Annotated in this window: 60 protein-coding genes and 2 tRNA genes (2 of these 62 only partly in view); 27 read left to right on the top strand and 35 right to left on the bottom strand. The window is 61.2% G+C overall.

What is annotated here, in order from left to right:
- A protein-coding gene (locus tag ABAC460_RS36210) for a hypothetical protein (RefSeq protein WP_023453601.1) crosses the window boundary here: on the top strand, positions 1-132 show its end. It extends 600 nt beyond the left edge of the window; only the last 132 of its 732 coding nucleotides appear in the window; the start codon falls outside the window, past its left edge; its stop codon occupies positions 130-132.
- Entirely contained in the window at positions 113-496 is a 384-nt protein-coding gene (locus ABAC460_RS36205) for a DUF2147 domain-containing protein (RefSeq protein ID WP_023453600.1), read from the top strand. The genes ABAC460_RS36210 and ABAC460_RS36205 overlap by 20 nt, the downstream gene beginning before the upstream one ends.
- Here the strand turns inward: ABAC460_RS36205 and ABAC460_RS36200 are convergent.
- Genes ABAC460_RS36200 through ABAC460_RS36190 form a run of 3 tightly spaced genes read right to left on the bottom strand, consistent with a single transcriptional unit; the run spans position 493 to position 2,436 of the window.
- Positions 493-843 (bottom strand): arsenate reductase, encoded by a 351-nt coding sequence (locus ABAC460_RS36200; protein ID WP_023453599.1) that lies wholly within the window; start codon positions 841-843, stop codon positions 493-495. The genes ABAC460_RS36205 and ABAC460_RS36200 overlap by 4 nt on opposite strands.
- A gap of 52 nt (positions 844-895) precedes the next feature.
- Positions 896-1,324, bottom strand: a complete 429-nt coding sequence (locus ABAC460_RS36195) for a response regulator (RefSeq protein ID WP_023453598.1) — start codon at positions 1,322-1,324, stop codon at positions 896-898.
- Positions 1,325-1,329: 5 nt separating this feature from the next.
- Positions 1,330-2,436: a sensor histidine kinase gene (locus ABAC460_RS36190; protein WP_023453597.1), complete on the bottom strand. Its 1,107-nt coding sequence runs from the start codon at positions 2,434-2,436 to the stop codon at positions 1,330-1,332.
- 285 nt (positions 2,437-2,721) lie between these two features.
- Between ABAC460_RS36190 and ABAC460_RS36185 the strand changes: the two genes are divergently transcribed.
- The 3 genes from ABAC460_RS36185 to ABAC460_RS36175 all read left to right on the top strand — a co-directional run bounded on the left by ABAC460_RS36185 (position 2,722) and on the right by ABAC460_RS36175 (position 6,079).
- Positions 2,722-4,257, top strand: a complete 1,536-nt coding sequence (locus ABAC460_RS36185; protein WP_023453596.1) for a DUF1963 domain-containing protein — start codon at positions 2,722-2,724, stop codon at positions 4,255-4,257.
- A gap of 90 nt (positions 4,258-4,347) precedes the next feature.
- On the top strand, positions 4,348-5,136 hold the full coding sequence (locus tag ABAC460_RS36180) for a MerR family transcriptional regulator (protein WP_023453595.1): 789 nt from the start codon (positions 4,348-4,350) through the stop codon (positions 5,134-5,136).
- A gap of 106 nt (positions 5,137-5,242) precedes the next feature.
- On the top strand, positions 5,243-6,079 hold the full coding sequence (locus ABAC460_RS36175) for a DUF3883 domain-containing protein (RefSeq protein WP_023453594.1): 837 nt from the start codon (positions 5,243-5,245) through the stop codon (positions 6,077-6,079).
- A 25-nt stretch (positions 6,080-6,104) separates the two neighbouring features.
- Here the strand turns inward: ABAC460_RS36175 and guaA are convergent, their stop codons facing one another.
- The 4 genes from guaA to guaB are packed head-to-tail and all read right to left on the bottom strand — an operon-like array spanning position 6,105 to position 10,849.
- Positions 6,105-7,649 carry a glutamine-hydrolyzing GMP synthase gene (guaA, locus tag ABAC460_RS36170; RefSeq protein WP_023453593.1) on the bottom strand — a complete coding sequence of 515 codons (1,545 nt, stop codon included), beginning with the start codon at positions 7,647-7,649 and terminating at the stop codon, positions 6,105-6,107.
- Positions 7,650-8,975, bottom strand: coding sequence for an RsmB/NOP family class I SAM-dependent RNA methyltransferase (locus tag ABAC460_RS36165; protein WP_023453592.1), 1,326 nt, complete (start codon positions 8,973-8,975; stop codon positions 7,650-7,652). It lies immediately after the preceding gene.
- Positions 8,972-9,376 (bottom strand): MAPEG family protein, encoded by a 405-nt coding sequence (locus tag ABAC460_RS36160; protein WP_023453591.1) that lies wholly within the window; start codon positions 9,374-9,376, stop codon positions 8,972-8,974. Before ABAC460_RS36160 ends, ABAC460_RS36165 begins: the two co-directional genes overlap by 4 nt.
- Before the next feature lie 15 nt (positions 9,377-9,391).
- Positions 9,392-10,849 (bottom strand): IMP dehydrogenase, encoded by a 1,458-nt coding sequence (guaB, locus tag ABAC460_RS36155; protein ID WP_023453590.1) that lies wholly within the window; start codon positions 10,847-10,849, stop codon positions 9,392-9,394.
- A 276-nt stretch (positions 10,850-11,125) separates the two neighbouring features.
- Between guaB and ABAC460_RS36150 the strand changes: the two genes are divergently transcribed.
- On the top strand, positions 11,126-11,533 hold the full coding sequence (locus ABAC460_RS36150) for a hypothetical protein (RefSeq protein ID WP_155914643.1): 408 nt from the start codon (positions 11,126-11,128) through the stop codon (positions 11,531-11,533).
- Here the strand turns inward: ABAC460_RS36150 and ABAC460_RS36145 are convergent.
- The 3 genes from ABAC460_RS36145 to ABAC460_RS36135 are packed head-to-tail and all read right to left on the bottom strand — an operon-like array spanning position 11,530 to position 13,194.
- Entirely contained in the window at positions 11,530-12,078 is a 549-nt protein-coding gene (locus ABAC460_RS36145) for a DUF4287 domain-containing protein (RefSeq protein WP_023453588.1), read from the bottom strand. The two genes, ABAC460_RS36150 and ABAC460_RS36145, sit on opposite strands and share 4 nt — an antisense overlap.
- Before the next feature lies 1 nt (position 12,079).
- Positions 12,080-12,418 (bottom strand): DUF1523 family protein, encoded by a 339-nt coding sequence (locus tag ABAC460_RS36140; protein WP_023453587.1) that lies wholly within the window; start codon positions 12,416-12,418, stop codon positions 12,080-12,082.
- Positions 12,419-12,477: 59 nt separating this feature from the next.
- Positions 12,478-13,194 carry an RlmE family RNA methyltransferase gene (locus ABAC460_RS36135; RefSeq protein WP_023453586.1) on the bottom strand — a complete coding sequence of 239 codons (717 nt, stop codon included), beginning with the start codon at positions 13,192-13,194 and terminating at the stop codon, positions 12,478-12,480.
- Between the two features lie 99 nt (positions 13,195-13,293).
- Here ABAC460_RS36135 and ABAC460_RS36130 point away from each other — a divergent pair, with 99 nt between their 5' ends.
- From ABAC460_RS36130 to ABAC460_RS36100, 7 genes are all read left to right on the top strand, one after another.
- Positions 13,294-13,626, top strand: a complete 333-nt coding sequence (locus tag ABAC460_RS36130) for a hypothetical protein (RefSeq protein ID WP_023453585.1) — start codon at positions 13,294-13,296, stop codon at positions 13,624-13,626.
- 74 nt (positions 13,627-13,700) lie between these two features.
- Positions 13,701-14,168: a peptidylprolyl isomerase gene (locus tag ABAC460_RS36125; protein ID WP_023453584.1), complete on the top strand. Its 468-nt coding sequence runs from the start codon at positions 13,701-13,703 to the stop codon at positions 14,166-14,168.
- A gap of 87 nt (positions 14,169-14,255) precedes the next feature.
- Positions 14,256-14,651, top strand: a complete 396-nt coding sequence (locus ABAC460_RS36120; protein WP_023453583.1) for a hypothetical protein — start codon at positions 14,256-14,258, stop codon at positions 14,649-14,651.
- Between the two features lie 83 nt (positions 14,652-14,734).
- Positions 14,735-15,145, top strand: a complete 411-nt coding sequence (locus ABAC460_RS36115) for a hypothetical protein (RefSeq protein ID WP_023453582.1) — start codon at positions 14,735-14,737, stop codon at positions 15,143-15,145.
- 39 nt (positions 15,146-15,184) lie between these two features.
- Complete coding sequence (queA, locus tag ABAC460_RS36110) at positions 15,185-16,255, top strand: tRNA preQ1(34) S-adenosylmethionine ribosyltransferase-isomerase QueA (protein WP_023453581.1); 1,071 nt, start codon at positions 15,185-15,187, stop codon at positions 16,253-16,255.
- 2 nt (positions 16,256-16,257) lie between these two features.
- The gene (gene tgt, locus ABAC460_RS36105) at positions 16,258-17,379 is read left to right on the top strand and encodes a tRNA guanosine(34) transglycosylase Tgt (RefSeq protein ID WP_023453580.1); all 1,122 of its coding nucleotides are present in this window, start codon (positions 16,258-16,260) and stop codon (positions 17,377-17,379) included.
- A gap of 175 nt (positions 17,380-17,554) precedes the next feature.
- Entirely contained in the window at positions 17,555-19,759 is a 2,205-nt protein-coding gene (locus tag ABAC460_RS36100) for a TonB-dependent receptor (RefSeq protein ID WP_023453579.1), read from the top strand.
- 326 nt (positions 19,760-20,085) lie between these two features.
- Here ABAC460_RS36100 and ABAC460_RS36095 read toward each other — a convergent pair whose 3' ends face one another.
- Positions 20,086-20,802: a hypothetical protein gene (locus tag ABAC460_RS36095; RefSeq protein ID WP_023453578.1), complete on the bottom strand. Its 717-nt coding sequence runs from the start codon at positions 20,800-20,802 to the stop codon at positions 20,086-20,088.
- A 205-nt stretch (positions 20,803-21,007) separates the two neighbouring features.
- Between ABAC460_RS36095 and ABAC460_RS36090 the strand changes: the two genes are divergently transcribed.
- Positions 21,008-21,084: transfer RNA gene (locus ABAC460_RS36090), tRNA-Lys, on the top strand.
- 310 nt (positions 21,085-21,394) lie between these two features.
- Here the strand turns inward: ABAC460_RS36090 and ABAC460_RS36085 are convergent.
- Genes ABAC460_RS36085 through ABAC460_RS36075 form a run of 3 tightly spaced genes read right to left on the bottom strand, consistent with a single transcriptional unit; the run spans position 21,395 to position 26,088 of the window.
- Entirely contained in the window at positions 21,395-21,694 is a 300-nt protein-coding gene (locus ABAC460_RS36085) for a hypothetical protein (protein ID WP_155914642.1), read from the bottom strand.
- Positions 21,695-21,739: 45 nt separating this feature from the next.
- Positions 21,740-24,121: an RHS repeat-associated core domain-containing protein gene (locus tag ABAC460_RS36080; protein WP_162150324.1), complete on the bottom strand. Its 2,382-nt coding sequence runs from the start codon at positions 24,119-24,121 to the stop codon at positions 21,740-21,742.
- Positions 24,122-24,135: 14 nt separating this feature from the next.
- Positions 24,136-26,088: a hypothetical protein gene (locus ABAC460_RS36075; RefSeq protein WP_023453575.1), complete on the bottom strand. Its 1,953-nt coding sequence runs from the start codon at positions 26,086-26,088 to the stop codon at positions 24,136-24,138.
- 304 nt (positions 26,089-26,392) lie between these two features.
- On the opposite strand from ABAC460_RS36075, the gene ABAC460_RS36070 reads away from it, so the two are divergent.
- Positions 26,393-26,587, top strand: coding sequence for an RHS repeat domain-containing protein (locus ABAC460_RS36070; protein ID WP_023453574.1), 195 nt, complete (start codon positions 26,393-26,395; stop codon positions 26,585-26,587).
- 3 nt (positions 26,588-26,590) lie between these two features.
- Entirely contained in the window at positions 26,591-26,905 is a 315-nt protein-coding gene (locus ABAC460_RS36065) for a hypothetical protein (RefSeq protein ID WP_023453573.1), read from the top strand.
- 2 nt (positions 26,906-26,907) lie between these two features.
- Here ABAC460_RS36065 and ABAC460_RS36060 read toward each other — a convergent pair whose 3' ends face one another.
- Together ABAC460_RS36060 and hspQ are read right to left on the bottom strand one after the other, a co-directional pair.
- Positions 26,908-27,690 carry a hypothetical protein gene (locus ABAC460_RS36060; protein WP_155914641.1) on the bottom strand — a complete coding sequence of 261 codons (783 nt, stop codon included), beginning with the start codon at positions 27,688-27,690 and terminating at the stop codon, positions 26,908-26,910.
- Positions 27,691-27,850: 160 nt separating this feature from the next.
- Positions 27,851-28,180 (bottom strand): heat shock protein HspQ, encoded by a 330-nt coding sequence (gene hspQ / locus ABAC460_RS36055; protein ID WP_023453571.1) that lies wholly within the window; start codon positions 28,178-28,180, stop codon positions 27,851-27,853.
- A 266-nt stretch (positions 28,181-28,446) separates the two neighbouring features.
- Between hspQ and ABAC460_RS36050 the strand changes: the two genes are divergently transcribed.
- The gene (locus ABAC460_RS36050) at positions 28,447-29,655 is read left to right on the top strand and encodes a Ppx/GppA phosphatase family protein (RefSeq protein ID WP_052012747.1); all 1,209 of its coding nucleotides are present in this window, start codon (positions 28,447-28,449) and stop codon (positions 29,653-29,655) included.
- Between the two features lie 97 nt (positions 29,656-29,752).
- Here the strand turns inward: ABAC460_RS36050 and hemA are convergent, their stop codons facing one another.
- A complete protein-coding gene (gene hemA / locus ABAC460_RS36045; RefSeq protein WP_023453569.1) occupies positions 29,753-30,976 on the bottom strand; it encodes a 5-aminolevulinate synthase in 1,224 nt (407 codons plus the stop codon).
- A gap of 214 nt (positions 30,977-31,190) precedes the next feature.
- On the opposite strand from hemA, the gene ABAC460_RS36040 reads away from it, so the two are divergent.
- Positions 31,191-31,745: a DUF1697 domain-containing protein gene (locus ABAC460_RS36040; RefSeq protein WP_023453568.1), complete on the top strand. Its 555-nt coding sequence runs from the start codon at positions 31,191-31,193 to the stop codon at positions 31,743-31,745.
- Between the two features lie 48 nt (positions 31,746-31,793).
- Here ABAC460_RS36040 and clpX read toward each other — a convergent pair whose 3' ends face one another.
- Positions 31,794-33,056 (bottom strand): ATP-dependent Clp protease ATP-binding subunit ClpX, encoded by a 1,263-nt coding sequence (gene clpX / locus ABAC460_RS36035; RefSeq protein ID WP_023453567.1) that lies wholly within the window; start codon positions 33,054-33,056, stop codon positions 31,794-31,796.
- A 319-nt stretch (positions 33,057-33,375) separates the two neighbouring features.
- Between clpX and ABAC460_RS36030 the strand changes: the two genes are divergently transcribed.
- Positions 33,376-33,966: an HAD-IB family hydrolase gene (locus tag ABAC460_RS36030; protein WP_023453566.1), complete on the top strand. Its 591-nt coding sequence runs from the start codon at positions 33,376-33,378 to the stop codon at positions 33,964-33,966.
- 292 nt (positions 33,967-34,258) lie between these two features.
- Here the strand turns inward: ABAC460_RS36030 and ABAC460_RS36025 are convergent, their stop codons facing one another.
- Together ABAC460_RS36025 and ABAC460_RS36020 are read right to left on the bottom strand one after the other, a co-directional pair.
- Positions 34,259-34,885 carry an ATP-dependent Clp protease proteolytic subunit gene (locus tag ABAC460_RS36025; protein WP_006274252.1) on the bottom strand — a complete coding sequence of 209 codons (627 nt, stop codon included), beginning with the start codon at positions 34,883-34,885 and terminating at the stop codon, positions 34,259-34,261.
- Positions 34,886-35,020: 135 nt separating this feature from the next.
- Entirely contained in the window at positions 35,021-35,353 is a 333-nt protein-coding gene (locus tag ABAC460_RS36020; protein ID WP_023453565.1) for a hypothetical protein, read from the bottom strand.
- Positions 35,354-35,475: 122 nt separating this feature from the next.
- Here ABAC460_RS36020 and ABAC460_RS36015 point away from each other — a divergent pair, with 122 nt between their 5' ends.
- From ABAC460_RS36015 to ABAC460_RS36005, 3 genes are read left to right on the top strand one after another with little or no spacing between them, the layout of a single operon-like run.
- On the top strand, positions 35,476-35,826 hold the full coding sequence (locus tag ABAC460_RS36015) for an ArsR/SmtB family transcription factor (RefSeq protein ID WP_023453564.1): 351 nt from the start codon (positions 35,476-35,478) through the stop codon (positions 35,824-35,826).
- Positions 35,827-35,838: 12 nt separating this feature from the next.
- Positions 35,839-36,300, top strand: a complete 462-nt coding sequence (locus tag ABAC460_RS36010) for a GyrI-like domain-containing protein (RefSeq protein WP_023453563.1) — start codon at positions 35,839-35,841, stop codon at positions 36,298-36,300.
- Between the two features lie 14 nt (positions 36,301-36,314).
- The gene (locus ABAC460_RS36005) at positions 36,315-36,806 is read left to right on the top strand and encodes an SRPBCC family protein (protein WP_023453562.1); all 492 of its coding nucleotides are present in this window, start codon (positions 36,315-36,317) and stop codon (positions 36,804-36,806) included.
- 58 nt (positions 36,807-36,864) lie between these two features.
- On the opposite strand, the gene tig is transcribed toward ABAC460_RS36005, so the two are convergent.
- Positions 36,865-38,217: a trigger factor gene (gene tig, locus ABAC460_RS36000; protein WP_023453561.1), complete on the bottom strand. Its 1,353-nt coding sequence runs from the start codon at positions 38,215-38,217 to the stop codon at positions 36,865-36,867.
- A gap of 209 nt (positions 38,218-38,426) precedes the next feature.
- Here tig and ABAC460_RS49710 point away from each other — a divergent pair, with 209 nt between their 5' ends.
- The gene (locus ABAC460_RS49710) at positions 38,427-38,573 is read left to right on the top strand and encodes a hypothetical protein (protein WP_023453560.1); all 147 of its coding nucleotides are present in this window, start codon (positions 38,427-38,429) and stop codon (positions 38,571-38,573) included.
- 3 nt (positions 38,574-38,576) lie between these two features.
- Here the strand turns inward: ABAC460_RS49710 and ABAC460_RS35995 are convergent, their stop codons facing one another.
- From ABAC460_RS35995 to ABAC460_RS35965, 8 genes are all read right to left on the bottom strand, one after another.
- A complete protein-coding gene (locus ABAC460_RS35995; protein WP_023453559.1) occupies positions 38,577-39,062 on the bottom strand; it encodes a hypothetical protein in 486 nt (161 codons plus the stop codon).
- A gap of 67 nt (positions 39,063-39,129) precedes the next feature.
- Complete coding sequence (locus ABAC460_RS35990) at positions 39,130-39,630, bottom strand: hypothetical protein (RefSeq protein WP_023453558.1); 501 nt, start codon at positions 39,628-39,630, stop codon at positions 39,130-39,132.
- Positions 39,631-39,646: 16 nt separating this feature from the next.
- The gene (locus tag ABAC460_RS35985) at positions 39,647-40,888 is read right to left on the bottom strand and encodes a dicarboxylate/amino acid:cation symporter (RefSeq protein ID WP_023453557.1); all 1,242 of its coding nucleotides are present in this window, start codon (positions 40,886-40,888) and stop codon (positions 39,647-39,649) included.
- 53 nt (positions 40,889-40,941) lie between these two features.
- Positions 40,942-42,171, bottom strand: coding sequence for an SMP-30/gluconolactonase/LRE family protein (locus ABAC460_RS48315; protein ID WP_023453556.1), 1,230 nt, complete (start codon positions 42,169-42,171; stop codon positions 40,942-40,944).
- Between the two features lie 64 nt (positions 42,172-42,235).
- On the bottom strand, positions 42,236-42,691 hold the full coding sequence (locus ABAC460_RS35980) for a GyrI-like domain-containing protein (protein ID WP_162150323.1): 456 nt from the start codon (positions 42,689-42,691) through the stop codon (positions 42,236-42,238).
- 44 nt (positions 42,692-42,735) lie between these two features.
- Complete coding sequence (locus ABAC460_RS35975; RefSeq protein ID WP_023453554.1) at positions 42,736-43,176, bottom strand: hypothetical protein; 441 nt, start codon at positions 43,174-43,176, stop codon at positions 42,736-42,738.
- 66 nt (positions 43,177-43,242) lie between these two features.
- Positions 43,243-43,327, bottom strand: a tRNA-Leu gene (locus ABAC460_RS35970).
- A gap of 72 nt (positions 43,328-43,399) precedes the next feature.
- Positions 43,400-44,845: a LytTR family DNA-binding domain-containing protein gene (locus ABAC460_RS35965; RefSeq protein ID WP_023453553.1), complete on the bottom strand. Its 1,446-nt coding sequence runs from the start codon at positions 44,843-44,845 to the stop codon at positions 43,400-43,402.
- Between the two features lie 132 nt (positions 44,846-44,977).
- On the opposite strand from ABAC460_RS35965, the gene ABAC460_RS35960 reads away from it, so the two are divergent.
- The 3 genes from ABAC460_RS35960 (at position 44,978) to ABAC460_RS35950 (ending at position 49,655) form a co-directional block, all read left to right on the top strand.
- Positions 44,978-46,402, top strand: a complete 1,425-nt coding sequence (locus tag ABAC460_RS35960) for an alpha/beta fold hydrolase (RefSeq protein ID WP_023453552.1) — start codon at positions 44,978-44,980, stop codon at positions 46,400-46,402.
- Positions 46,403-46,726: 324 nt separating this feature from the next.
- Positions 46,727-48,079 carry an L-histidine N(alpha)-methyltransferase gene (locus ABAC460_RS35955; RefSeq protein ID WP_023453551.1) on the top strand — a complete coding sequence of 451 codons (1,353 nt, stop codon included), beginning with the start codon at positions 46,727-46,729 and terminating at the stop codon, positions 48,077-48,079.
- Positions 48,080-48,191: 112 nt separating this feature from the next.
- The gene (locus tag ABAC460_RS35950) at positions 48,192-49,655 is read left to right on the top strand and encodes a sodium:solute symporter family transporter (protein ID WP_023453550.1); all 1,464 of its coding nucleotides are present in this window, start codon (positions 48,192-48,194) and stop codon (positions 49,653-49,655) included.
- On the opposite strand, the gene ABAC460_RS35945 is transcribed toward ABAC460_RS35950, so the two are convergent.
- The 4 genes from ABAC460_RS35945 to ABAC460_RS35930 all read right to left on the bottom strand — a co-directional run bounded on the left by ABAC460_RS35945 (position 49,652) and on the right by ABAC460_RS35930 (position 51,539).
- Complete coding sequence (locus ABAC460_RS35945) at positions 49,652-49,999, bottom strand: hypothetical protein (RefSeq protein WP_023453549.1); 348 nt, start codon at positions 49,997-49,999, stop codon at positions 49,652-49,654. The genes ABAC460_RS35950 and ABAC460_RS35945 overlap by 4 nt on opposite strands.
- Positions 50,000-50,065: 66 nt before the next feature.
- Positions 50,066-50,386: a quaternary ammonium compound efflux SMR transporter SugE gene (gene sugE / locus ABAC460_RS35940; protein ID WP_023453548.1), complete on the bottom strand. Its 321-nt coding sequence runs from the start codon at positions 50,384-50,386 to the stop codon at positions 50,066-50,068.
- 115 nt (positions 50,387-50,501) lie between these two features.
- A complete protein-coding gene (locus ABAC460_RS35935; RefSeq protein ID WP_023453547.1) occupies positions 50,502-50,870 on the bottom strand; it encodes a VOC family protein in 369 nt (122 codons plus the stop codon).
- A gap of 9 nt (positions 50,871-50,879) precedes the next feature.
- A complete protein-coding gene (locus ABAC460_RS35930) occupies positions 50,880-51,539 on the bottom strand; it encodes a hypothetical protein (protein ID WP_023453546.1) in 660 nt (219 codons plus the stop codon).
- Positions 51,540-51,639: 100 nt separating this feature from the next.
- Here ABAC460_RS35930 and ABAC460_RS35925 point away from each other — a divergent pair, with 100 nt between their 5' ends.
- On the top strand, positions 51,640-52,191 hold the full coding sequence (locus ABAC460_RS35925; RefSeq protein WP_023453545.1) for a TetR/AcrR family transcriptional regulator: 552 nt from the start codon (positions 51,640-51,642) through the stop codon (positions 52,189-52,191).
- Between the two features lie 334 nt (positions 52,192-52,525).
- On the opposite strand, the gene ABAC460_RS35920 is transcribed toward ABAC460_RS35925, so the two are convergent.
- Both ABAC460_RS35920 and ABAC460_RS35915 read right to left on the bottom strand, forming a co-directional pair.
- Positions 52,526-54,313 (bottom strand): amidohydrolase, encoded by a 1,788-nt coding sequence (locus ABAC460_RS35920; RefSeq protein ID WP_023453544.1) that lies wholly within the window; start codon positions 54,311-54,313, stop codon positions 52,526-52,528.
- Positions 54,314-54,515: 202 nt separating this feature from the next.
- Positions 54,516-54,775: the end of a VIT domain-containing protein gene (locus ABAC460_RS35915; RefSeq protein ID WP_162150322.1), read on the bottom strand. The gene runs 2,719 nt beyond the window's last position; the window shows 260 of its 2,979 coding nt (coding positions 2,720-2,979); the start codon falls outside the window, past its right edge; the stop codon is at positions 54,516-54,518.

The following is a 54,775-nucleotide window of genomic DNA, read 5'->3' as shown; positions in this document are numbered from 1 at the left end:
GGCGCCCAGGAAATCGCCATCCGTCCGCAAGAAGAAGGCAAACCGGAAAAGTTTGACATCGAAGGCTTTGCCGAGGCCATGGCGGCGTCCAAGCGCGTGGGCTGCGAGACCTATGTTCGCGAAGATTTCTAGGTTTATTCTGGCGGTGGCTACGGCCGCCGCGATCCTGCCCGGTACCGTGTTCGGCGGCGAGCTGACCGGAACCTGGGAACGCGGCAACGGCAAGGCGCGCATCCGTTTCGAGCCTTGCGGTGCCGAACTGTGCGCGGTGATCGCCTGGATCCGGCCGGACGTGAAAAAGGGCAAGGTCGGCCAGACTGTCTTCCGCAAACTGAAGCGGACCGGCGATAACAGCTGGACGGGCGAAGCCTTCAACCCCGAGGACGGGCGCACCTACAAGGGTTCGGTCGACCTCAGGGACGGCAAGCTGCACACCAAGGGCTGCGCCCTGGCAGGCCTGATCTGCAAGTCCGATACTTGGACGCAGGTGAATTAGACCGCCTTCTCCAAGGCCGCCACCGTGTCCGGCCGAAACCCCGTCAGCACCTGTTCGCCGATCTCGATAACCGGCCGCTTGATCATCGACGGCTGGGCGATCATAAGTTTGATGGCCTTGGCCTCGTCGAGATCCGCCTTGGCCTCCGGCGGAAGGTCCTTGAAGGTTGTGCTGGCCTTGTTCAGCACTTTTTCCCAACCGGCCTTGGCATTCCATGCCTTCAGCTTCGCGGCATCGATGCCGGACTGCTTGTAGTCATGGAAATGATAGGCGACACCGCGGCTCTTCAGCCAGTCGAAGGCCTTTTTCATCGTGTCGCAGTTGGGAATGCCGTAGATGGTCAGCATGGGTGCTCCTTAAACCGGCGGCACCGTTAGCACGACTCTTCAAGCCGTCAAATCAACTCGGCAGCTCGCTGGTGCTGCCCCAGAAGCTGACCACCTGGCGCAGCGTCTTGGCGTATTCCGTGCCGTCGAACGGCTTCACGACATAGCCATTGGCGTGACGCTCGAAACATTCGCGGATATCGGCGGGTGATTCGGAGCTTGTAAACATCACGACCGGGATCGACCTGAATTCGGTCGATTCCTTGACGACATTCAGGAAGGCCTTGCCATCCATACGCGGCATGTTGATGTCCAGCAGGATCAGGTCCGGCGTCTTACCGCCCTCGTACTGGCCTTCCTTATGCAGGCACTCCAGCGCCTGGTTGCCGTTATTGGCCACCGTCATCCGTACCGGAGGCACAGCCGTCGTCAGGGCCCGCCGGGTCATCTCGACATCACCCTCATTGTCTTCGACCAGAAGGATGTCGAGTTGCGGACGCATGGCGGTCAGTCTCCGTCGGGCAGGGTGAAGGTGAACACACTACCCTCACCCGGACGCGAGGTAAAGCTCATGTCGCCACCACACAGGCGAACAAATTTCCGGCAGGTCGAAAGGCCGATCCCTGTGCCGGGATAGTCGTCCTCGCGATGGAATCGCTGGAAAATGGTGAAAAGCCGGCTCGAAAAGGCGGGATCGATGCCGATACCGTTGTCGGCCACATCGAAGCGCCAGAGGTGGCCTTCGCGTTTGGCCGTCACGGACACCTCCGGCGGCTGGCTGCCGTCCTGAAATTTCAGCGCATTGCCGACCAGGTTCTGCAACAGGACCCGCATCAGGGTTGGGCTGGTTTTCAGAATCGGCAGACCGTCCGACATCACCACGGCATGTTTGCGTACAATGGTGTCGTGGAATTCGTGGACCACCTCGTCATAGATTTCGCGGCAGTTGACGACCTCCAGCTTGACCTCCTCGCGGCCGACGCGGGAAAAGTTGAGGATGTCGCGGATCATCTTCTGCATCCGCACGGCATTGTCGCGGATATAGTCGAGATAACGCTTGCTGTCGTCGCTCAGTTCGTCGCCGGCGAACTCGGTCAGGACCGTGGCGTAGGAGTTCATCATCCGCACCGGTTCCTGCATGTCATGCGAACAGACATAGGCGAACCGCTCCAGTTCCTCGTTCGACTGGCGTAACGACGCGTTCAGTTGCAGGATCTGCTCGCGCTGGCGGTACAGGTCGAGATAAACGCTGACCTTGGACTTGAGGATGTCGGGATTGATCGGCTTGAAGATATAATCGACAGCGCCGATCTGGGCCGCCTGGGTGGCGAAATGGTCTTCCTTGCTGATGGCGGTAATGAAGATGATCGGCACATTGGCCATGCTGGGCCGGGTCTTCATCAGCTGGGCGGTTTCGAATCCGTCCATAACCGGCATCTGAACATCCAGCAGCACGATGGCGAACTCGGTCTTCAGCACCAGGTTCAGTGCCTTTTCCCCGGAATCGGCGGTGATGATCTCGGCGCCCAGCGGCCGCAACAGCGCCTGGGTCGCCAGCAGGTTCTCGCGGCGATCGTCGACGATCAGGATCCTGGGCGGAGTCACACCAGCCATACCCGGCGCATACTCAGAACGATTCGGTGTCACGGCGCTCATCGCGGACACTCTGAGGTTGCAGTTGTATCAGGCATTTCCGTCTCCGGCTATCCACGCTCGCAGTTCCCCATCCATGCAAGTCCTACCCTAAAACGGCTGAATTTCCGCGAGAAATCACATTTTGGGTGAACGTCCCGTCTTTATGGTAAACGCAATCGGCGGTGGCGCTTAAGGAAGGATGCTTACGAAGCGTCAAGTCTGCCGGGTTAAGGTGGCGCGGGCAGAAAAGTTTCGGGGCAGGCCATGAAAGCCATATTGAACGCCATCGGCACCTTTATTGTGGTCCTCTATGCCATCGTCGCCGGCACAGCGGTCTTTACCGACGATCGGGTTAGTCCATCGCAGCCCGGCCTGATGGCCATTGCGCTCCTGATCGCGGCGGCGGCGGCCGGCACGCACTGGTGGATCTGGGGTCGCATCCCCAGTCCGGCACCCATTCCGATCCCCGTCCCGACGGCCCCCGAAACCTCTCCGGCTTTCACCGACCGCCTTACCCGCGTCGCCACACCGACCGGCGGAACACCGGTTCACAGGCCACCCCAGAGACTGACGGCGACCAAAGAGATCCGGGCGGGCGGCCGCAACGCCATCGTCTTCCGTCAGCATTTTCCACCGCACACCGGCGCAGGTGCCTTAAGCTTCTTCGGCGGGGTCCCCTTGGCTTCAAAGCATTTCTCATGGCCCCAAGCTTCGTCCAAGCCGCTGACCTTCCTGATGCAGATTGACTGTGCCGCGATCCCGGCCACGGGTCACCGCAACCTCCTGCCCCACAGCGGCGTGCTCTATGTTTTCCTGGACCTGGCCTGGGAGCACCACGACCATTTCCGAATCGTCTACGAACCCGGGCCGACGACGGGTTGGGCGCCCGTAATACCGCCGCCGGCCTTGGACCTCGCTTACGGCAAACACGCCCCCTATGTCTGGGAATGGACGCAATCGGCAGGGGAATGCCCGCAAACCCTGCCGCGCTGGCCGTTCGAGCCCGTGGTGATCGACTTGCCACCCCATGTCCCCGATCCGGAGGCGCCGGATGCGCCCATCCTGTGGCCGGACGACAAGGCCGTGGCCGACGAACTGCGCCGCGCTCAGGGCGATGACGTGCTGTCCGAACCCTTCTCGGTCAAGGACCTGGTGGTTACCAGCGGACTGAACCGCCCCTTCGCCAACTATCCCCAGGACTGGCGCGCTGTTCAGATCGCCTGCGGACTGATCCTGGAACGGTTGAAACCACACCGCCTGCCCTCGACGGCGGCGCTGCGCGACCTGTCGCAAGCCGAACGTGATACCAAGATCGAAAGCCTGCGCGAGGCCACCCAAGCCTGGCGGAACTATGCCGAGGGACAATCACCCTTTTGGGCCGTACCTGGCGACCCGGCGGCAGCTTTCTTCGCCTTCCTGTCCGAGCACAGTTGGCTGACCTATGCCATCATCACCCAGGCCCTTACCCTGTCGGTCGAAGCCTCACTTACGGCCGGCCCCGAAGCCGCGGCACGGATACCGCCGGAAACCGCTCGCCGCGTCCACGGCCGTCATGCCCTGGCCTCGACCTCCACCTACGGGTTCCATGCGGTGACGCCGGACCGCATACTGGCCCCGCCCTGCGATGTCCAGGGCAACCAATATGCACGCGCCCAGACGCATCTTCTCCTGCTGGAACTGTCGTCGAACGACGGCATTGCGCACTTCTTCGGTGAAGGCGTCTACCAGTTCTGGATCACGCCCGAAGACCTGAAGGCCCGCCGTTTCGACCGGGTCGAACTCACGGCCGACGCCTACTGAGAAAAAAGTCCGAATCCCGGCAAAAAGGGCTTGCTCCGGCCCCAGGGGCAGGCCCGACAGATGGCGGCGTCTGAAGAAGGACTTCTTATCTTGAACCAAGCTGTTCGTTACCTCAGCCCGGCGGAAACCGCGAGACGCCTGGGTGTCAGCGGCAAGGCCCTGCGCATCTACGAAACCCGCGGCCTGGTGCGTCCCGAGCGCACCCTGGCCGGCTGGCGTGTCTATGGCCCTGACCAACTGGCCCGGCTACAGCAGGTCCTTGCCCTGAAAGGCTTTGGCCTGTCACTGAGCCGCATCGCCGGGCTGCTGTCAGGCCGCACCGCCGACCTGGCCACCTTCCTGACCATGCACCAAGCCATGTTGCAGCGTCAGAAGGCGGAGGTGGAACGCGCGCTCTCCCTGGTGGCGTCCGCCCGCGAACAGCTTGCCCGGGATGGCAGTCTCTCTTCAGACGACCTGATCCACCTGACTCGAGAGACCCTCATGACCAACCCGAACGCCCAAAGCGCCACCTATGATGAAATCGCTGCCAAGCACCTGACGCCGGAAGAACAGAACCTCCTGACGACAAACGGCTTTGCCGGCATGGACAAGCCTAACAGCGACTGGGACGATCTGATCGCCGAAGCTGGCCGGTTGATGCCGAGCCATGCTCCGGAAACGGCCGAGGCCATGGACCTGGCACGACGCTGGATGGCCCAGGTGGCGGTCGCGACCGGCGGCGACAAGTTACTGACCATGAAGGTCCGCGCCGTCGCCATCGACATGCTGGACCAGCCCGACTTCCAGGCGCAGTCGAAAAGCTCCACCGCTATGATGGACTATATCGGCAGGGCTTATGGCGCCGCGATAGCAGCGGGCATTTGCGCCAAGCCTTAAATGTTGGTCAGGCGGTCGTCACAGCAACAACCGCCTGATTGACTACGCTTGACCGATTCCGGGCGTTCGCTATGGTTGAGAAGAATTCCGAAATCGTGACGTAGCCATGGCTGTTGATTGGACTGACGAGCAAAATGACACCATTGTCGCCGACTACTTTGCCATGTTGGAAAACGACATCAGCGGACGTCCCTACAGCAAGGCAGAGCACAACCGCGCTCTGCAAAGCCGGATTAATCGTCCTCGCGGGTCGATAGAATATAAGCACCAGAATATCAGCGCCGTTCTTAAGGGTTTGGGACAGACGTGGATTTCCGGCTACAAACCCGCGTTCAATTTTCAAATGTCATTAGTTGATGCCGTCGTACGACGGCTAGACCTATTACCGGAAGGCGCAACCTTCCAACCTGTTATTTCGAAGTACTCACCAATCGGCGTTCAGGAAGACTCACCTCTTTGGATTGGACCGCCGCCAACTCTCGGTAATTCATTGCCGCCAGCTGAAACAGCCGAAATGGCGGCTATTGCCCGCAAGTATGACGTCGCGGCCCGAGATGCCCGGAACCGACAACTTGGACGGGCAGGAGAAGAACGTGTGTTGGCTCATGAGCGCGCCAAACTTCAAGCCGCGGGAAGACGCGACCTAGCAGAACGCATTCGATGGGTCTCGGAACTGGACGGGGATGGCGCGGGCTTCGACATCGGAAGCTACGATACCGAAGGCAATCGACGCCTTATAGAAGTGAAGACGACGAACGGGTGGGACCGCACACCTTTTCATATCACACAAAACGAACTGGCGGTTTCAGAGGCGAACAGCAATGAGTGGATACTCTTTCGCCTATGGAATTTCACAAGAGAACCTCGTGCATTCGAAATTCGCCCACCTTTGTCGCGACATGTTGAGTTGGTAGCAACTAGCTACGAAGCCAACTTCATGTAAGTTCACGTACACGAATAGGGAACGCCTACTCCCACTCGATCGTGCCAGGCGGCTTGGACGTCACATCATAGACCACGCGGTTGACGCCGCGGACTTCGTTGACGATGCGGGTGGCGCAGCGGCCCAGAACCGGCCACGGGAACTCGAAAAAGTCCGCCGTCATGCCGTCGCTCGACGTCACCGCGCGCAAAGCCAACACGTCCTCATAGGTCCGGGCATCGCCCATAACGCCCACCGTTTTGACCGGCAGAAGCACGGCAAAGGCCTGCCAGATCTGGTCGTACAGACCCGCCTTGCGGATTTCATCGAGATAGATGGCGTCGGCTTCCTGGAGGGTTTTTACCTTTTCCGGCGTTACGGCGCCCGGAATGCGGATCGCCAGACCCGGTCCGGGGAACGGATGGCGGCCGACAAACTGTTCGGACAGGCCTAGTTCGCGGCCTAAAGCCCGCACTTCGTCCTTGAACAGCTCACGCAGCGGCTCGACCAGTTTTAGCTTCATATAGTCCGGCAGACCGCCGACATTGTGGTGCGACTTGATTACCGCCGAAGGGCCACCCGAAGGCGACACGCTCTCTACCACGTCAGGATATAACGTCCCCTGGGCCAGGAACTGCGCGCCATCGATCTTGGCGGCCTCGGCGTCAAACACGTCGATAAACAGCTTGCCGATGGTCTTGCGCTTGGTTTCGGGATCGTCGATCCCCGCCAGCGCACCGAGGAAAAGCTCTTGCGCTTCAACATGGATCAGCGGGATGTTGTAGTGATCCCTGAAGAGGGAAACCACCTGCGCTCCCTCCTCCTTGCGCAGCAGACCCGTGTCGACGAAGACGCAGGTCAGTTGCTCGCCGATGGCTTCGTGGATCAGGACGGCGGCGACAGAGGAATCAACCCCACCCGACAGGCCGCAGATGACTTTACCCGAACCGACCTGGGCACGGATCTTAGCCACCTGCTCGTCGCGGAACGACGCCATCGACCAGTCGCCGGTAAAGCCGGCGATTTCGAACAGGAAGTTGCGGATAATGTCGGTGCCGCGGGCCGTGTGGACCACTTCCGGGTGGAACTGCACGGCGTAGAACTTGCGCGCTTCATCAGCGATAGCGGCATAGGGCGCGCCTTCCGACACGGCGATGACCTCGAAGCCTTCGGGTATGGCGGTGACGCGGTCGCCGTGGCTCATCCACACGGTTTCGCTGTCATTCAGCCCCTTGAAGATCGGCGACGGCTTGACGATGTTGATGTTCGCGCGCCCGAATTCGCGGTCATGGCCGGCTTCGACCTTGCCGCCCAGCAGGTCGCACATCAGTTGCTCGCCGTAGCAGATGCCGAACACCGGCAAGTTCATCTCGAACAGGGTCGCGTCGATCTTCGGTCCCTGGTCGATGACGCTGTGCGGTGACCCCGACAGGATCACCGCCTTGGGGCGCAGGCTGTCGATGGCGTGGGCCGCCTTGGTGAAGGGGTGGATTTCGCAGTAGACGCCGCATTCGCGCACCCGGCGCGCGATCAGTTGGGTGACCTGGGAACCAAAATCGATGATGAGAAGCGCTTCGTGATGAGCGGGCACTTAGGACGTCCTTGTATAGGCGGCGATGAAGAAGCCGTCGGTGGCAGTGGTATGGGGGGTGAGGCGCAGGCGGTGGCCTGCCGAAAGTTGGGTCAGGTGCGCCGCCTGATCGATATAAAGACCGGCCATCCCGGCCAGGCTGTGGATCGGCAAGGCATCGAAGGCCGGGTTCTGCGCTTCGAACGCATCGGCCGTGGCGGCGTTTTCGTCGTCCAGTACCGAACAGGTGACATAGACCAGCCGGCCGCCGGGCTTCACGCAGCGCGCCGCCCGCGACAGGATATGGGTTTGCAGGTCGTGCAGCCGCTTGACCTCGGCCTCGTTCAAGCGATGGGCTTCCTCGGGGTGACGGCGCCAAGTGCCGGAACCCGAACAGGGCGCATCGACCAGAACGAGGTCGGCGCCGCGCAGCAGTTCAAGCTGCGTCTCATCTTCCGGATCGAAAAAATGGACGAAATGGGCCGACGCACCGGCGCGCTGCAGCCTGGGTTCGATGGCGCGCAGACGTTTTTCGACGACATCGCAGGCATAGATCTCGCCATTGCCGTCCATCATCTGAGCCAGGGCCAGGGTCTTGCCGCCGCCGCCGGCGCAGAAATCGACGACTTTGTCCGCCCCCGGCAACAGACCGGCACCGGCCAGGAAGGCGGCCAGTTGCGAACCTTCGTCCTGGATTTCGATCAGCCCCTGCTGATAGGCCGACAGCTTGACCAGGTTGGGCGGCGGCTCGGCCGGCAGGCGGATGCCAAAGCGCGAAAACGGCGCCGGTTGCGGCGAGAGCCCCTCCTCACCCAGAACCTTAAGCATGGCATCGCGGGTCGTGCGGGCACCATTGACCCGTAGATCGATGGGGGCCCGCGGCATCATCAGGTCGGTGGCTTCAGCGGCCCAATCGTCGCCGAACTGCTGCTGGAAACGGCCGACCACGAATTCCGGCAATCCGGTTTTCACCCACAAAGGGGCATCACCGTCAACCGATGAAATCAGGGATTTTTCTTCATCCGTCAAAGGTTTCGGCCCATAGCCTGAACCGTTGAACAAGGTCTCGATCTCGTCCAGAGGCGCGCCATCGATCAGGGCCAGCGATGCCAGGACCAAAGCCCTGCCCTGCCCGGCCGACTTTTCGGTCTTCTGCATCGCCCACAACAGGCGCGACCGGGCACGCGTACAGCGATAAACCCGGTCGGCAATGGCGCGGCGGTCTTTCGAGCCGGCATAGCGATGGCCTTGCCCCCACTGCTTCAGGACGGCTTCCGCCGTCGCCCGCGTCCCGGACAACTGGTCCAGGATGTCGGCGGCGGCTTGCAGGCGGGCGGCTGGCGTCAAAGGGCGTGTCCGAAAAAGAGCGTGTACAGGCACATCAAAAGGCCGATCAGAGAGAATATCCAGGCCAGCGAACGGATGCCACGCACACCGAGGACGTAGAGCGGCACATAGGCGATGCGGCCGACCAGGTAGATGTGCGATCCCCAGATCGAAATCAGGTCCGACTTCGCTGAAAAGTTCAGGCAGACCGCAACAACCGCAAAGAAAACATAGGTTTCCATGAAGTTGGCAAACGCCCGTTGCAGCCGTCCGGCCACCGGCGGCAGCTCGAACGGCGTATCGCGCGGACCGGCGTTCCACTTCGGATAGCCGGGCGCCGTATAGGCCGCGACCGGCGCGGCCAGCAGGGTGATCAGACCGACCAGCCCCGCCCAGACCGCAACCCAGAGTTCCTGTGTCATGACTATTGCCCAATCCTATTGTCTGTAGTTGGGCGCTTCCCGCGTGATCATCACGTCATGGACATGGCTTTCGCGCAAGCCGGCATTGGTGATGCGAACGAAGCGTGCCCGGGTCTGGAACTCTTCGATGGTCGGGGCACCGACATAGCCCATGGCGGCGCGCAGGCCGCCGACCAACTGGTGCAGCACCGGGGCGATCGGCCCCTTGTACGGCACCTGGCCTTCAATGCCTTCGGGGACCAGCTTCATCGAGTCGCGAACCTCTTTCTGGAAGTAGCGGTCCGCCGAACCCGACGCCATGGCGCCCAGCGAGCCCATGCCACGGTACGACTTGTACGACCGGCCCTGGTACAGGATGACCTCGCCCGGCGCCTCTTCGGTACCGGCGAACATCGAGCCCAGCATGGCGGTCGAAGCACCCGCCGCAATGGCTTTTGCGAGGTCACCCGAGAACTTGATGCCTCCGTCGGCAATGACCGGCACGCCCGAGTCCTTGGCCGCGCGAACGCTGTCCAGGATGGCGGTCAGTTGCGGCACGCCGACGCCAGCGACGATGCGGGTGGTGCAGATGCTGCCCGGCCCGATACCGACCTTGACGGCGTCGGCGCCGGCATCGATCAGGGCGCGGGTGGCGTCATATGTGGCGACATTGCCGGCAACGATCTGGACCTTGTTGGTCTCCTTGCGCAGCCGGGTCACGGCCTGGGACACCAGGCTGGAATGGCCATGGGCGGTGTCGATGACCACCACGTCGGCGCCGGCCTCGACCAGGGCCATGGAGCGCTCGAAACCGGCGTCCCCGACGGTCGATGCACCCCCGACCAGCAGACGGCCGGAGGAGTCCTTGGCGGCGCTGGGATAGGCCTGGGACTTTTCCATGTCTTTGACGGTGATCAGCCCGACCGACCGGTAAGCTTCGTCAACGACTATGATGCGCTCGATACGGTGGCGCGCCATCAGGTCGCGGGCGCGGGACTGATCGACGCCCTCGGTAACGGTAATCAGGTTGTCCCGCGTCATCAGCTCGGCGGCGGTCTTGGAACCGTCGCTCTCAAACCGGATGTCGCGGTTGGTCAGGATGCCGACCAGCTTGTTGGTCTCGCGCTCGACGACCGGAAAGCCCGAGATGCTACGGCGGGCGATGATGTCGCGAACCTCCGCCAGCTTGGTGTCGGGATGGATGGTGATCGGGTTAATGACCATGCCGGACTCGAAGCGCTTGACGGCGCGAATTTCGTCGGCCTGCTGTTCGTTGGTCAGGTTGCGGTGGACGATGCCCAATCCGCCGGACTGGGCCATAGCAACCGCCAGCTTGGCTTCGGTGACCGTATCCATGGCCGAAGAGACCAGCGGGATGTTCAGGTTCAGCGTGCGGGTGAAGCGGGTCTTCGTTTCGACCTGAGTGGGCACGACCTCAGAGGGGCCGGGCTCCAGCAAAACGTCGTCGAAGGTGAGGCCTTCGCGTATATCCATAAGGGACTCTCCATTTTGCGAGGTGTGCATAGGGGAATCGCCGGAGGAGGTAAAGGGGCGTGGGAACAAATTATTGTTTCGGTTCTCGTGATATCTGTAACACATGGGGTTTCGTGATAGAATGGACCTTCCGACGGAGGGGAAAACCATGCAAGTTGAACAACGCTTGGATTCTGCTTCTCAGAAGGCTTTGGTTTGATGTCGGCGCCCGCACCCTTCGCCTCTATGTCGCCGTTCCTGCGGGCCCTTGGTGCGTCGGCTGTGGGAACCGCCGCCATGATGGCGGCTTTGGCTGTCTGCGCGGTGATAACGGCACTTCAGCAAGGCGGCGGATATATGCCATTCGGTTCGATGGCGCTTGGTCTCGTCTTCCTTTTTGCCGTTGCCTTGGTTCCGGTCGCCGGAATCGGCATACCCACGCTTCTCCTGCTGGCTCGCTGGCGTCTGGACCGCTGGTGGTTGCTTAGTCCGTTTGGGTTTTTCTGCGGCTACGGCCTTGGCGCCGGCATGACTTTTTTGTTTTGGCCGATACTTGCCAGTGATGAACCGACCGGCGAATGGCAATTCTGGGATTCTGGTCATCTCATCACGGGAAGTTTGGGCGTTTTGACCACCCTCGCTGCATGGGTGGTTTGGCGGTTTTGGCGGTCCAAGCCCCCTGCGCCAGCGGCCGACAGTTTCTAACCGGCCGCGTTATAGGCGGCGCGCAGCCATCCCAAAAGTTCCGTGTCGATTTGGTCCGACCCGGTCACACGCACCCGGTGCGTTACCATGGCGTTCCAGCTTCCTGCGGCCTCCAGCCGCTCACCAGGATCGAAGCCCTTCAGCTTGATCCCGACATCCATGCGCTCAACGCCGACCTGGACGATGCCGAACTTCATCTTGCCGCGGTTCAGATTTATGTAGCCTTCCGCTGGAGCGATCTCGTTTTCGCCAAAGCCGTTGACTTCGGCCGCCAGCGCATCGAAAGCGCTCTGCCATATCGCCTTCTTGCCGGCGAAATGCGCCGCCAGCTTATCATCGGCTGATTTCGGCCCGCCGGCGGCATCCTGTTTCAGTACGGCCGCGATCGCATTCGCGTGGCCATGTCCCAGGCCCAGTTCGCCCTTGGCCCAGGCCAGGATGTCGGCATGTTTGGTCAATCCGCGTTCGGCGGCGATGCGGCGGAAATCGTCGGGTCCCAATCCCGTCTTTTCGCGGATGGTATCGAGATAGGCCTGGGACGACATGCTACTCGATCTTCTCGGCCTTGGTGATGTTCTTGTACATCGACAGCACCGGCACCCGGAAGCCGTAATAGCTGATCTTGAAACGCCCCTGTTGGGCCAGCTTGCCCTGGATATCGGAGGAGTTGAACTTGAAATAGTGCAGGCTGTCGGTGTTGCGATAGGTACCGTCGCTGGTGAAGACCAGATAGACATCCTGGCGTTTGCCGTGCCGATCCATAAGCTTGTTTTCAACGTGGGTGACGGTAACCTCCGTCGAGCCCGCGGTCCAGTACGGGCAGGTCGCCCAGCCGACGAACACGGCAACCACAACCACAAGAATGGTGACAATCAGTCTCTTCACGTCCAGCCCTCCTAATGCAGCCGCAACCCTAACCCCGCGATTGCAGGGCGGCAATGGCATTACCCCTTAAAGCCCGTCGCCACGATGTAGATTTCCGTCGAACCGGCGCGGCTGGACTTGGGCTTCATGTGCTTGACCACTTCGAAGGCGTGCTTCAACTTCAACAGCAGTTGTTCCGTCTCGCCGCCCTGGAAGGCCTTGGCGACAAAGGCGCCGCCGGGCTTGAGATTGTCGAGCGCGAAGTCGCCGGCCATCTCCAGCAGCCCCATGATCTTAAGGTGGTCGGTCTGTTTGTGTCCGACTGTATTGTGCGCCAGGTCGGACAGCACGATATCCGGCTTGCCCCCCATCAATTCGATCAGTTGCGGGCCGATAGCCGGATCGGTAAAATCGGCCTGCAGGATATCAGCGCCCGGCACCGGATCGACCGGCAACAGGTCGACGCCGACGACGTGCGCCGCGCCGCGCTTTTTCGCGACCTGGACCCAACCGCCAGGCGCGCAGCCCAGGTCGATGACGCGGGATCCGCGCTTGAGCAGGCGAAAGCGTTCGTCGATCTCGATCAGCTTGAAGGCGGCGCGCGATCGCCAGCCCTCAGCCTTGGCCTGCTGGACATAAGGGTCGTTCAATTGCCGTTCCAGCCACTTGGCAGAGGATTGCGTGCGGTACTTGGCAGTCTTGACGGCGGTGTGGCCTTTACCGCGTCCGGCCAGGGTTCCGCCCTCGGGCGGCTTGACCATGCGGCGACGTTCGGGCTCTTCGGGAGTATCGTTCATGCCGCGTCTATATCAGTCGGACCCATGTCACGAAAGCTTCCAAATTCCTTTCTTACATTCAACCCGCTAAACCGCCATCAGAACGAAAGGACTCAAGCCATGCGCCCTGCCCTGTTCCTGATCCCGCTTTTCCTGCTATCGGCCTGTGGGCCGTCCGAAAAGCCGGCTGACGTCGCCACCGCCGCCGAGGTGGAAGCCGCCTCGCAACTGCCGCAAGTGACCTATGTCGACTCATCGGAAAAGGCCGGATCATGCCGCCTTGAGATCGGCGACGAGGAAGCCCACAAGCTGGCGCAACGGTGCGTCAGGCTGTCCCCCGAGACCAAACAGCTCTGCGATGTCGACACGTCCTGCAAGATCATCCGGACCGAAATCAAGCGTGCCTGCGACAACCTGCCGATCAACCTGCAACTGCCGGCGGAATGCGGCTGACGATTCCGGATTTGCAATCGCGCCGCCTTACGCCTATGTCAGGCGCGATTTACCGCCCCAAGGAGCCTTAAACCATGGCCGATGATGCCGAAAACACCCTCATCCTCACGCTCGACACCGGCCCGGTGACGATCCGCCTGCGCCCCGACCTGGCGCCGAACCACGTGGCCCGTATCAAGGAACTGGCGCGCGAAGGCTTCTATGACGGCATCGTCTTCCACCGCGTCATCCCGGGCTTCATGGCCCAGGGCGGCGACCCGCAAGGCCAGGGCTTTGGCGGTTCGGGCAAGAAGCTGAAGCAGGAATTCAACGCCGAACCGCACGTCCGCGGAGTCTGCTCGATGGCTCGCTCGCAAAATCCGGATTCCGCCGACAGCCAGTTCTTCATCTGCTTCGACGACGCCCGCTTCCTGGACAAGCAATACACGGTCTGGGGCCAGGTCACCGAAGGCATGGAAAACGTCGACGCCCTGCCCAAGGGCGAACCGCCGCGCGCGCCGGGCAAGATCGTTACCATGCGCGTTGCCGCCGACGTCGTTTAAAACTCTCGGCTTGAGCTTAAAAGCTTGTTAAGGCCCACATCGTTAAGATGTGGGCCTTAATAGTACCAAGCCGTAGTAGAGTACCCTATGCCCAAGCGTTCGCGTATCAGCCTCAATGTCGATGGCCTCAACCGCATTCTGTTTATCCGGCTGCACAGCCTGCGCGACGAACGCGCCAGCCCGGACCTGATCGACCGCCTGGGCAAGGTGGACAAGCCCTGGACCTACGACGCGCTGTTCGATTTCCGCCGCTATGAAGCGGAACTTTCCGGCGACTACCTGTCCTTCCTGACTCACAAATGGCGCGCCCTGACCGAAGGCCGCGACCGCGACCGCCGCATGGCTCTGGTCAGCCCCTGCCCAGTCCTGCATCTGCAACTGCGTGAATTGCGCGGCGCCATGCCGGACCGCGGCATCGCCGTTTTCGAATCGTTCGACGAAGGCCTGGACTGGCTGAAAACGGGCGCCGCGCTTGCCGCGTGATCGGATTGCAAAAAATTGCAACCGCCTCAATACTACCTTAAGGCCGTTGTGACATGGTGATTGTCCCGCCAGGACAAGACCCTATGAGCCGTTCGCGCATCACCATCACCTTCGACGAAACCTGCCGCATCTTCATCGCGCGCTATTTCGGCGAAATCGAAGGCGACGAGATCAATGATGGCATGATGGATCAACTGCTTAAGGTCCATGAGATCTGGACCTATGACTGCATCATTGACATGCGTCGGTATGACGGCACCGTCCTGGTCGGCGAGATTGAAGACCTGGGGCAACGCTGGTCGGCCTTTGCCAATGGCCGCGACCGCGGCTGCTTCACCGCCATCATCAGCGAAGATTCGCTGGTAAGGGCGCGGCTGCCGGTAACTCAGTCGCTGTTTCCGACACGCAGCACCGAAATCTTCCCGAGCTTCGACGAAGGCCTGGACTGGATCAAGGTCCAGCGCGGCTATCTGCAAAAGGCGCTGGCGGTTTAAGCCTTGACCTGAGCGGCATTTGCGCGTTTGAGACGCGCCATGCTGGTTTCCGACTTCGATTTCGACCTTCCCGACGACCGTATCGCCCTGCGCCCCGCCGAGCCGCGGGAATCCGCGCGCCTGTTACGCGTCGACGCGCAGGGTGACCTGACCGATGCCAAGGTCGGCGATATCGCGCAATTTCTGAAGCCTGGCGACCTGCTGGTGGTCAACGACACCAAGGTGTTGCCGGCGCAGTTGCATGGGGTGCGCCGCCGCGGCGACAGCGAGGTCGCCATCGAGGCGACGTTGATAAAATCTACTGGCACCACGCAGTGGCAGGCGTTTCTGAAGCCCGGACGTAAGGTCAAAATCGGCGATCACTTGCACTTCGGCAGCGATATTGAATTGCAAGCGATCGTGGCTGACAAGGAAGAAGATGGGCGATATACCCTTGATTTTCAACAGACTCCGCAGGAGTTGATCGAGCGGTTGCACGTCATCGGCGCCATGCCCCTGCCGCCCTATATACGGTCGAAACGGCGTGAGGACGATCAGGACAAGCGCGATTATCAGACGATTTTTGCCAACGAAGAAGGCTCGGTCGCAGCACCGACGGCGGGGCTGCATTTCACTTCGCAATTACTGGAAGTGTTACAAAACGGCGGGGTTGGGGTGGAGCGCATAACCCTGCACGTCGGCGCCGGGACCTTCCTGCCGGTCAAGGTCGAGGACACAAACGACCATGTCATGCACGCGGAATTCGGCGTCATAACAGCGGAATCCGCCGCCCGCATCAATGCCGCCCGCGCCGCCGGTGGTCGCATTGTGTGCGTCGGAACCACGTCGCTGCGCCTGCTGGAAAGCGCTTGCGATCCGCAAGGCACCATACAGGCCTTCGCTTCCGAGACCGCCATCTTCATTACGCCGGGCGTGGTGGTGCGGTCCTGCGACCTGCTGATGACCAACTTCCACCTGCCGAAATCGACCCTGTTCATGCTGGTCAGCGCCCTCGCCGGCACCGAGGTCATGAAGCGCGCCTACCGTCACGCCATCGACGACGGCTATCGTTTCTTTTCGTATGGCGACGCCTGCCTGCTGGACAACACTTCGCGAAAACTGGAAGTTTAAACATGAGTGCCTTCCCCTTCACGATCCACGCCTCGCAAGGCCAGGCCCGCACCGGCGTCTTGAAGACGCCGCGCGGTGACATCCCCACCCCCATCTTCATGCCGGTCGGTACCGCCGCCACCGTCAAGGCCCTGACGCTCGACATGGTCCGCCAGAGTCATGCCAAGATTATTTTGGGCAACACTTACCACCTGATGCTGCGGCCGGGGCCCGAGCGCGTGAAGCGCCTGGGCGGCCTGCACAAATTCATGGGCTGGGACGGTCCGATCCTGACCGACAGCGGCGGCTTCCAGGTGATGAGCCTGTCCAAAATCTCCAAGGTCAAGGAGGACGCCGTCACCTTCGCCTCGCACATTGACGGATCGAAACACGTCCTGTCGCCGGAGCGGTCGATCGGAATCCAGGCCGACCTGCTGGGCTCGGACATCGTCATGCAACTGGACGAGTGCGTGTCATGGCCGGCCGAAGAGAAACGCGCCCAGGAGGCCCTACAATTGTCGGCGCGGTGGGGGCTGCGCTCGAAACAGGCTTTCGGCACGCGCGACAGTCAGGTGCTGTTCGGCATCCAGCAGGGCTCGACCTTTGAGCATCTGCGCCGCGAATCGACCGACCGCCTGATGGAGATCGGCTTCGACGGCTACGCCATCGGCGGGCTGGCGGTCGGTGAAGGCCATCGCGCCATGTGCGACACACTGGATTTCTGCGCGCCCCTGCTGCCTTGGGACAAGCCGCGCTACCTGATGGGGGTGGGCAAGCCGATCGACCTGCTGGAAGGCGTGGCGCGCGGCGTCGACATGTTCGACTGCGTCCTGCCGACCCGGTCGGGCCGCCACGGCCAGGTGTGGACCTGGGACGGGCCGATCAATATGAAGAATGCCCGCTTCGCCGAAGACGACGCACCGCTGGACGCGACCAGCGACTGCCCGGCCAGCCGTGACTATTCCAAGGCCTATCTGCATCACCTGGTGCGCGCTGAGGAGATCCTGGGTCAGGTCCTGCTGTCGTGGCACAACATCGCCTTCTTCCAGGCGCTGATGATCCGGATGCGCGAAGCGATCGCCGCCGGCACCTTCGATAAGCTGCGCGCCGAACTGCTCAGCCGCTGGACGCGTGACGTTACGTAAACTGCATTTTCGCCACAGTGGCGAGCTTTGTTACGCAAACGCAGCAATTCTGTTGCAAATGCGTCATGGCGGCGTAACCCTCCCCCTATTGCGGACTCCACAACGGAGCCGGATCAACAATCAGGCAGGTTACGGCAAGGAAGGCACGTCTCTTCACATCTGAGGGAACATGCCCATGCTGTCTCGTAAATCCGCGCGTCTTGCCGTCCTGCTGGGCGGCGTCTCCACCCTTGTTTTCGCCGTCCCGGCCATGGCCCAGGAGGAAGGCGAAGAGGTCATCGTCACCGCCACCCGCCGCAGCGAAGCCGCCCGCGACGTCCCGCTCGCCGTCTCGGCCATCTCCGGCGAAAAGCTGGGGATACTGAATTCGTCCGGCCAGGACATCCGTCTGCTGTCTGGGCGCGTGCCGTCCCTGATCGCCGAATCGTCGTTCGGCCGGACCTATCCGCGCTTCTATATCCGCGGCCTGGGCAACACCGACTACGACGTCAACGCCGCCCAGCCGGTGTCGGTCGTCTATGACGATGTGGCTTTGGAAAATCCGATCCTCAAGGCCTTCCCGATCTTCGACGTCGCCTCGGTCGAAGTCCTGCGCGGCCCGCAAGGCACGCTGTTCGGCCGCAATACCCCGGCCGGCGTGATCAAGATCAACTCGGCCAAGCCCTCCGACGTCTTCGGCGGCTTCGGCAGCGCCTCGGTCGGCACCTATGGCAGCACCAACCTGGAAGCCGCCGTCACCGGTCCGCTCGCCGACGGCATCAATTTCCGCCTGTCGGGCCAGATTCAGCACCGTGACGACTGGGTCGAAAACACCGCCACGACCGGCGTCGCCGACGACATGCTGGAAGGCTATACCGACCGCGCCGCTCGCGCCCAGATCTCGTATAAGAAGGGCAATTTCGACGCCCTGTTCAACATCCACGCCCGCAGCCTGGACGGCACGCCGCGCGTCTTCCGCGCCGGCTTGTTCAAGCAAGGCAGCAACGACTTCTCCGACGGTTTCGACGTCGAAAAGGTCGCCCTGGACGGCGTCACCTCGCAATCCCTGTCGTCCTCGGGCGTCGGCATCCAGTTGAACTATGTCTTCGACGGCGTCGGCACGCTGCATTCGATCACCGGCTATGAGACGGCCAAGGTCGAAAGCTCGGGCGATATCGACGGCGGTGACACCTACACCTATCCGCCGCTGGGCCTGAACAACGCCCTCTTCCCCAGCAGCACTGGCGGCATCTCCAAGCCGCAGGAACTGAGCCAGGAAGTGCGCTTCGAGTTCGATCCGTGGGGCAATGTCAGCGCCCAGGCCGGCGTTTATTTCTTCGAACAGAAGCTGTATTACAACGAGCTGAACTATGACGGCGCCGGCGCGGTCAACGCCAATGTCCTGCACGAAAACTACCAGACCAACTACGGCCTGTTCGTGTCGGGTGAGTACAAGCCGACCGACCTGCTGACCGTCCGTGGCGGCCTGCGTTTCTCGGCCGACCGCAAGACCGACGAGATTTCCGGTACACCGGTCCTGACCGGCGTCACCCTGCCGGCGGAATCCACGGTGCGCGGCGACAATGTCTCCGGCGATCTCAGCCTGACCTATGAGGTGTCGCCGACGACCAACATCTATGCCCGCATCGCCACCGGCTATCTGGGGCCTGCAATCCAGGACCGGGTGAACTTCGTCTTCACCCCGACCGTGCCGACCGTGGAAGAGCAGACCACGACCTCGTACGAAACCGGCATCAAGTCCGTCTATTTCGGCCGCAAGCTGACCCTGGACGCCTCGATCTACGGCTATGAGACCGAGAACCTGCAACTGACCGCCGTCGGTGGTTCGAACAACTCCGCCAAGCTGATCAATGCCGAAAAGGCCATCGGCTACGGGCTGGAGCTGGACCTGACGGCCAAGCCGATCCCGAACCTGCTGCTGACGGCGGGCGCCAGCTACAACTACACCGAAATCCAGGATCCGACCCTGGGGGTCGGCCCCTGCGGTTCCGGCATGTGTACGGTCAAGGACCCGGTGGTCGGCGGCCTGGCCATGATTGACGGCAATCCCCTGCCCCAGGCGCCGAAATATGTCGCCAACTTCACGGCCCGCTATGCCTGGCCGCTGGAAAATGGCGGCCAGGTCTTCGCCTACACCGACTGGTTCTACCGTTCGGAGGTCAACTTCTTCCTGTATGAAGCGGTCGAGTTCGAAGGCAAGCCCGAGTTCATCGGCGGTCTGCGTGTGGGGTACCTGACCGATGAAGGCACGGAGTTCGCTGTTTTCGTCCGCAACATCACCGACGAAATCCGCGCCGAAAGCGCCATCGACTTCAACAACCTGACCGGCATGGTCAATGATCCGCGCACCTTCGGGATCGCCGTCCGCAAGTCGTTCTAAAGTCCAGGTTGGGCAACACCTCCTCCTCACTTTGTGGGGAGGGGGGATTTCTTGGTGCCAAGGCCTGCTGAATTGGTTGATTGGAAGCGGAAAGACCGGCGGGCCAAATCCCCCACCGTCTCATTTGCTTCCAGCAAATGATCCACCTCCCCGTATAACGGGGAGGGATAAGGTATTTATATTGCGGTCTTTTTTAGCATTGTCCACCAAGCATAGACTTGGAGGGCGCAGATGTGAATCCGATAGCCGTAAGCTGGGCAGGAGACCCTAGCCAAATCCCTGTCAATCTGAACGGAAAAAGGCCGGGAGAAATCCCGGCCTTTTGTTTATCTGCGTTTCTTGCTGGTCCGCTTTTTCGACGTCGTCTTTTTCGTCGGTATGGCTTCGGGCTTGGGCGGCTGGACATAGGTCTCGACGTAAACCCGTGGCTTGAACCACGAAGGCGCCGCCGGCGGGGCGCAGTTCTTGTTCATCCCGACACCCTTCAGATAGGCGCGGCGAACCTTGCCGGCCTGGATGGCGTTGTCGAGCTGCTTCTGGTGCTTGTCGGCGCCCGACAGGTAGCGAATGGCGCCGCGGAACGGTACGATGCTGCGGGTGGCGCCACGCACGGCGCCGACGGCCTGCTTGTTGGCGAATTCCTTGCCCTTTTCGGTATTGGTGCGCTCATCCTTGGGCGGGGGCGGCTCATCGAAATCCCGGCCCAGCAGCGCATCGAGCTGCGCGACCTGGGAGGCTATGGCTTCGCACGTATCCAGCCCGGTCAGGTCATAGGGCCTGACGACGGAATTTTGCAGGATTTCGGGAATGTCCTGACGCTTGAGGTTGAAGTCCTCGAGCGGCGCCGTAAAGGCGTCGCCCCAGTCGTTATTGTCCTCGGTGCTCTGGCGCATCCGTTCGGTGCCGGCCTGCTCGCGGCCACGCCCGTCCTCGCGCGGCGCCGAAGTTTCAATCGGATATTCGGGCGACGACGCGCACGCCCCAAGGGTCAGTGAAGCAACCAGTACGCAGGCCGCAACGAAACCGGTCCGGCTTCGTGTCATGGTCCGCCCCCCATCAGCCTGATCAGGCCATAAGCTCATACACCCGCCTCCACCCCGGCTGTCTTAAGGACAGCTTGTGGGCATAAAAAAACAATACACAAAAATAGCCCCGCACGCTTGCGCAACGCGGAACTCCCCTCTATGTAGTCGCTCACGTTTGATCCACCCTTTTTGGTTCCGGGTCAAGCCGTTACGTCTTTGGCATGAGCCCGTAGCTCAGCTGGCTAGAGCATCTGACTTTTAATCAGAGGGTCCTGGGTTCGAGTCCCAGCGGGCTCACCAAGTCAAACTAGAATGGCTTGCGTGACATAATCATGGCAAAGACGACATCTACTCCCAACAATTTGTGGCCAATTGTTACCGGACGGCCTGGCGGGATGCGGGGTCATGCGCATGGCGTCACCGGAACTCACCCAGCCTCCTCGGAAGTTTGCTTGCGGAGATTTACCCCACTGGGTAAAATGGCGAGGGACCCAAGTAACTGTGCTTGCGAGACAGGCCATCAATGCAGATCCAACTGTTAAAAGCCGTCAAGCAATCAAAGGGCCTTGAGACAGGTAATTAACAACCTGTCGCCTAAACAAAAACTAAACTAATTTATTGGAAGTAAAAGGTCAAAATATCCAACATCCGAAAGCCTGGATATACAAGCTTCCATATGCTTTAAATTTAAATCTTCCCTCATAATGATGGTTCCCGGAACAATCATAAAACATTCATCTTTTTCCAATCGCCATTCAATCATCAACATGGCCCTCTTATAATTATAGATATCAACTTTGTATCTCTTTTCATCAACATCAACAATTACTCCAGAAATAACCCCCCTACTACTGGCCTCAAATTCGTCACGTTCGTCAAAATCTTTATCATACGTTATTTTAATAGCCACGTCTTTCTCCACCTACAGATATATACGGAACGCACTTCTTACATATCAGGAACCTCCTAAATTATTAAGGTAATATTGAGTTTCCATTAAATCAATTTTCTCTTCATATTCTTTTCGAGACATAGGCCTTCCTGGCAGTATCTCGTAATGCGTGCCATCGGTATGCCGAATGATAAGGCCTTCTGGAAGCCAAGTGACCCTTCTAGCCGCACCGAAACTTTTAGCTTTGTTGGGGTCTGTGTTCAGAGATATTCCTTTATTGCCTAAATATTCTCCTGTTACAGGATCGACATCAATATCACTATTTCTAACACGGTATTTTCCATTTCTGTAAATTGGCTCCCCTTGCGCCGTTGTTACACTAATTGCACATCCGCCACCGGTAGCGCAATAGGCGAGAAATTCTGTCTCATTTACTCTATACTCCCGCCCATTATATTCAATTATATATCTTACCTCTAATTTTGGTTTGGGCTTTGTCTTTCGTTTCTTTTTTCCGGCATCGAATAGGTCGCCTTCTCTTCCGCTATCAAAATCGTTGCTAGCAAAGGAATTGTCGACACTGGCCAAACCAGATGCGTCGGAAGCGTTAATCGGATCTCCCCCCACATACGCATACAGGTTCAGATCATCTTTGCTGCCGATTGGGTCCGCCTGCAGGAAGCGGCCGTACATCGGATCATAGACACGGGCCTTGTAGTAGTAGAGTTCCGCTTCCGGGATGGCGTATTGGCCGGTGTAGCGGAAGCGCGAGCCGTACCAGAACTTGCTGTTAGAGCTACTTGTCGGCCATCCGTAAGGGTCGTAGCGGTAGAGTTCGGTCAGGGTGCCGGAGCTGTTGCTGTAGCCGATGATGCTGCCCTGGTAGTTGGCCAGCAGGAAGTTCGGTGACGTCACCGCTGAACCGGCATACCAAACCAGCGGTTCATCCACGCCCGCGCCATGGACATAGCGCCGGTTCATGGTTTCGCTACCGCCGCTGCCGTTATAGGCGCCGGAATAGCTGTACTCGGCGATCAGGTTGACACCGTCATAGACGAACTCGTTCGTGGTACCGTTACCCGTATAGGCGGCCAGGCGTCCCTCCGGATCGTAATACAGCGTCAAGTACGGCGACGGCTTGTTGTTGCACCAAGCCACGGTCAGCAGGCGGTTCAGCACATCATAGGTCATGCAGCGCTTATCGGCGGCGCTGGCGCTTTCGTTGCTCAGATTACCGTTGAGATCATAACCGCCAGCCAGGGCCGCGATGCCGGCGTCACGGTTCAGGCCGTCATAGGTCTTGTTGACCGTGGTGGTTTGTTGTTCGTCGTAGTCATAGTTGATCGAGCTGGCGTCCCAACTGGTGATCTGGTTGGCCGGATTGCGTCCGGTGAAGCTCCAGGTGATGTCATTGGCAGTCAGATCCAGGTCATGACTCATCGCCGTCAGCCGGCCGAAGGCATCATAGCTGTAGCAGGTGGCATTGGTCTGAGTCACGCAGGCGGCGTCGGTTCGCTCCCCCGACGCGATGGCGGCACCGCGCAGCAGCTTCTTGCGCAGCCCCCGGCTGGTATAGGCCTGCGAGTAGAACACCGTCGAACCGTTATAGACCTGGGTGACGCGGTTGAGATTGTCCAGGCTGCGGGTGAAGACATAGCTGTCGGGATAGGTCACAGCGGCTACGGCCGAGGCGCTGTTATAGGCGTAGCCCAGTGAGCGACCGTTGATATCCGTGGTGGAAGTCGTCCGTCCCAGGCTGTCATAGCCATAGCTGACCCCGTTGCCTGAGGTCGAAACGAACCGCTTGGACGTGATCCGGCCCAGGCTGTCATAGGTGGTATGGACATCCTTTTCGGTCGCCGTCTGGACGCCCGAGATGGCCGGCTGGTCTTCCAGAATCGTCCGGTCGAGATTGTCGTAGCCGTAGGCGATGGTAATGGCGTTGCGCCGCCGCCATGAGGTCTTGTTGTCGTTCGCGTCGTAGCCGAACTCTTCGTAGTCGGTCGTGCTGGAGATACCGGCGCCGATCGTGGTGTTGGGATAGCGCAGCTTCTTCAGACGGTCGAAGCCGTCATATTCCAGCGTGGTCAGGTTGCCGTTGGCGTCTTTTTCGGAGGTTTTCAGACCGTTGTTTGAGTAGCTATAGCGGGCATAGGCGCGCTGCACCGACGTGCCATAGGCCTGATCGACCTGGGTCACCTGGCCGGCGCTGTCATAAGTACTCTTCGTGATCCGGTCGGGACCATAGGTGGCGTGCTCAGTGGCCAGGGTACAGGCGCTGCTGAGCAAGGCGCCATAGGTCGCCGGGTTCATCCGCACGGTCGTGCAGGTCGGGCGGTTGTTGTTGTCGTAGCTGGTCTGGGTAACGCTGACCACGGTTTCGGCGTGGACGGCCGTTGCGGCCAGGGCCAGAACGGCGGTGAAGGCTGTGGCGATGCGTGTCATGATCTTGCCCCCGGTCATGGCTGCACCGTTTCGGTTTTGGTCAGCCGCCCGAGGGTGTCATAGGTCATGCGCGTGAAGCTCGACACCACGAAGCCCGAGCCATCGGTTCCGGTGACCGTGCCGGTCTCGGTCTTTGTCTCCTGGTCATCGACATTGTAGGTGTGTTTAACGGCGGATCTCAGCAACGCTCCGCCGCCATCGGGATCAGCCCCGATTTCGAACACCTTGCGACCGACGGAGTCGTAGGTTGTGTAGGTGACGTCCACCGTACTGGCCAGCGGCCCGTCCACCGAGGTCACCCGCCCCCAAGCGTCGTAAGCGTAGGTCACCGTCGCTGACAGGAAGCTACCGCCGTCAGTCTTGGTCATTTGGTACGGCAGGAAGGTGTTGTAGGTGTTGGGCGCCGTGGTCGAGGTGCCGTAATCCGTCACGGTTACTTGGGTGAGATGGCGGACATCGCTGCCACTTCGGGTCGTCGGACAGGCGGTCAGGCTGAGTTCGGTGCTGAGCAGGCCGCAGGTCTCGGTCCGGGTCAGGCGCTGGATCAGGCCGTCACCGGTATTGTAGGCGGTATAGGTGTAGAAGGTCCGCAAACGGTAACCGGCGACATCGGCCGGCAGGGTCACCGTCTTCTTACCGCCGTGGCTGTAGTAGGTGTAGTCGGTCTGGTTGCCCAGGGCGTCCTTTTCCCACAGAGGCTGATTGCAGACCTTGCGGTCGGCGTCGGCGCACACCCGGTCGTAACCAGATGGTGTGGCGCTGTAGCTCGCCTGATAGATCACGCTGTCGCTGATCCCGCTGCCTGGCTTGGCCTTGCGCGTTACGGTCAACAGGTTGCCGCGGTCGTCATAGGTATAGGCCGCCCCGCCGCCTTCCGGCTGGGTCGCGGAACCCAGGAACTGTGAATCGATCCAGCTATAGCTGGAGGTCCGAGACAGGGGATCGCTGACGCTCTGGACCATGCCGATCGTGCTGTTGCCGTCGGCGCAGGTGCTGGAATCGGCCGTGCCCAGGACGTTCGAGGTAACCGTCGTCGATCCGCCTTCGGGCCAGGCCAGGCTGATCGAGTTGCCACTAAAGTTCGGCGTATAGGTCCAGTTGACGCCGCCGCGCGTCAGGCCCGTCACCGGCTGGGTCCGGTGTTTGCTCGTGGTGGTGCTGTAGGTCAAAGAGGTCACGAGGCCACCGGGCGAAGTCGTCGATGCCACATGATGCTTGTAGGTCGCCGAACAAAGATAGACTTCCCAACTTGCGGTGAAAGTCCGGCTCAGGGCGTCCGTTTCGGTGAATGTCGTGGTGCCGCCGGAGACGGTCTTGCTGACCGTGAGGCTGCTCAGGACGGTCGTGCCTTTCAGTATCTGCGGCGTATCGGTTTTCAGGGTATAGCCGAGATTGCTGATGAGGGTCGCCGGGACGACCGACGTGCCGGTATTGGTGACCTTTTCACCCGATGGCAGCAGGTAGTAGTCGATATAGCCGTTCAGCGGGTTGTTTTCGGTGAACAACTGGATCGCGGCGCTGCCGAACACGAAGGTCGAACCGTCACGGCCGACAAAGGTGTAGCTCTTGGGGTCGGCACGGCCCAACGAGGCGTTCCAGGTAAAGCTGGTGACCGCCAGGCTGACGCCGCGATTGTCATCAACCAGTTGGCAGAGATATTGTGTGCCGTCGAATTCACAGTCGAAACTGTAGGACCCGCCGCCCGTGGAGACGGTCACCAGCCATTCCCAGCCCTTGATCGAAGTTGTTGACGGCGCCTCATACAGGCCCGGCATGGCGGCGGGTGAAGGACTAAGCCGCCAGCCATTGGCGGTAGAGCGGTATTGCAGCACACCGGCCGCCGGCGCCGAAAGCCCCAGCGGCGAGGCGTAGGAGTAGGCGCCGGTGACCATGTCGACACCGTTGATGCTGGATTCCGGGTTGAGCACCGGCGGCGGCCCGGAGCCGGACGACGCTTCCTGGGCCATAGCCGCACCGGGACAGCCCGCCAGGCAGGCTATCGCGAGGGCAGCTCCCCGGTACCCGCGAGCCCAAAGCACCGCACTTCGACCTTGTCGCATGAAACAACCCCCAATGGCACCCAGCGACCCAAAGGATCATGCGGCTGGCCGATCGGCAAGTTGAAAATGCCATCCCGTGGCGAATTTTTTACATCTTCCTAAAAAATTGATCTTGCCATACGGGAAAATATTGCGGAAGCTGCGTGTCTCATCGGGGGAGGATTTGATGCGTCACATGCGCTCTTCGACCGCACCATGCCGTTCAGGATTCATGAGGTTTGTCTTGGGTTTGGCCGTGGCCGCCGCGGCCGTGATGGCATGTCAGGCCGTTGCCGGTACCACGACCTACAAGTACGATGCGCTGGGCCGGGTTGTCGAGGTTCACTACCCTGACGGCAGCGCCATCTACTACGCCTACGACGCGGCGGGCAACCGTACCCAGACCACACGTCAGGCGGGCAGCTAAGCCATGGCACTCCTGCGCGCTTTCCTGACGGCCGGGACATTCCTCTTGAGCGCTGTGGCCGCTCATGCCGGCGATGTCACCTGCAGCGACTATACCTTCACCGTCGCCGATGCCGAAACGCCTGTGGCGATCACCGTGCCTGTCGAGTACCTGGTCGCGCAATGCACGTCCGCGTCTGGCGCCACACTTTATATCGTTTCGCCGTCTGACGGGATCGCCCTGACGCTGGAGCCGCATACCCAGGCCACCGTCACGTTCACGGTACAGAATGCTGAAGGCGCTCACGCCAGCGCAGACGTGCACATTAAACGCAACTGACCCTACGGCGCCGGAAAATTGATCGCCACCCGCTCGCGCCCCCCGGCCATCGGGTAAGCACCACATTCGGCGAGGGCCTGGATGGCACGCGATTCGGAAACCAGAACGCGCGAATCGCCGGCCAGTCCCTCGGCGCGAACAATTACAGGCGGTTCCGCCAGATCTCCGGTTTGCGAAAATGTCACCTCCAGCCGCACTGGCAGGGTCGTTTCATCCGCCATCCTGCGCCAGCACGGCGCGATCGCCGCCCACAGATCGTCACCCTGGCCCTCGGTCAGGCCGCCGGTACCGGCAGCGCCGCGATTGGCTTCGCTTTGGATGTCCGAGGTCGAAACTCCTGTTGTCGCGACCTGCGGCAGCTTCATTTCGGTGAACGCGGTGAACTGAGGCTCTGTGATTTCGGGTTGAGCCATGTCAAGCTGTTCGACTGTCGCCGGTTTGGTTAGTTCTTCCAGGTCTTCTGCCTCCTGCGCTTTCGCCGTGGGGCGGCGCGGTGATTGGGCAAAATCATACAGGGATACTTCCGGTCCGTCTACCGTCCCGTGGCCGTCCCCGACGCTGCCGCCAGCCGACAATCCGCCAGGAGACATGACCGGCAACAGGGCCAGAAGCGCCAGGACATGTAGCAACAACGAACCTGCGACGGCAACGCTTCGCCGTCTGAGATGCAATTGGCGAAGAATCCGTTGGGTAAAGACATGTACCCGGACCGCGCGTCCTACAGCCTGGCCGGCGCCCACCCATACCCGGAATTTCGCCATGACGGCGATCGAATTGCCCTGCATCCCCGCACACCTCTGGTTGCATTAAAGGCATAGGTTGGACGGCCGTTCAAGAGGATGTGGACCGATTACGTCGAGATATTGAGAGCCTAAACCTGCAGCCGCGCCAGCGTTGTTAGCAGCGCGAAACTAATAGTACGACCGGGACACTCGAAACCGCTGCTCAGTTCGCCAAACGCTTCCTCGGCAAATATCGCCCGTTTTCGAAGCGATCGAACAGCAACCGGGTCTGGGGGTGTTGCAGCGGGCCGCCCGTGTCGTCGCAGCACAGATTGCCTTCCGAGGCATAGGCGACATAGTGGCTGTCGCCGTTTTCGGCCAGAAGGTGATAAAACGGCTGGTTCTTGGACGGGCGCACGCTCTCGGGGATGGCTTCCCACCATTCGTCCGTGTTGGAGAATTCGGGATCGACGTCGAAAATGACACCACGGAACTCGAACAGATTGTGCCTCACGATCTGACCGATATCAAATTTTGCGCGCTGTTCTGCCATGTCTTTGAGACCCGTACTCCCCCTGAGCCCGGACATAGTGCACCCGGTCGCACGTGGATTTCATGCCCCTTCCCCCTTCGGTTGTCGGGTTTTTCGCATTTTCATGAACCGCGCAATGTGGTTAACGCCGAATAGATCAAGAGCCGGGCCTATCCTGCTGAATCTCATAATCTTTCAAAAAGCGGTTGGCATTGTAACCGCCGCACCCTAAGGTGGACAGGAAGGGACGCCGCGGGCGTCCAACCAATTCAGCGGGGTATGAGCCGATGACCGGGGCTCCCTCATATGTACGGCGGGCATCCGCCGCGGGCCGCCGTGATTCGGCACCCAAAGGCGGGCGGGAGAATGGCGGGCGGGAGTCTGGTGGGCGGGAGTCTGGCATCTATGCCGCGCTCGACCTCGGCACCAACAATTGCCGGCTGATGATCGCTACCTTCAACAATTCGCAGTTCAAGATCGTCGAAGCCTTTTCGCGCATCGTCCGGCTGGGCGAAGGCCTGGCCCATTCCGGCAAGCTGCACGAACGCGCCATGGAACGCGCCCTGAAGGCGCTCAAGATCTGCGCCGAGAAGATCGAAAAGCGCGGTGTCGCCCGGATTCGCGCTGTCGCCACCCAGGCCTGCCGCATCGCCCGCAACGGCCGCGACTTCATTGCCCGGGTCGAGCGTGAGACCGGTCTGAAACTGACCATCATCAGTCCCGAGGAAGAGGCCCACCTGTCGGTCATGGGCTGCGCCTCCCTGCTGGACGGACGCGACCTGAACCCTGTGGCGCGCGCGGCCCTGGTCATGGATGTCGGCGGCGGCTCGACCGAGCTGAGCTGGGTCGAACTGGCCGGCGGTGGCGAGGTCGAAGGCGACGGCAGCCAGGCCGATGCCCAGCAGCGCGCTTTACGCATGACCCGGAACATGCCGCGACCGCGCCATTGGATCTCCCTGCCCGTGGGCGTGGTGAACCTGGCGGAACGCTTTCCCGAACCGGAAACCGGTGATCCCGAGGCCTGGTTCGAGGCCATGGTGGATGAAGTGACCCAAAGGCTGGGCGGATTCAGCGACGCCGATGGGTTGCGGCCGCATTTCGCCGCCGGTGAAGCCTATATTGTTGGCACCTCGGGGGCGATCACCTCCCTGGCCGGGATGCATCTGGGTCTGGAGCGTTATGACCGCTCGCAGGTGGATGGGCTGTGGATGGAGCATCGCCATTGCCGAACCGTCATCGAGCGGTTGCTGCAGTTGGGGCGTGCCGGACGCGAGCTGGAGCCGTGCATCGGCCGTGACCGCGCCGATCTGGTTTTGGCCGGGGCAGCGATCCTGGAAGCCGTTCAGCGGCAATGGCCGTGTACGCGGTTGCGGGTGGCTGACCGGGGGCTGCGGGAGGGTTTGTTGTTGTCGATGGCGAAAAAGAAGACGCGGCGGCGGCGGCGTGGCAAGGGTAAGGGGCCGATATCGCGCCCGCACGAAGCGCTTTCCGATTGACGCGATCCGGCCGGATTATCCGCGCTGACGCTATCCATCTGGCTTATCTGTGGACACCCCTTCTTGCTGTCGCAACAGCAAGCTCAGCCGTCAAACATTACGCCACCGACGGCATGCGCGCCACGTTGCAGTGGGTCCACAGCTTGTCCATCGCCTGGACCAAGTGGTCCATCATACCGTCGTCGTGATCCGGCGACGGCGTAAAGCGCAGGCGCTCGGTGCCCTTGGGTACGGTCGGATAGTTGATCGGCTGGACGTAGATGCCGAAATCATTCAGCAGGATATCCGAGATCATCTTGCAGTGGACGGCCGAACCGACCAGCACCGGCACGATATGCGATTCCGACGGGAAGACCGGGATGCCGACTGCCTTGAAACGTTCCATTAAAGTCTTGGCGCGCTCCTGGTGAGCGATGCGCTTTTCGTTGTGGTCCTTCAGGTACCGGACGCTGGCGGCAGCGCCGGCCATGATCGCCGGCGGCAGCGAGGTCGTGAAGATAAAGCCCGAAGCCCACAGGCGGATGGCGTCGACCACCACGGCCTTGGCCGCGATATAACCGCCCATCATGCCGAACGCCTTGCCCAGCGTGCCTTCGATGATGTCGATTTCGCCCATGATACCGTCGCGTTCGGCAACGCCGGCGCCGCGTTCGCCGTACATGCCGACGGCATGGACTTCGTCGATATAGGTCAGGGCGCCGTATTTCTTGGCCAGGGCCACCGTGGCGCGGATGTCGGCGATGTCGCCGTCCATCGAATAGACCGATTCAAACGCGATCAGCTTGGGGGCATTGGCGGGTGCCGCGCGCAGCAGCTCTTCGAGGTGGGCCAGGTCATTGTGGCGGTAGATGTGGCGCTCGCCGCGGCCGTTGCGGATGCCTTCGATCATCGAGGCATGGTTCAGCGCGTCGGAGAAAACCACCAGGCCCGGCAGGATCTTGTACAGGGTCGACAGGGCCGCTTCGTTGGCGACATAACCCGAGGTGAAGACCAGGGCGGCTTCCTTGCGGTGCAGGTCGGCCAGCTCAGCTTCGAGCAAGTTGTGGTAGTAGGTGGTGCCGGAGATGTTGCGGGTGCCGCCGGAGCCCGAGCCGACCTCATCGATCGCCTTATGCATGGCGTCGAGCACGACCGGGTTCTGGCCCTGGCCGAGATAGTCGTTGGAGCACCATACCGTGACGTCGGCTTCGGAACCGTCGTCGCGGATCCAGGTCGCACGCGGGAAGGAGCCGGCGTGGCGCTTCAGGTTGGCGAACACGCGGTAGCGTCCTTCGGAACGTACCCGGTCGACGGCAGCCTCAAAAGCGGCGGTATAGTCCATCTCAAACTCCGTCATCGTGCCGGCAGGCGCGACGTAATTCTTCAGCGCAGATAACGCCTGCGCCGTTTCCAGACAAGACGACGCAGGCAAAAAACCACGTCGCACGCATTGTTTTTCGACAATGTGGCAAATCGCTTGCGAACTCCAGCCCATTTTGTGATGCTTTTTGTCGCAGCACCAACTTAGCGGCGAATCCCTGCGAAAGGCTTGATCCATGTCAAATCCCGGAAAAATCTGGATCGGGCTATTCCGCGGCATCAATATCGGCGGTAATCGCATGCCGATGAAGGAGCTGGTCAAGTTGCTGCTGGCGCAGGGCCTGACCGACGTGAAAACCTATATCGCCAGCGGCAATGTTGTCTTCCGTTCCGATCGCGACCAAGCCGACCTGACCGCCATGATCCAGGATCTGGTCGAGGCGAATTTCGGCTTTCGCACCCCCCTGTTGGTGATCGACCTTACGCATATCCAAAGGGTCATGGCGGCGAACCCGTTCAAGGACCGCGAGCATAAGGGTAAGGCCCAGCACATTTTCTTCCTTCTGGCGCCGGCGAGCGTGGTCAAGGACGACCGCATGCAGGAACTGAAGGCCGAGACCGAGGATTATGCCCTGACGGACGAGGCGTTCTATTTCTACGCCCCCGACGGCATCGGCCAATCGAAGCTGATCGAGAAGCTTGGGCAATGCCTCAAGGCTGATATGACGGCGCGCAATCTCAACACGTGCGAAACCCTGCGCGACATGGCGGCGGATCTCGAAAAACAATAAGGCGGCCCGTCGCCGGACCGCCTTGAATGTTCAGCGTTGGCAGCCGGCTTATGCCGATGCGCCGCCGGAACGCTTTTCGGAGTAGATCAGCAGCGGCTGGGCGCGTTCCTCGACGACTTCGCCGTTGATGACCACTTCCTCGACGCCCTGCATGGTGGGCAGTTCGTACATGGTATCCAACAGGATGGCTTCCAGGATCGAACGCAGGCCGCGGGCGCCGGTCTTGCGGACGATGGCCTTGCGGGCCACCGACATCAAAGCTTCCGGCGTGAAGTTCAGCGACACGTTCTCCATTTCGAACAGGCGCTGGTACTGCTTGATCAGCGCGTTCTTCGGCTCGGTCAGGATCTTGACCAGGGTGACTTCGTCCAGGTCTTCCAGCGTCGCCAGGACTGGCAGACGGCCGATGAATTCCGGGATCAGGCCGAACTTCATCAGGTCGTCCGGCTCGACTTCGCGCAGGACTTCGCCGGTGCGGCGGTCTTCCGGATCCTTCACGGAAGCACCGAAACCAATGCTGGAGCCCTTGCCGCGGCCGGAAATGATCTTTTCCAGGCCAGCGAAGGCGCCGCCGCAGATGAACAGGATATTGGTGGTGTCGACCTGCAGGAATTCCTGCTGCGGGTGCTTGCGGCCGCCCTGGGGCGGAACCGAGGCAACCGTGCCTTCCATGATCTTCAGAAGGGCCTGTTGCACGCCTTCGCCCGACACGTCGCGGGTGATGGACGGGTTGTCGGACTTGCGCGAAATCTTGTCGACTTCGTCGATATAGACGATGCCGCGCTGGGCGCGTTCGACATTGTAGTCGGCGGCCTGGAGCAGCTTCAGGATGATGTTTTCGACGTCTTCACCGACATAACCGGCTTCGGTCAGGGTCGTCGCGTCGGCCATGGTGAAGGGCACGTCGATGATGCGCGCCAGGGTCTGGGCCAGCAGGGTCTTACCCGAACCGGTCGGACCGATCAGCATGATGTTCGACTTGGCCAGTTCGACGTCATTGCCCTTCTGGGCGTGGTTCAGGCGCTTATAGTGGTTGTGCACCGCGACCGACAGGACCTTCTTGGCCTGCGACTGACCGATGACATAGTCATCCAGGACTTCGCGGATTTCCTTGGGAGTCGGCACACCGTCCTTGGACTTGACGAAGGCGATCTTGTGCTCTTCGCGGATGATGTCCATGCACAGCTCGACGCATTCATCGCAGATGAACACGGTCGGCCCGGCGATGAGTTTACGCACCTCATGCTGGCTCTTTCCACAGAAGGAGCAATAGAGGGTGCTTTTGCTGTCGCCCGTCGCGGCTTTCGTCATATGCTTTCTTCACCTTCACGTCGCGGAAAAGACGGCACTTTCAAGGTGCCAAATCACCGCACAATCCTGGCACCTTAGCCCTTGAGTGCTTAACAAAGCCTAAGAGCGCCGTTCCACAAATATACATCGCCCCGATTGATCCGCATTTATGCACAGTTTAGAGCAGGTCTCAACCGCGCTTCGGTCTCATCGGGGCCTTGATCCCCACATATGGTGGTCCGGGCGTGGAATAAAAGCCACATCCCCTTCCCCATGCGTAAATATGCCCCCCAAAACACCCTCCCCCTTAACCACACAGCCGCGAATCGCAACTCCCGTTGTGGCCGCCTTTGATTTTGACGGCACGCTCACCTGGAAGGACAGTTTCAACGCCTTCCTGATGTTCCTGCGCGGTCCGATGGGACTGGGCAAGGCCATCCTTGCAAAACCCGGGCCGTTTGTCCGGTATCTGAGCGACCGCGATCGCGGCGCGCTGAAATCGCAATTCTTGTACAACCTGTTGGGTGACATCCACCAGACGGAACTGGAAATCCTGATTCAGGCCTATGTCAGCGTGACGGGACGGTCACTGTTCCGGCCGGATGCGTTGCGGACATGGGATTCGCTGGCTGACAGCGACGTGAAACGGGTGATCGTGACCGCTTCGCCGGAACTTGTCGTGGGGCCCTTGGGGGCGCTGATCGGCGCCGACAGGGTGATCGGGACCAAGTTGGGTTTTACGGCCGACGGTCGGTTGCGGCCGGACCTGGAGGGAATCAACTGTCGTGGCGAGGAAAAGATGTGCCGTTTACGGGCAGTTTTCGGTGACGGCTTTGACCTGGACCAGGCCTATGGCGATACCGCCGGCGACCACGCCATGATCGCCGCGGCGCGCCATGGTCACTACCGGGTGTTCAAGCAAAAGCCATAAGCCTTTGAGAAGAAACAAGAGGAACACGGAAACCACGGAGCGCCGCCTTCGGCGTCGACACGGAAAACACTGAAATCGGCTCCGGGCTGCGCGAAGCGCTTTCTTTCCGTAGTACCGTAAAAAAGCGCTTCGCGCGGCGTATTCCAACACCTGAATTCCGTGACTTCAGTGTAGCCGCGGAGCGGCCTTCGGTGTTTTCCGTGTTCCCCTTGCCAAGGCGCATGCGGCACCGCCAATAAGAAACGCGGCTCCGTTGCCGGAACCGCGTTGAATTCAGTGAATTATCGGAAGCTTACGCAGCTACCGGGTCGGCGCGCTTCTCGTAGACATGATCGATGAGGCCGAATTCCTTGGCTTCCTCGGCCGTCATGTAACGGTCGCGGTCCAGGGTGCGCTCGATGACTTCGTAAGGCTGGCCGGTGTGCTTGACGTAGATTTCGTTCAGCAGCTTCTTGGTCTTGCGCATGTCTTCGGCCTGGATTTCGATGTCCGAAGCCATGCCGCGCGCGCCGCCCGAGGGCTGGTGCACCATGATCTTGGAGTTCGGCAGCGAAATGCGCTGGCCGTTCTCACCGGCCTGCAGAATCAGCGAACCCGCCGAAGCCGCCATGCCCATGCACACCGTCGTCACCGGCGACTTGATATATTGCATGGTGTCGTAGATGGCCAAGGCCGACGTCACCTGGCCGCCCGGCGAGTTGATGTACATCGAAATTTCCTTCTTCGGATTTTCCGATTCCAGAAACAGAAGCTGGGCGCAGATCGAGGTGGCCATGCCGTCTTCGAACGGACCGGTCAAAAAGATGATCCGCTCCTTCAGCATCCGCGAATAGATGTCATAGGCGCGTTCGCCGCGGCTGGACTGCTCGATGACAGTGGGGATCAGGTAGGAGGTCAGGTTATCGACGGGGTCGCGCATAGACGAATCCTTTGGCGTTCAAAATTGGGCGTCATGCGTTTTGTAAGGGGAAATTCTTAACCCTAGGTGTGCGCCGCGCTTTCCTTATCAACTTGGCAATTTGCGCAGCGGTTTTCAAGGGGTGATCGCAGGTCACTACCTGCCGGTACCGGGGTGCATTCTCTTCACGACCAAGGCCGCGATGTGTCCGAACAGAAGGCCCACCAGAGCCGGAAGCAAGAAAAGGCCAAGGAACAAGGCCACGACGCCGGGGCCGGCCAGCCACTCTGAATGGTCTTTTCCGGTCAAAACGGCCTCACCGCTCATCATCAGAAAGACGTAACCGATTAACGTCGCCAGCAGAACGACGAACGTCACGGCGCCCTCAACCACACTATAACCCGCTTGCGCATGCCGCCATCTGAAAAAGAAAAAGGCGCCGACGGCCGGACCGAACGTCGCCCCCGCAAAAAATGTCAGCACTTCCATCGGATACCCCCGGATTTTCTGTAACAAACTACCACCGACATCTGAAAATTCCGTTGCCCGTTGACAGGCCGTCAGCATCGATATATATAACCAATAAGTTATATAACTTGTGAGTTATGAAAATGTCCCCCGCCGACCTTGACGCCACCTTCATCGCCCTCGCCGACCCCACCCGCCGCGCTATCCTGGCCCGGCTGGCGTCGGGTGAACAGACGGTGATGGAACTGGCCGCCCCCTTCGCCATGAGTCAGCCCGCCATCTCAAAGCATCTGAAGGTGTTGGAGCACGCCGGCCTGGTCACCCGCGGTCGCGACGGCCAGAAACGCCCTGTCCGCGCCCAGACCGAGCCGTTGAAAGCCGCAACCTCGTGGATGGACGACTATGTTCGCGCCCTGGAAGCCAGCTACCAGCGCCTCGATTCGCTGCTGGAAGCGCTGCAGGCCGGCCCGACCTCCAACGATCCGATCAATTAAGGAAACCGCACCATGATCAGCACACCCGAAGTCCTCGACCTGCCACCGCAAAAGGTGGCCCGCATCGCCATTACCTGTCCGTCCTCCGAAATCATGAAGGTGATGGGGCCCGGCATCCAGGAACTGCACGCCACCCTGGGCGCCCAAGGCATCACGCCGACCGGCCCATGGTTCACCCATCACCTGAAGATGCCGGGCGAAAACTTTGATTTCGAAATCTGCCTGCCGGTGGACTCCGAGATAAAGCCCGAAGGCCGGGTGACCAACGGGACCTTGCCTGGCGGGCGGACGGCACGCACCGTCTATACCGGCGGCTATGAAGGCCTGGGGGGCGCCTGGGGTCAGTTTATCGGCTGGATCAAGGCGCAGGACCTGACTCCGGCGGACACCCTGTGGGAGGTCTACGCCAAGGGCCCTGAAACCGGACCGGATTCGTCGCAGTACCAGACCCAGCTCAATCGCCCGCTAGCCTAATAAGGATCACGATCATGAATGTGATAACCAAGGTTTACGGCGCCCTGGAAATCTCGGCGCCTTCCGACACCGAACTGTGCTTCAAGCGGCCCTTCAAGGCGGCCGTGCAGCTGGTTTTTGACGCCCATACCAAGCCCGAACTGGTCAGGCGCTGGCTGCTGGGCCCTGACGGCTGGACCATGCCGGTGTGCGAAATCGACCTGCGCGTCGGCGGCACGTTCCGCTATGTTTGGAAGAAGGCGCCCGACCGCACCATGGGTATGGGCGGCACCTACCTCGAGATCGAAGCACCGGCAAAGATCGTGCACACCGAACTGTTCGACGAAGACTGGACCGGCGGCCAGACCACCTGCACCCTTCTGCTTGAGGAAAAGTACGGCCGGACCGAAATGACCCTGACCGTCGTCTATCCGTCAAAGGAAGCCCGCGACGGCGCCATGGCTACCGGCATGTCCGATGGCATGGAAGGCAGCTACGCTCGGTTGGAAAGCTTGCTAACGGGCTGATGGAACGAAAAAGAGGCCCGCTGACGCGGGCCTCTTTCAATTTCTGATAGAAAACGAATTACGCTTCGTCTTCTTCCTTCAGCAGGTCTTCCTTGCTGATCGGGCTGTCCGTGACCGTGGCCAGGGTGAAGATCAGGTCGCAGACCTTTTCTTCGTAGATCGGTGCGCGGATCTGCGCTGCAGCGGCCGGGTTGTTGCGGTAGAAGTCGAACACCTGGCGCTCCTGGCCCGGATAGTTGCGGGCTTCCTGCATGATGGCCTGGGTGACTTCCTGGTCGGTGACCTGGACGTTCTGGCGGGTGCCGATCTCGGCCAGGACCAGGCCCAGACGGACGCGGCGTTCGGCGATCTTGCGGTATTCGGCCTTCAGGTCCTCTTCGGACTTGGCGGCGTCTTCTTCCGACAGTTGGCCATTGGCCTTGTCCTGCTCAACCTGGTTCCAGATGCCCTGGAACTCGGCGTCCAGCATGCGCGACGGCAGCTCGAAGTCGTGCTTTTCGTCCAGGATGTCCAGCAGGGCGCGCTTCATCTTGAAACGCGACGCGCTGTTGAACTGCTGCTCAAGCTGGGTCTTCAGGATGTTCTTCAGGGCGTCGAGGCTTTCCAGACCCAGGGTCTTGGCCAGCTCGTCATCGGCTTCGCCTTCCTTCGCCGCCAGGATGTCCTGAACGGTCGTCTCGAAGGTAGCTTCCTTGCCGGCCAGGTTCTTGGCGCCGTAGTTTTCGGGGAAGGTGACGTTGAGCGTCTTGGTCTCGCCCTTCTTGGTGCCGATCAGTTGCTCTTCGAAGCCCGGGATGAACTGGCCCGAACCGATCACCAGTTCGGCGCCTTCGGCCGAACCGCCTTCAAAGGCTTCGTCGCCGATCTTGCCGACGAAATCGATGACCAGCTTGTCGCCGTCTTCCGCCTTCGGGGCAGCTTTACCCTTGCCGGTCTTGGCTTCGTATTGCTTGGTCTGCGACACGACGTTCTTCAGGGACTCGTCGATGTCGGCGTCCGAGGGCGTGTAGACCGGGCGGGTCAGCTCGATCGAGGCCGGCTCGATCGGCGTGAAGATCGGCATCATTTCGACGGCGATGGAATAGGCCAGGTCGGAATTACCCTTGATGACCTGCTCGATGTCGCCGATCGGCGTCAGTTCCGGCTGCGACGCCGGACGGATCGAGGCCTGGTCGAGGGCCTTTTGCGTGGTTTCGTTGAGGGTTTCCTGAACGATCTCGCTCATCAGCTCCTTGCCGTACATCTTGCGGACATGGCCCTGGGGCACCTTGCCCGGACGGAAGCCCTTGATGTTCATCTTGGGGGTGATCTCAGCGATCTTGGCGTCCAGCTTCTGGTTCAGTTGGTCACGGGCGACCGTGACTTCGAGAACGCGGCTGAGACCTTCATTCAGTTTTTCAACGACTTGCATCGATTTGGCACCTTAAGCCGGATCAGTGTCCGCTCCCTGAACGGGCCCGATTCCGGCGGCTGAAAGAGACAAAGCGCGACCGCTTGCTGCGGGCGCGCCAAAAGATGAGCCCTTATGGCATGATTGCGCGGCAGGTCAACGGCTAGGTTTGGTAAAAGTGTGGTTTGCCGCCTTTTTCGTGATAGGCTTGGTTAAACCGGGGGGCGCCTATGATCCTGAAATATCTGATCCCGTTCGATCGTTTCGTCGTCGACAGCCCGCTGTCGTCGCAGGAAGCACGCCGGCGTATCGAAGCCAGCCTCCAGACCATCTTCGAAGCGCGTACCTCCGCCGGCTACGGCCCGACCGTGCGTTGACGCCTACTGGCCCGCGGCCGACTGATAGACCAGGTTCATCATGCCACCGGTTCCGCCGATATTGGCATAGAAAACTGAAAAGCGGACGTCGCTGCCGATCGACCATGTACCGTCATAGATGTCGCCGGTGTCCTGAACAGACAAGGCGTCGCCATACTGATCGACAACCGCACGAAGGACCGCATCCAGATCCTCTTTCGTTGCCGGGCTCTGAGCCGACAGCGTCACCTGATGGAGCTTGGTGTTCAGGAAATAGAAGCAGGCTCGAAAAGGACGGTCGGCGACCATCTGATTGTCGATCGCCAGATCGCAGGTGGCGCCGTTGCGAAGAGATTCCTTTTCAGTCGACGGCCGCGCTGACGGCTGGGCCGTGGCAACCTGCGACTTCGTCATGCCGTAGTCGACATTCCGCCACAGGGCCTGCGCCATCGCCGCCGCCGGAAGGCAGGCAAGCACCAGAACAAAAATCGAGACCGTCAAGACCTTCATAGCGCAACCTCCCAATCGGTGTTTACGACTTACGCCGCCGGGCGCGACGGAACACGCTATGTGTCACTTACAGGCTTTTGGACAATGCGACTTGTTTGACTGACTGGTAGTGAATACCCAGCAGATTGGTCCCGGCCGCATTTACGTAGAGCAGGGTCACCACAGTGTCTTCGCCCGCTTTCCATTCCGCATCACATAACCTATCCGTGGCGTCCGTCTTTATGGCGGCGCCATATTTTGTCTGCAGGAGTTCCGCCACCGTGTTGACATCCTCCTTGCCGGCAAGAAACTCGGATACCAGCGAAACCTGAACGAGTTCACCGTTTGTAAAATAGAAACAAACCCTGTACGGCCTGCCGGCAACCGTTTGAGAAGAGATTGCCAGATCGCAACTGGCTCCGTAGGACAAAAGTTCGCCGTCGCTGGCAGGGAGCGCGGAGGGTTGAGCCGCAGACACCTGCGCTTTTGACATACCCTCTGACACATTTTGCCAGAGCGTCTGCGCCATCGCCGACGCCGGAAGGCAGGCAAACACCAGAACCGACATCCAGACCGTCAAAACCTTCATAGCGCTACCTCCCAATCTAGGCATTTTCCGGTTTCACCTCGGGCTCAAGCTGCCCTTCCCACTTGGCAACCACCGCAGAAGCCACGGTGTTGCCGACAACGTTGGTGGCTGAGCGGCCCATGTCGAGCAGGTGGTCGACGCCCAGAACCAGGGCGATCCACTCTTCCGGCAGGCCGAAATAGGTCAGGGTCGCCATGATCACCACCAGAGAGGCGCGCGGCACGCCGGCAATCCCCTTGGACGTGATCAGCAGCAGGAACAGCATCATCACCATCTGGCCGGTGCTGAACTCGACGCCATGCGCCTGGGCGATGAACAGAGTCGCAAAGGTGCAGTAGATCATCGAGCCGTCGAGATTGAACGAATAGCCCAGTGGCAGGACGAACGAGACGATCTTACGCGACACGCCGACCTGCGGCAGGGCCTGGAGCACCTTCGGGTAGGCCGCTTCGGACGACGCCGTAGAGAAGGCCAGCAAAGCCGGATCACGCACCACGGCCAGGATCTTGAACAGGCGCGGCCCGACGACAAGCAGACCGGCCACGATCAGGATCACCCACAGCGTCCCGAGCGAGGCATAGAAGCACCCCATGAACTTGGCGTAGGTGATCAGGATCGGCAGGCCTTGCTCCGCCACGGTCTTGGCCAGGGCCCCGAAGATGGCGAAGGGGGCGAACAGCATGACCAGTTCAGTGACCTTCAGCATGATGGCCGCGCCCTGCTCGGCCAGATGCATGATCTGGGGCGCCTTGTCGTCCAGCATGGCGATGGCGGTGCCGACAAAAACCGAGAAGACCACGATCTGCAGGATTTCGTTCTTGGCCATGGCGTCGATGATCGACGACGGGATCAGGTGCAGGATAAAGCTTTCGAACGTGAAGCCGGCGGTCGAGGGCGTCTTGGCGATATCACCGGCGGCCTGAAGCGTCATGCCGGCGCCGGGCTGCAGCCATTCGACCATGACCATGCCCAGCAGCAGCGACACGATCGAGGCGCCAAGGAACCAGGCCATGGCCTTGACGCCGACCCGCCCGACGGCGGCGGCGTCTTCCATGTGGCCGATGCCGGCGATCAGGGTGAACAGCACCAGGGGCGCAATGATCATCTTGATCAGGGTGATGAAGATCTTGGTCAGCAGCCCGAAGATCATGATCGCCGTCGGCGTATAGGCCGCGTCGAGATAGTTGTGGGTCCCCCATCCGGCGGCAACGCCCAGCACCATGGCGGCGAGAATGAACAGCGCGAATTTCGACTTCATACGGGAACCCCGAAAAGATTTCAGGCGACTATCGGATGGACCGCGGCGGCTTGTCAATCGCGCAGCTTGAGCCGGCCGATGATGGCCGGTTTGACGCCGCTTTCGACGACCGCGCCGTCTTCACCGAAATCGCTCCATTGGCTGCGGGCGACGAAGACATAGTCGCCGCCATCGATCACGCCGCCGGTCGGTTCTTCCAGTTGACCGCCGCGCAGCAGAACCTCAACCGAGTCAATCGCCTGCCAGTCCGGCTTCATGCGGACGCGCAGGACGCGGGCCGGCTTGACGCCGTTCTGGACGACGATCAGGTCGTCGCCGTCGCGCACCACGCCGTCAACACCAGCCAGCGACGCCGTATCCGGTATGGGCAGCAGCGCGGCGGAACCGGTCGCCAGATCCACCCGCCACAGGCCCGACGGATAGTCGGCGACGATCAGCGTCTTACCGTCCGCGCTTTCGGCAAGACCCTGGGGCGAGCCCAGCTTGCCGGCGGGAATGAGAACCTCCAACGCCCCTGCCCGCCCCCTCAGGCGATAGACGGCGCCGCCCTGGCTGTCGCTGGTGTAGAGATCGGTTCTGCCGATCGCCAGGTCATTGAAGCCCTTGGCGTCATTGTGGCCGAAATACTGCAACGATTTTCCATCCCGCAAGCCGATGTGGACCACCTCGGGTTGGTGCACGCCCGCCGAATGGCCGGAGACTTCGCCCGGGCTGGTGGCCAGCCACGCCGTATCGCCGTCCACGGCCAGGCCATAGCCGCCGACGCCACCCGGCAGGCCTTGCATGACGTAGCGCGGCGCCAGCCGGTTGAGTGCGCCGTCATGGACCGAGCTGAAATAGAATTTGCCGTCGCCGGCGATGGCAACACTTTCGACCAGGACGGTTTCGGGGATGCCGGCAACCGTGGTGAAGCTGCCAAGGTCGGCGCCATTGGCCGCCAATTGCGCCTTGCCGGCGTCATCCAGGACCATCATCAGGCCAGGATAGCGCGCCGGCTCGAACCACAGGCCGCGTTTGAGGTAATCGTCCACCCAGGCCTTGGTCGCTGGGTTGTCACCGGCGGCTGACTCGATCTGCGCGCCCAGCATCAGGACCGATGGCGCCGATGGCAACAGGGCGCGGGCCTGGGCGATTTCGCTGCGGGCCGTGGCGAAGTCACCGCTATTGACGGCGGCAATGGCCGTCTTACGGTGTTGCCGGAAAGCGTTGATGTCGAAATCCTGCGCCATGACGCTGCCGGCAACCAGCCAGGCAGCCGCCAGCCAAACCCCGTGAAACCGCATGATAACGCTCCTTCTCCACGAACGACGGTATCACGGGCAAGAGGTTGCGCCAGTTACAAAACGGTTAGGCGGCAACGGGAACCCATATGGTCACTTCGCCGTTTCCGCTTTCGGGGTCGAATTCCGGACCATAGCGCTCGTAGAACGGCGCTTTCACGACCTTAAGGCCCGATTGCGGCACGTGATGGTGCCAGATCGTGCCCCAGGTCGCGCCGATTCCGGAGATATGTCCGCTGTGGGTGAAGACGGCGTAGGTCTGCGCCTCTACGTCCAGGACGGTGAATTCGGCCGCGAGCCCGGCATCGCCGGCGATCTCCACGCCGCAGAGATAGTGGAAACCGTCGTCGCTGTTGTTATAGCAGACGCCGTAATAGACCTCGGGTTCCGGCCGTTCGGGCAGGTCGAAGCGATTGAATTTCTGCCACAGCGCCGGGATCTGCGAATTTGTGGTCATGTCGTAGTGACCGCTGAGGCCGGCCAGTTTGCGCACCGGCGCGGTTTCCAGACGATAGGTGGTCATGTCGAAATCTCCCTCGGTTTTCGTCATAAGCCGGTGTGCCTGCGTCAATTCCCGGCAGCAGGTACCGGCGGCAGGTTCTCGGAGCCCGGCAAGCCGCGCAGCCAGGTGAGGAAAGCCCGGCCGCCCTGCCCCGGCGGCGACACATAGATAGGGCGGGTCCGGCCATCGGGCTCAGTCACCATCAACACCACCGAAGTTCGGCCGCGGAAACTGCGCACGTCCTCGATGTGCGTGATGGCGCTGCGTTGATAGACCTGCCGCTTCCACAGATAGCGATTGTCAAAGCCGTCGGCCGACAGCTTGAACCGGTTGGTCATGTACCAGCCGAACAGCCCAACCAGCGGTATCATCAAAGGCAGGCTGCCCATCACCTGCGGGGACGCGCCCATCATCACCATGCGGACGGTGATCAGGGCCAGACATCCGCCCAGCACGGCGATGGACAGCCAGGGACGGTAGGTTTGGGTAGGGTTCGTGTCGGTCATGCCCTGCTATGTGGCAGACCGATGCGAAAGCGCAAGGGGCGTTTCTGTCATGGTCATGGTGGGGAATGGTGCGGATGAGAGGACTCGAACCTCCACGCCTTGCAGCGCTGGAACCTAAACCCAGTGCGTCTACCAGTTCCGCCACATCCGCAGGTCCGCGGCGTTCTTGGCGGAAACCGCGAGCAAGGTCAAGCGCGCAGCCGCGATTAATCTCAAGCATATGTCAGCTTAACGCGCTCCTCACTTTCGGCATGATGCGGCGACTGACCGGGGCCTGGGCGCCGGTTGACAGGGTCAGAACGCCGGTGCCGGTCGCGTCGCGGGTCAACTTCTCGACAAAGGCCGTGTTGACGATAAACGACCTGTGCACGCGCAGGAAGCTGGCCGGCAGTTCGCTCTCCAGTTCCGTCAGGCCGCCGTTATGCAGAATCGTCCGGCCGTCCACCAACTGCAGCTCGACATAGTCGTCCGCCCCCTTGCACAGGATGATGTCCGACGCCTTGACGATATCGACCCGGCCAGCGGCATTGATGCGCAAGGTTACCGGCTGGGTGCCGCGCGCCAGGGCCGCTTCCAGGTCGTGAGCGCGCAACCGTTCCTTTTCATGCTCACGCCGTTCGCGCTCGAACCCGAAGGCGCGAATGGCAAACAGGACCAGCAGAACGGCTGCGACTTCGTAGAAGAAGACCGTGTTGAGGAAGATGTCCTGGAACACCAGGACGGAGCCGGCGAACACGCCCAGTACCCCACAGGCGACCATCCCCGCACGATCGCCTTTCAGCGCGACCCGTCCGGCGACCGCGGCGCAGGCCACGGCAGCCGCCAGGAGCGAGAAGGCCGCCTTGCCGTCGAAGCCCGGCATCAAGACCAGCGGGACCAGCATCAGGCCGGCTATGCTCCCCAACACCATCAGCCGCCGACGTTCGACAAACCGCCAGACAATCAGGCCCGCCAGGGTAATCCCGAACGCAACCGACAGGGTGGTGATGGCGATCAGGCGTCCGTCGTGGACCGGATAGGCATAGGCTGTCAGGCCGCGATAGGTTTCGGCGAACAGCTGCGCGGCCGCCAGCAGCGACAACAGCGCCAGCAGCAGTGGATCGCGGCGATTGACCGCCGACAGCGCCGAGCTGGCGAAAAAGAAGGCCCCGGCCAGCAACACTCCGAAGGTCACCAGGGACGGCCAGTACAGCCGCAACAGCATGTCGGTCGGGTCGCTGTAAGGCGCGATGGCGATCCAGTGTACCGGCTGGCTTAGGTGGACCGTACCGTGAAACGACGACATTCGCAGGACGATCTCGTTGCTACCCGGGCGCAACAGACCGTTACGGAGATAAAACACGCTGTCCATGCGACCCGGCGTTTCCAGCGCCCGTGAGGCGCCCGGCTTGCCGTTGTTGCCGACACGAACACCATTGACCCAGGCCTCGCTTGAGGCCTTGGCCAAAACGTACAGACCCATGGGTTCCTCCGACGGCGCAACATCGACCGTGGCGCGGATCCAGACATCCCGGCCCTGCGGGTCGAGCTCGGCGATCGGGACATTGCGGCAGGATGGGTCGTCGAACCGCTGCGCCGGACAAACGGTCAGCGACTTGACCGGCGCCATGGCGGCGACGGCCGATTGTCCGAACAGAAAGAAGACGAGTGCGGTGAGGAACAGCTTCATGTCCAACCGTTAGCCGATTTGGCGGTGCCGGTCACCGCCGGTCACCGGAAATCCGCCACCGCCAGCCGAAACGGAGGTGAAAACCGGCGCGCGATGGGCTCGATTGGGACCATCGTTCAACTCAGGTGCCCTATGAAAATCATAATCCCCCTCGCCGCCCTGGTCCTTATCGCCTCGCCCGTCCTGGCGGCGGAAGAGGCGCAACTGTTCGAAAGCCGTTCGGGCGACAAGGTCGAGGCCTTTCACGGCACTTTTACCGTGCCCGAAAACCGCGCCGATCCGAAGAGCCGCAATATCGACATCCACTATGTCCGCTTTCCGGCCACCGGCACCAAACCGGGTGCGCCGATCGTCTACCTGGCCGGCGGACCCGGTGGGTCGGGCATAGACACGGCCAAGGGCGAGCGCTTCCCCCTGTTCATGGCCATGCGCGAATTCGGCGATGTCATCGCGCTGGACCAGCGCGGCACCGGCCTGTCGGAGACGGCGCCGAAATGCGTGTCGGATGTGGTGATCCCCATGGACCGCGTCGTCGCACCAACTGACCGGAACCGGATGCTGCGCCAGGCGGCCGAACAGTGCGGCGCCTTCTGGCGCGCCGCCGGGTTCGATCCGGCCGGCTACACCACCGTCGAAAGCGCGCGCGATATCGACGCCCTGCGCGCCCATCTCGGCGCCGATAAGGTGACCCTGTGGGGCATTTCCTACGGCACGCACCTGGCCCTGGCCGCCGCGAAAGAGATGGGGCCGCACATCGACCGTATGGTCTTGGCCAGCGTCGAGGGGCTTGACCAGACAGTGAAGCTACCGTCGCAGACCGACGCTTATTTCGATCGCCTGCAGGCCGCCATCGACCAGGAGCCGGCGGCCAAGGCCGTCTATCCCGACATCAAGGGGCTGATGCGGAGCGTCCATACCCGGCTGGATGCCGAACCGGTCCTGTTGCAAGTGCCAACGCAAGACGGGCCGAAACCCATGCTGCTGACGGGCGAAATGATGCAGTTCCTGGCCAGCGGCTCGATTGCCGATCCGCAGAACGCGGCGCAGATATTGATGCTGTACCTGGCCGTCGATGCCGGCATGACCGAGCCGGTGGCCGGTCTGTTCGGGCGTTTCGTGACACCGGGGGCGCCGGAAGAGTTCCGGCTAATGCCGCTGGCCATGGATATCGCCTCGGGCATCGGCGCCGATCGCCTGGCCCGGGTCGAAGCCGAAGCGAAGACCGCCGTGCTGGGTGACCTGCTGAACTATCCCATGCCGCAGTTGGCGGGCGCCCTGGGGCTCGACCTGGGCGATGGCTTTCGTGCCGCACCGCAGGGCGACATGCCCATTCTGGTCCTGACCGGCACCCTGGACGGCCGCACCTATCCGGCCGAGCAGACGGCCGCGGTTTCCGGCCTGACACGGGTGACCACGGTGACGGTGGTCAATGCCGGCCACAACCTGTTCATGCTGTCGCCTGAAGTCACCCAGGTCATAAGCGAATTCATGCGCGGAGATACACCGCATACCGATCGCGTAACCGTTCCCGCGCCGTCGTTCGCCCCCAGGATGTAGGGCCTTTCGCGCCGCGCCGGGCTGGTCTAAATGAAAAAGCTCCAGCCGGCGTCCCGGCTGAAGCTTTTTCCCCCCTCTCCCCCCGTCGATAGGCGGACCGCCCCGGAATTCCCCCCTCCGGCCGCGGCGCCAGTTATCAACGCCATCTCACACTAGCTGAACCCACACTGAACGGGAATGTTGCGGAACGTAACAGCTCTGCAACGATCCGGCCCGAATCGATCCGTTTACGGGCGCACAGTCGCGGACACGCAGGAAACGAAAACACGCGACGGAGGCGCAGGCCTGTTGTATCCGGTGACTCGTTGAGACTGGGGGAAGATCGTGTACAAAAAATTCCACGACGATGATGAAGGCATTCTGGATTGGGAACAGAAGATCGAGGCCGCCTATAAGCTGACCGGGACGCGGTCGGCGGCGTCGCTGGCCCGGGCGGTCGAAGCCCATATGGAGCGCAAGCTCGATTCCGACTACGGCGACCTGATCAACCGCTGGAAAAAAGGGCCGCCGCGCGGAGACGGCCACGAATTCTTCTTCAAGGGCATGAACCGTATCTTCGGCCTGCCCGCCGACACGCCCAACTATTTCCTGGTCGAAGAGCCCTATATCTCCGTCTGGGCGGCCATGCCGGCCCAGAACCAGGGCGTTGTCCCCCTGCCCGCCCAGCAGGAATTTATCCATACCTTCCACGTCGACCTGGCGGTCAATGACGAGAACTTCTCCGACTGGCTGCGTAACCGCCTGGTCGACCAGAGGAACATGTATATCGGCCGCGACTGCGTCGCCAACTATCACCGCGCCGCCAACGACAAGGGCTACAAGAACCTGAACATGTGCCAGGTGCTTCTGGGCGATTTCGTCGAAAGCGATCCCTGGGTCGAGCTGATCAGCAATAACAAGGTCGGCAGCGTCGTAATCCTGGGTGCCGGCTCGGCCGAAAAGGACGATATCGTCCTGTCGTCGATCGACAAGATTACCCGCAACGAACGCAAGCGGCTGATCAACTACGCCATCATCGACGCCAGCTATGACATGCTGTTCGATACCTACAAGCATATCCAGGAGATTTTCCAGACCAAGGACCGGCCGGCCAATGTCCAGATCCAGCCCTTCCATGCCGACTTCACCGACCTCTATCCGCTGAAATGGAAGATCCAGCCCCAGGACGGCTCGGCCACGGTGTTCATGTGCCTGGGCGGGACCATCGGCAATATCAACGAAAACAACTTCCTGACCTCGATCCGCGCCTGCTCAAAGGAGGGCGACTACCTGCTGCTGGCGGCTGAGTTCATCGACGGCATCTCGCCCCGGGACATCGAGACCCGGCTCAAAGAGGAATATGGCGGCGACGGCATGAAGGACCTGGCCCTGGGGCCCATTCGCGGCGAACTGGACCGCCAGGGCGTTTCGCCGGTCAAAGAAGACCGACGGAAAAAGGTGGTGGTCAACGTAGGACCTCCCGAACGTTTCGACGATTTTATCGAAGGCACCATTGCCGCCAAGCTGCAGATCGCCATCTCGGGCACCATGCTGACCCTGCTGGAATCCAAGCGTTACCGGCTCGAAAAGTTCAAGGCGTTCTTCCGGGGCTTCGACTTTGTCGGCGCCTATGAGCGTAACGATAATCCGCGGTTCAAACATCTGCTGTTCCGCCGGACGACACCCGCTTTGGAATGATCGCGCCGCTTCCGGGCCGGTCCGCTCCGAATCGTATCGGGCCCGTCCGAAGTGAGACCATGGCGGATGTCCGGGGCTTAGGTCATATAAATACAGGTACGAGGAGGCGTTGATGGAAAAGCTGGGGCTTTCGGGGGCAGTCTTCCTGCTGACCCTCGCTCTGACCTTTGCCGCCGCCGCCTTCGCCCGCATCAAGGCGGCGCGTCCGTCCGCCTCACACGACATTGAAGACAAGGATTGGGCCGACGAAGACCTGGCCGGCCGCGGCCTGAACCGCTGGCTGGTGGGTTTAAGCGCCGCCACCACCGGCAACAGCGGCTTCATCGTTACCGGCGCCGTCGGTCTGGGCTATGCCGGCGGGATGCAGTGGCTGCTGTTTCCGTTGGCCTGGCTGCTGGGCGACCTGATCTACTGGGGGCTGTTTCCCGACCGTTTGAATGCCGCCGCCCGCCAGGCTTCGGCCACCACCCTGTCGGAACTGCTGACCCACGGCCTCAGCGGCCGGACCGCCAAGCTGATCGCCCTCGCCTCGGCCCTGCTGCTGGTGGTGTTCTTGTCGATGTACACCTCGGCGCAATGGTTGGCGGGCAAGAAGTTCCTGTCGGGGGTGTTCGACCTGTCCGAGGTCAGCGCACTGCTTTTGTTCGGCGGCACCATCGTCCTCTATTCCAGCCTGGGCGGGTTTCGCGGCAGCGTCTATACCGATACGGTCCAGGCGGTGATACGTATTTTCGGCACCGTCGTCGCCCTGGGCGCGGTGGCGTGGTTCGCGCTCAGCGACCATGCGGCGTTTTCGGCCAATCTGGAATCGGTAGGGCCGGAGTTCTGGAGGATTTCGCCGCACGGTTCGCTCTTGGCCGCGGCCGGGTTCGTCGCCGGCTATGCCGGGGCGGCCATCGGGTTCGGCCTGGGCCAGCCCCAGATCGTGACGCGCTACATGGCCGGCGCCAGTCCGGAGGAAACCCGGGCGGCCAAGTGGATCTATATCGGCTTCCTGCAAGGCACCTGGCTGGCCATGACCACCTTCGGCATCCTGCTGCGCGGCGTCATGCCCGATATCGCCGACCCGGAAACGGGGCTGAGTTTGTTCTTCCAGAGCTATATGGGGCCGATCGCCACGGGCATCATCTTCGCCGACGTCTTCGCCACCATCGCCTCGACCTCGAACGGCCTGCTGGTGGCGATCAGCCAGGCCCTGCGGCGCGACCTGCTGGGCCATGTCCTGGGCCAGAACCGGTCGTCCCTGGCCATCACCACGGCCTTTACACTGGTCATCGGCCTGGGCACCATCGCCATGTCGTTCATCCTGCCGGGCAGCGTGTTCAGCATCGCCGTCGACGCCGTGTCGAAGATCGGCGCCGCCCTTGCCGGGCCGGTGATGATCAAGATCTTCCGCTGGCGCCATAGCGGGATTTCGTTGCTGGCTGCGATGATATCCGGCCTGGCGGCCGCCTATGCCTGGACGCTGATGGGATACAGCCCGGCGTTCAACGAAGCCGGCATCGGCATTGCCGTCAGTTTGCTCGTCAACCTGCTGCTATGCGGCGCCGGCAAGCCCGCGGACCGGGCGGATTAAGCCGGGTCTGACGGCCAGGGCAGCTTTTCGTAATCGATCTCATCGACGGCGACGCACTGATAGTTTCGCGCACGGACGTCGTCGACAAAGGCATCCGGCAAGCGAAATCCGTGAAGGCGGACATAGTGGCCGGTGTCACCCGGCCATAGCCATACACCGTCATATTGCCACGAAACGGACCCAAGGCGCGCACCGCACAATGTACACGGCGGCTCCAATGTTGCGGCGGCCAAAATCATTGGGCCGTTCTCGACATACAGAATCAGGCTTTCCTTGTCGTCCGGTTGCCAGTCGGGATCCTCATCTGCCGGCGAGAGCCAGAAACATTTTCCGTCGATCGCCATCGCGCTTCCCCGAAATCTGCCCAAGCCTGCCCCATTACGAACATGACGGCAAGCCGCAATCCTCGCTCAGGCCGGGCTGGACAGCTTCATCAGCACCAGGCCGCCAACGATCATCACGGCCGCACCGATGCGCATCGGATTGGCGGATTCGCCCAGCACAACAACACCGACGATAAAGGCGCCGATCGCGCCGATGCCCGTCCACACCATATAGGCCGTGCCCAGCGGCAGCGACTTCATCGACCACGACAACAGGCCGAAGCTGATCAGCATGCCGACAATGGTGACAACGCTGGGCCACAGCCGCGTAAAGCCGTGCGACTGCTTCATCGCATAGGCCCAGATGACTTCGAAAATACCGGCAATAACCAGAACAAACCACGCCATGGCAGTCTCCCTAAAGAGCTGCCGGGCCGTCCCGGTCTTGATCCACCTCAGGTCAGGCGGCGGGAACGTGGTCTCCGCGCCGCCCAGTTAGGAAATCGGATGCACCAAGTCAAGGTCAGGCCTGATCCATCTGGGCGAAGAACAGCAGCACCCCGGCCGGGTCCAGCACATGGGTCGCCAGGGCGCCGTAGGCCTCCCGACGTGGCGGATGCACCGTCACTTCTGTGAAACCGCCATCGGCCTTGACCTGCTTGGCCTTGTCGAACCAGGCGGTGGCGTCGTCGACGACCAGGTGCACCATGGTGTTGTGCGCCCACGCCTCGACGAAGGCGTTTTGCAGGAAAAAGTGCGACGGGCTCAGCTTCATCAGCGCCAGGTCGGCGTCCTGATAGACCGAGGTCCAGCCCAGGCGGGTGTAGAAGTCGATCGAGCGTTTGAAGTTCTTGGTCGGCAGGAACAGGCGCTGGTCGAGAATGGCGGGCATGCGGATCTCCTATTCCGGTTTCGTGCGGATCAGCCACAGGGCCACGGCCATGTGCCAGACGGCCTGGGCTGCCATATAGATCAACAAACGGCCGACGTCGAAACCTATCGTCGTCAGCAGCAGGCAGGCCAGGGATGCCGTGCCGACGGCCAGGCTCAGGGCGCCCAGTCCGCGCGTCAGGCCTTTGTAATGCAGCAGGGCGAGGCCCCAGAAGACCGAACTCAGCGCCGTAAGCACGAAGGCCAGCCGCGCGACGGCCTGGATGACAATGCCGCTGAACTGGATCAACCCGTAGGCGGTCTCAGGGTGATCCCCCATCCGCGCGGCGATATCGGCGATGATGAAACCGTCGAACAGGGCGGCGAACATCATGACCAGGCTGCCGCCGACATAGCTGAGCCAGCCGGCCATCACCAAAGGATGCGAGATGCCCAGCCGCCAGGCAAAGCCCGAAAAGCCGGTGGCGAACAGCAGCACCATGACGGTCAGGGCGCCATGCACCTGTTGGCCCTGGGCGGCAACGGCCAGGATATTGTTCAGGCCGTCCTCGGGGTGGCCCAAATTGGCGGTCGGGTGGTGGCTGATAAAGGCCAGGGCGGCCAGGGTCGACAGACCCAGCAGCCAGCCATAGGCCGGCGCGTTCAGGCGCAAAGGGGGAAAGGTGGTCACGATGGTTTCCTCAGATGTGAGGGACCAGCCTAGAAAAACAGGTGCGTTCCGTCGCCAAATTCGGCATAGGTTTTGTCTGATACTGGACAAAGGGGCCGATATGTCCGCCGAAGACTCGCTCGATCGCCGTCAGGAAAAGACCCGCCAGGCCATCCGCCGGGCCTTTATCGAGCTGTTGTTCGAGCTGAACTACAACGATGTGACGGTGGCCGCGGTGGCCCAGCGCGCCAATGTCGGCCGCTCGACCCTGTATGAGCATTTCCGCACCAAGAGCGATATGCTGCGCGACAGCCTGACCATGCCGATGTCGTCCTTGGCGGCGGTGATCGGATCGCGCGATGTGCCGGCGCAACTGGGCTGGTGGCTGCAGCATTTCAAGGAGCGTCAGGCCCTGGGCCGGGTGCTGTTCTACCTGCCGGCGCGCGATATCATGCTGGATGTCCTGGCCGAACTGATCGAGGCGCGGCTGGAAAAGCTGACCGAGGCGACACCACCGATTCCGCTGCGGTTGCTGGCATCACAGATCGCCGCTGCGCAGTTCGCTTTGCTGACGCCGTGGATTCTGGGCCAGGTCGCTGTATCCCAGACGGTGCTGGCCGAGACGCTTCATTTGACCAGCAATGGTTTGGTCCGGTCGATCTTTCAAGCCTGAGATTCGGAATCTACACCAAATAGTTGTAAATATTTAATAAGGTCATATTTTGAACTCATGAAACATCTACAGTTTAAAATGAGGAGAAAATTTATTCTCATAAATAGAAAATAAAACCCATGACGAACGGAATACATAGAGTTCGAGCGAGACGTAACTTAGTTTTGGTAAATTTTGGAAATAGCGCTCATGAAATTGACGAGCACACATATATCTTTATGAAATACATACCAGATCTTGATGCGTTGCCATGGGCCGAAAGCTCAGACCCCGCAATACTCATTATCGACGTTATGCCCAGGCGTCCCGTGAAAATTTCTGCCGCGTAAGACATTCACTCCCGCCGATAGACCACCTTGCCGCCCACCATGGTCAGCACGACCTTCGTATCCCCCAGATCCTCCGGTGCGGTCGCCGTCAGATCACGGTCCAGCACGATCAGGTCGGCATATTTGCCGGTCTCGACCGAACCAACATCGCTTTCAACATGCAAGGCATAGGCCGAGCCCGACGTCATGGCGCGCAGAGCCGCATCCCGGCTCAATCCCGGGTCTACCCCTAGCCGGCCCGGATATTTGGCCTGATCGTCACGGGTCGTGGTGCGGGTGACGGCGACTTTTAGGGCAAACCATTCGTCGAGCGCATCTACCGGCCAGTCGCTACCGAAGGTCAGGCGCGCGCCATAAATCGCCAGCAGACCCGACGGCTCCATGATGGCGTGGCGGTAGGGCCCGAGGTAGTCGCGCGCCCCTTCGATCGTGTCGGCGGCGGGTTTGCCCCACTGGAACGACAGGACCGGCACAGCGTTGAGTTCGGCAAAGCGCGGGAAGTCGGCCGGATCGACGATCTCGGCATGGGCGATGGCCGGACGTATATCCTTACCCGGATGGGTGCGGCGCAGGTCGGCCACGGCATCCAGAGCCAGACGCACGGCGCCGTCGCCATCGGCATGCATATGCGGGTCGATCCCGGCGTCGGCCAGCCGACGCATCGTGTCGGTCAACTGGTCATAACTGAAATACGACTTGGGGCCGCGGTTGCTGCCCGGCCGCCAGTGGGGATCGGATTCACTTCCAGTATTTTCGAAGTATGGCGCCACCATCACGCCGGTAAAGGCCGGCGCCGTGATGACACCATCGAGGAACAGCTTGGCGGTATGGATGCGCAGGCCCGGCTTCACGCCCTGGTCGCCGGTGTCGTAGACATCGCGTTCGCGGACCACCTCGGCGACGGCAGCGGCCGGGTCGTAGTTTTCCGTGACGTCGACCAGGACGGCGAAGTGGCCGCGCGCCGTCAGTTCTCCGCTGCGGTACAAGGTCTGGTAGGCCGTCAAGGTCTCGATATCGGTATAGGCGTCCAGGAAGGTGGTGATCCCCTGCTCGGCCATCAGTTTAAGCGCGATGCGCGCTGCCTTGAGGTTGGTAGCTTCGTCGGGTGGCGGGATCAGCGCCTGGACCTGGGACTGGGCGGCGTCTTCCAGCAGACCGGTCGCCTCTCCGTCGCCGCCGCGGACGATGCGGCCGTCCTTCGGGTCGGGCGTGTCGCGGGTGATTTTGGCAACCGCCAGCCCGGTGGAGTTGACCAGGGCGGAATGGCCGAAGGACGAACGCACCATGACCGGGCGTTTGGTCGTCAGGGTGTCGAGGTCAGCCCGGGTCGGACCGTAGCCGGACGGGATCATGTCCTGCTGGAACCAGTTGATGACCACCAGCCAGTGGTCCGACGGCGCGTCGGCTTCGGCGTCGAGACAGGCCTGGATGCGCCCCAGGAAGTCTTCGCGCGTCAGACGCTCGTAGTTGAGATTGCAGCCGAGCGTACGCAAGCCCCCCGACTGCGGGTGCATGTGCCCGTCGACCAGGCCCGGCATCAGGGTCCGCCCGTGCAGGTCGACCACGGTCGTCTTGCGGCCGGTCAGGGCCTTCGCGCCGGCGTCATCGCCGACAAAGACGATCCTGCCGTCCCTGACCGCCACCGCCTGGGCCACCGTGCCCTTGACGTCCAGGGTCAGGACCTTGCCGCCGATGAAGACGGTTTCGGCCGGTTTCTGAGCGGCGGCGGCAGGAAAGGCCAGGCTGCACAGAGCGGCGGCAAGCCATCCCAGTCGGACGATCGGCAATGTCATACGGCGCTCCTGTGATCACAGTTGCATCATTGCCGCGACGGCGCCGCTGTCAAGCTCACAAAGACTTTTTGGAAAGCCGTAAGGCTGAGCCGAAAAGGGCTGGTTTCGAGAACCGGAGCGGAGCGTACTTCAGTACGTGAGCACCGGAAGCGCAGAAAACGGCACTTTGCAGGCCAGCCGGACGGAGTTTCCAAAAAGTCTTTCACTCCCGCTTGAATTTGCCCACAGTAACGGCTTCGTGCTTCTGGTCTCTCTTCAGTTCGATGACGAAACTTTCCTCCTTTTCGGTCGGACGGCCCCAGTCGCGGTAGAGGTGGACGATGATATTGGTCGCGCCATTGGGATCCAGCCGATCGGCGGCATAAACATTGGCCATTACTTCGTAGACGCCCTTTGGCGCCGTACGCAGCAGATACTCTTCCGGTCCGTAGCCGCGGGTCATGTCGTTCGACAGCCGCCCGC

This window comes from Asticcacaulis sp. AC460 (genome assembly GCF_000495795.1).
GTDB lineage: Bacteria > Pseudomonadota > Alphaproteobacteria > Caulobacterales > Caulobacteraceae > Asticcacaulis.
This window is presented reverse-complemented; position numbering and strand designations above follow the sequence as displayed.

Bases quoted from the DNA above. Each gene is read 5' to 3' on its own strand.
- ABAC460_RS36065 (WP_023453573.1), top strand. From the start codon at position 26,591: ATGGCACTCCTGCGCGCTTTCCTGACGGCCGGGACATTCCTCTTGAGC.
- ABAC460_RS35990 (WP_023453558.1), bottom strand. From the start codon at position 39,630: ATGAAGGTTTTGACGGTCTGGATGTCGGTTCTGGTGTTTGCCTGCCTT.
- ABAC460_RS35920 (WP_023453544.1), bottom strand. From the start codon at position 54,313: ATGACATTGCCGATCGTCCGACTGGGATGGCTTGCCGCCGCTCTGTGC.
- ABAC460_RS49710 (WP_023453560.1), top strand. From the start codon at position 38,427: ATGATCCTGAAATATCTGATCCCGTTCGATCGTTTCGTCGTCGACAGC.
- ABAC460_RS35945 (WP_023453549.1), bottom strand. From the start codon at position 49,999: ATGGCGATCGACGGAAAATGTTTCTGGCTCTCGCCGGCAGATGAGGAT.
- ABAC460_RS36130 (WP_023453585.1), top strand. From the start codon at position 13,294: ATGCGCCCTGCCCTGTTCCTGATCCCGCTTTTCCTGCTATCGGCCTGT.
- ABAC460_RS36015 (WP_023453564.1), top strand. From the start codon at position 35,476: ATGTCCCCCGCCGACCTTGACGCCACCTTCATCGCCCTCGCCGACCCC.
- ABAC460_RS36185 (WP_023453596.1), top strand. From the start codon at position 2,722: ATGAAAGCCATATTGAACGCCATCGGCACCTTTATTGTGGTCCTCTAT.
- ABAC460_RS36205 (WP_023453600.1), top strand. From the start codon at position 113: ATGTTCGCGAAGATTTCTAGGTTTATTCTGGCGGTGGCTACGGCCGCC.
- ABAC460_RS35965 (WP_023453553.1), bottom strand. From the start codon at position 44,845: ATGAAGCTGTTCCTCACCGCACTCGTCTTCTTTCTGTTCGGACAATCG.
- ABAC460_RS36095 (WP_023453578.1), bottom strand. From the start codon at position 20,802: ATGACACGAAGCCGGACCGGTTTCGTTGCGGCCTGCGTACTGGTTGCT.
- ABAC460_RS36060 (WP_155914641.1), bottom strand. From the start codon at position 27,690: ATGCAGGGCAATTCGATCGCCGTCATGGCGAAATTCCGGGTATGGGTG.
- tgt (WP_023453580.1), top strand. From the start codon at position 16,258: ATGAGTGCCTTCCCCTTCACGATCCACGCCTCGCAAGGCCAGGCCCGC.
- ABAC460_RS36010 (WP_023453563.1), top strand. From the start codon at position 35,839: ATGATCAGCACACCCGAAGTCCTCGACCTGCCACCGCAAAAGGTGGCC.
- ABAC460_RS36050 (WP_052012747.1), top strand. From the start codon at position 28,447: ATGACCGGGGCTCCCTCATATGTACGGCGGGCATCCGCCGCGGGCCGC.
- ABAC460_RS36200 (WP_023453599.1), bottom strand. From the start codon at position 843: ATGCTGACCATCTACGGCATTCCCAACTGCGACACGATGAAAAAGGCC.
- ABAC460_RS35985 (WP_023453557.1), bottom strand. From the start codon at position 40,888: ATGAAGTCGAAATTCGCGCTGTTCATTCTCGCCGCCATGGTGCTGGGC.
- ABAC460_RS36160 (WP_023453591.1), bottom strand. From the start codon at position 9,376: ATGACACAGGAACTCTGGGTTGCGGTCTGGGCGGGGCTGGTCGGTCTG.
- tig (WP_023453561.1), bottom strand. From the start codon at position 38,217: ATGCAAGTCGTTGAAAAACTGAATGAAGGTCTCAGCCGCGTTCTCGAA.
- ABAC460_RS36020 (WP_023453565.1), bottom strand. From the start codon at position 35,353: ATGGAAGTGCTGACATTTTTTGCGGGGGCGACGTTCGGTCCGGCCGTC.
- queA (WP_023453581.1), top strand. From the start codon at position 15,185: ATGCTGGTTTCCGACTTCGATTTCGACCTTCCCGACGACCGTATCGCC.
- ABAC460_RS35980 (WP_162150323.1), bottom strand. From the start codon at position 42,691: ATGACCACCTATCGTCTGGAAACCGCGCCGGTGCGCAAACTGGCCGGC.
- ABAC460_RS36120 (WP_023453583.1), top strand. From the start codon at position 14,256: ATGCCCAAGCGTTCGCGTATCAGCCTCAATGTCGATGGCCTCAACCGC.
- ABAC460_RS36040 (WP_023453568.1), top strand. From the start codon at position 31,191: ATGTCAAATCCCGGAAAAATCTGGATCGGGCTATTCCGCGGCATCAAT.
- hemA (WP_023453569.1), bottom strand. From the start codon at position 30,976: ATGGACTATACCGCCGCTTTTGAGGCTGCCGTCGACCGGGTACGTTCC.
- ABAC460_RS35995 (WP_023453559.1), bottom strand. From the start codon at position 39,062: ATGAAGGTCTTGACGGTCTCGATTTTTGTTCTGGTGCTTGCCTGCCTT.
- hspQ (WP_023453571.1), bottom strand. From the start codon at position 28,180: ATGGCAGAACAGCGCGCAAAATTTGATATCGGTCAGATCGTGAGGCAC.
- guaB (WP_023453590.1), bottom strand. From the start codon at position 10,849: ATGGATATACGCGAAGGCCTCACCTTCGACGACGTTTTGCTGGAGCCC.
- ABAC460_RS36135 (WP_023453586.1), bottom strand. From the start codon at position 13,194: ATGAACGATACTCCCGAAGAGCCCGAACGTCGCCGCATGGTCAAGCCG.
- ABAC460_RS36150 (WP_155914643.1), top strand. From the start codon at position 11,126: ATGATGGCGGCTTTGGCTGTCTGCGCGGTGATAACGGCACTTCAGCAA.
- ABAC460_RS48315 (WP_023453556.1), bottom strand. From the start codon at position 42,171: ATGCGGTTTCACGGGGTTTGGCTGGCGGCTGCCTGGCTGGTTGCCGGC.
- ABAC460_RS35960 (WP_023453552.1), top strand. From the start codon at position 44,978: ATGAAAATCATAATCCCCCTCGCCGCCCTGGTCCTTATCGCCTCGCCC.
- ABAC460_RS36195 (WP_023453598.1), bottom strand. From the start codon at position 1,324: ATGCGTCCGCAACTCGACATCCTTCTGGTCGAAGACAATGAGGGTGAT.
- ABAC460_RS36125 (WP_023453584.1), top strand. From the start codon at position 13,701: ATGGCCGATGATGCCGAAAACACCCTCATCCTCACGCTCGACACCGGC.
- clpX (WP_023453567.1), bottom strand. From the start codon at position 33,056: ATGACGAAAGCCGCGACGGGCGACAGCAAAAGCACCCTCTATTGCTCC.
- ABAC460_RS35975 (WP_023453554.1), bottom strand. From the start codon at position 43,176: ATGACCGACACGAACCCTACCCAAACCTACCGTCCCTGGCTGTCCATC.
- ABAC460_RS36190 (WP_023453597.1), bottom strand. From the start codon at position 2,436: ATGGCTGGTGTGACTCCGCCCAGGATCCTGATCGTCGACGATCGCCGC.
- ABAC460_RS36075 (WP_023453575.1), bottom strand. From the start codon at position 26,088: ATGGCCCAGGAAGCGTCGTCCGGCTCCGGGCCGCCGCCGGTGCTCAAC.
- ABAC460_RS36115 (WP_023453582.1), top strand. From the start codon at position 14,735: ATGAGCCGTTCGCGCATCACCATCACCTTCGACGAAACCTGCCGCATC.
- ABAC460_RS35950 (WP_023453550.1), top strand. From the start codon at position 48,192: ATGGAAAAGCTGGGGCTTTCGGGGGCAGTCTTCCTGCTGACCCTCGCT.
- ABAC460_RS35925 (WP_023453545.1), top strand. From the start codon at position 51,640: ATGTCCGCCGAAGACTCGCTCGATCGCCGTCAGGAAAAGACCCGCCAG.
- sugE (WP_023453548.1), bottom strand. From the start codon at position 50,386: ATGGCGTGGTTTGTTCTGGTTATTGCCGGTATTTTCGAAGTCATCTGG.
- ABAC460_RS36100 (WP_023453579.1), top strand. From the start codon at position 17,555: ATGCTGTCTCGTAAATCCGCGCGTCTTGCCGTCCTGCTGGGCGGCGTC.
- ABAC460_RS36025 (WP_006274252.1), bottom strand. From the start codon at position 34,885: ATGCGCGACCCCGTCGATAACCTGACCTCCTACCTGATCCCCACTGTC.
- ABAC460_RS36175 (WP_023453594.1), top strand. From the start codon at position 5,243: ATGGCTGTTGATTGGACTGACGAGCAAAATGACACCATTGTCGCCGAC.
- ABAC460_RS36145 (WP_023453588.1), bottom strand. From the start codon at position 12,078: ATGTCGTCCCAGGCCTATCTCGATACCATCCGCGAAAAGACGGGATTG.
- ABAC460_RS36005 (WP_023453562.1), top strand. From the start codon at position 36,315: ATGAATGTGATAACCAAGGTTTACGGCGCCCTGGAAATCTCGGCGCCT.
- ABAC460_RS36080 (WP_162150324.1), bottom strand. From the start codon at position 24,121: ATGACACGCATCGCCACAGCCTTCACCGCCGTTCTGGCCCTGGCCGCA.
- ABAC460_RS36070 (WP_023453574.1), top strand. From the start codon at position 26,393: ATGAGGTTTGTCTTGGGTTTGGCCGTGGCCGCCGCGGCCGTGATGGCA.
- ABAC460_RS35935 (WP_023453547.1), bottom strand. From the start codon at position 50,870: ATGCCCGCCATTCTCGACCAGCGCCTGTTCCTGCCGACCAAGAACTTC.